This is a genomic window from Kitasatospora sp. NPDC096140 (genome assembly GCF_040303045.1).
Classification (GTDB): domain Bacteria; phylum Actinomycetota; class Actinomycetes; order Streptomycetales; family Streptomycetaceae; genus Kitasatospora.
The window spans coordinates 110,187-167,857 of record NZ_JBEOUW010000004.1 but is presented as its reverse complement, the minus strand read 5'-3'; the positions used below and the strand labels follow the sequence as shown (position 1 = coordinate 167,857).

43 protein-coding genes (2 of these 43 cut by a window edge) are annotated in these 57,671 nt (G+C 74.8%); 12 read left to right on the top strand and 31 right to left on the bottom strand.

Annotated elements, in window-relative coordinates:
- A protein-coding gene (locus ABT048_RS05505) for a CDP-glycerol glycerophosphotransferase family protein (protein ID WP_350519978.1) crosses the window boundary here: on the top strand, positions 1 to 1,557 show its 3' portion. It extends 1,005 nt beyond the left edge of the window; 1,557 of the gene's 2,562 nt are visible here — the last part of the coding sequence; the start codon falls outside the window, past its left edge; the stop codon is at positions 1,555 to 1,557.
- Here the strand turns inward: ABT048_RS05505 and ABT048_RS05500 are convergent.
- The 6 genes from ABT048_RS05500 to ABT048_RS05475 all read right to left on the bottom strand — a co-directional run bounded on the left by ABT048_RS05500 (position 1,542) and on the right by ABT048_RS05475 (position 7,143).
- Positions 1,542 to 2,030 (bottom strand): 2'-5' RNA ligase family protein, encoded by a 489-nt coding sequence (locus tag ABT048_RS05500; RefSeq protein WP_350519977.1) that lies wholly within the window; start codon positions 2,028 to 2,030, stop codon positions 1,542 to 1,544. The genes ABT048_RS05505 and ABT048_RS05500 overlap by 16 nt on opposite strands.
- A 62-nt stretch (positions 2,031 to 2,092) precedes the next feature.
- Positions 2,093 to 3,133, bottom strand: coding sequence for a tryptophan--tRNA ligase (gene trpS, locus ABT048_RS05495; RefSeq protein ID WP_350519976.1), 1,041 nt, complete (start codon positions 3,131 to 3,133; stop codon positions 2,093 to 2,095).
- 30 nt (positions 3,134 to 3,163) lie between these two features.
- Complete coding sequence (locus tag ABT048_RS05490) at positions 3,164 to 4,489, bottom strand: hemolysin family protein (protein ID WP_350519975.1); 1,326 nt, start codon at positions 4,487 to 4,489, stop codon at positions 3,164 to 3,166.
- Positions 4,490 to 4,601: 112 nt separating this feature from the next.
- Positions 4,602 to 5,594, bottom strand: a complete 993-nt coding sequence (locus ABT048_RS05485) for a malate dehydrogenase (protein ID WP_350519974.1) — start codon at positions 5,592 to 5,594, stop codon at positions 4,602 to 4,604.
- Positions 5,595 to 5,843: 249 nt separating this feature from the next.
- Positions 5,844 to 6,269, bottom strand: a complete 426-nt coding sequence (locus tag ABT048_RS05480) for a DUF3017 domain-containing protein (protein ID WP_350519973.1) — start codon at positions 6,267 to 6,269, stop codon at positions 5,844 to 5,846.
- A 19-nt stretch (positions 6,270 to 6,288) separates the two neighbouring features.
- Positions 6,289 to 7,143, bottom strand: coding sequence for a bifunctional methylenetetrahydrofolate dehydrogenase/methenyltetrahydrofolate cyclohydrolase (locus ABT048_RS05475; protein ID WP_350519972.1), 855 nt, complete (start codon positions 7,141 to 7,143; stop codon positions 6,289 to 6,291).
- A gap of 501 nt (positions 7,144 to 7,644) precedes the next feature.
- Between ABT048_RS05475 and ABT048_RS05470 the strand changes: the two genes are divergently transcribed.
- Positions 7,645 to 8,259 carry a hypothetical protein gene (locus tag ABT048_RS05470; protein WP_350519971.1) on the top strand — a complete coding sequence of 205 codons (615 nt, stop codon included), beginning with the start codon at positions 7,645 to 7,647 and terminating at the stop codon, positions 8,257 to 8,259.
- A gap of 89 nt (positions 8,260 to 8,348) precedes the next feature.
- Here the strand turns inward: ABT048_RS05470 and purH are convergent, their stop codons facing one another.
- Positions 8,349 to 9,926 (bottom strand): bifunctional phosphoribosylaminoimidazolecarboxamide formyltransferase/IMP cyclohydrolase, encoded by a 1,578-nt coding sequence (gene purH, locus ABT048_RS05465; protein ID WP_350519970.1) that lies wholly within the window; start codon positions 9,924 to 9,926, stop codon positions 8,349 to 8,351.
- A complete protein-coding gene (gene purN / locus ABT048_RS05460) occupies positions 9,923 to 10,582 on the bottom strand; it encodes a phosphoribosylglycinamide formyltransferase (protein ID WP_350519969.1) in 660 nt (219 codons plus the stop codon). The genes purH and purN overlap by 4 nt, the downstream gene beginning before the upstream one ends.
- A gap of 439 nt (positions 10,583 to 11,021) precedes the next feature.
- Between purN and ABT048_RS05455 the strand changes: the two genes are divergently transcribed.
- A complete protein-coding gene (locus ABT048_RS05455) occupies positions 11,022 to 11,693 on the top strand; it encodes a hypothetical protein (protein WP_350519968.1) in 672 nt (223 codons plus the stop codon).
- Between the two features lie 29 nt (positions 11,694 to 11,722).
- Here ABT048_RS05455 and ABT048_RS05450 read toward each other — a convergent pair whose 3' ends face one another.
- Positions 11,723 to 13,129, bottom strand: coding sequence for a cell division protein PerM (locus ABT048_RS05450; protein ID WP_350519967.1), 1,407 nt, complete (start codon positions 13,127 to 13,129; stop codon positions 11,723 to 11,725).
- Positions 13,130 to 13,261: 132 nt separating this feature from the next.
- Between ABT048_RS05450 and ABT048_RS05445 the strand changes: the two genes are divergently transcribed.
- Positions 13,262 to 15,766 (top strand): LuxR C-terminal-related transcriptional regulator, encoded by a 2,505-nt coding sequence (locus ABT048_RS05445; protein WP_350519966.1) that lies wholly within the window; start codon positions 13,262 to 13,264, stop codon positions 15,764 to 15,766.
- 106 nt (positions 15,767 to 15,872) lie between these two features.
- On the opposite strand, the gene sucD is transcribed toward ABT048_RS05445, so the two are convergent.
- From sucD to ABT048_RS05420, 5 genes are all read right to left on the bottom strand, one after another.
- The gene (gene sucD, locus ABT048_RS05440) at positions 15,873 to 16,763 is read right to left on the bottom strand and encodes a succinate--CoA ligase subunit alpha (RefSeq protein ID WP_350519965.1); all 891 of its coding nucleotides are present in this window, start codon (positions 16,761 to 16,763) and stop codon (positions 15,873 to 15,875) included.
- Positions 16,764 to 16,781: 18 nt separating this feature from the next.
- Positions 16,782 to 17,954, bottom strand: a complete 1,173-nt coding sequence (sucC, locus tag ABT048_RS05435) for an ADP-forming succinate--CoA ligase subunit beta (protein WP_350519964.1) — start codon at positions 17,952 to 17,954, stop codon at positions 16,782 to 16,784.
- 303 nt (positions 17,955 to 18,257) lie between these two features.
- The gene (locus tag ABT048_RS05430; RefSeq protein WP_350519963.1) at positions 18,258 to 19,424 is read right to left on the bottom strand and encodes a VWA domain-containing protein; all 1,167 of its coding nucleotides are present in this window, start codon (positions 19,422 to 19,424) and stop codon (positions 18,258 to 18,260) included.
- 121 nt (positions 19,425 to 19,545) lie between these two features.
- The gene (locus tag ABT048_RS05425) at positions 19,546 to 21,960 is read right to left on the bottom strand and encodes a DUF5682 family protein (RefSeq protein ID WP_350519962.1); all 2,415 of its coding nucleotides are present in this window, start codon (positions 21,958 to 21,960) and stop codon (positions 19,546 to 19,548) included.
- A gap of 100 nt (positions 21,961 to 22,060) precedes the next feature.
- Complete coding sequence (locus ABT048_RS05420; protein ID WP_350519961.1) at positions 22,061 to 23,143, bottom strand: ATP-binding protein; 1,083 nt, start codon at positions 23,141 to 23,143, stop codon at positions 22,061 to 22,063.
- A gap of 224 nt (positions 23,144 to 23,367) precedes the next feature.
- Here ABT048_RS05420 and ABT048_RS05415 point away from each other — a divergent pair, with 224 nt between their 5' ends.
- Both ABT048_RS05415 and ABT048_RS05410 read left to right on the top strand, forming a co-directional pair.
- The gene (locus ABT048_RS05415) at positions 23,368 to 24,681 is read left to right on the top strand and encodes an SWIM zinc finger family protein (RefSeq protein ID WP_350519960.1); all 1,314 of its coding nucleotides are present in this window, start codon (positions 23,368 to 23,370) and stop codon (positions 24,679 to 24,681) included.
- An 11-nt stretch (positions 24,682 to 24,692) separates the two neighbouring features.
- The gene (locus ABT048_RS05410) at positions 24,693 to 26,294 is read left to right on the top strand and encodes a DUF5691 domain-containing protein (RefSeq protein WP_350519959.1); all 1,602 of its coding nucleotides are present in this window, start codon (positions 24,693 to 24,695) and stop codon (positions 26,292 to 26,294) included.
- 272 nt (positions 26,295 to 26,566) lie between these two features.
- Here ABT048_RS05410 and icmB read toward each other — a convergent pair whose 3' ends face one another.
- Complete coding sequence (gene icmB / locus ABT048_RS05405) at positions 26,567 to 26,971, bottom strand: coenzyme B12-dependent isobutyryl CoA mutase small subunit (protein ID WP_189916109.1); 405 nt, start codon at positions 26,969 to 26,971, stop codon at positions 26,567 to 26,569.
- 324 nt (positions 26,972 to 27,295) lie between these two features.
- Here icmB and ABT048_RS05400 point away from each other — a divergent pair, with 324 nt between their 5' ends.
- Complete coding sequence (locus ABT048_RS05400; RefSeq protein ID WP_350519958.1) at positions 27,296 to 28,102, top strand: M23 family metallopeptidase; 807 nt, start codon at positions 27,296 to 27,298, stop codon at positions 28,100 to 28,102.
- Positions 28,103 to 28,149: 47 nt separating this feature from the next.
- On the opposite strand, the gene pcrA is transcribed toward ABT048_RS05400, so the two are convergent.
- The 3 genes from pcrA to ABT048_RS05385 all read right to left on the bottom strand — a co-directional run bounded on the left by pcrA (position 28,150) and on the right by ABT048_RS05385 (position 33,044).
- Positions 28,150 to 30,795 carry a DNA helicase PcrA gene (pcrA, locus tag ABT048_RS05395; protein WP_350519957.1) on the bottom strand — a complete coding sequence of 882 codons (2,646 nt, stop codon included), beginning with the start codon at positions 30,793 to 30,795 and terminating at the stop codon, positions 28,150 to 28,152.
- A 97-nt stretch (positions 30,796 to 30,892) separates the two neighbouring features.
- Positions 30,893 to 31,594, bottom strand: a complete 702-nt coding sequence (locus tag ABT048_RS05390) for a LuxR C-terminal-related transcriptional regulator (protein ID WP_350519956.1) — start codon at positions 31,592 to 31,594, stop codon at positions 30,893 to 30,895.
- A complete protein-coding gene (locus ABT048_RS05385; RefSeq protein ID WP_396549237.1) occupies positions 31,587 to 33,044 on the bottom strand; it encodes an ATP-binding protein in 1,458 nt (485 codons plus the stop codon). Before ABT048_RS05385 ends, ABT048_RS05390 begins: the two co-directional genes overlap by 8 nt.
- Positions 33,045 to 33,178: 134 nt before the next feature.
- Between ABT048_RS05385 and ABT048_RS05380 the strand changes: the two genes are divergently transcribed.
- Positions 33,179 to 34,630 carry a PspC domain-containing protein gene (locus ABT048_RS05380; protein ID WP_350519955.1) on the top strand — a complete coding sequence of 484 codons (1,452 nt, stop codon included), beginning with the start codon at positions 33,179 to 33,181 and terminating at the stop codon, positions 34,628 to 34,630.
- Positions 34,627 to 34,836 carry a hypothetical protein gene (locus ABT048_RS05375; RefSeq protein ID WP_350519954.1) on the top strand — a complete coding sequence of 70 codons (210 nt, stop codon included), beginning with the start codon at positions 34,627 to 34,629 and terminating at the stop codon, positions 34,834 to 34,836. The genes ABT048_RS05380 and ABT048_RS05375 overlap by 4 nt, the downstream gene beginning before the upstream one ends.
- 24 nt (positions 34,837 to 34,860) lie before the next feature.
- Here the strand turns inward: ABT048_RS05375 and ABT048_RS05370 are convergent, their stop codons facing one another.
- From ABT048_RS05370 to ABT048_RS05340, 7 genes are all read right to left on the bottom strand, one after another.
- Positions 34,861 to 35,877 carry a QcrA and Rieske domain-containing protein gene (locus ABT048_RS05370; RefSeq protein ID WP_350519953.1) on the bottom strand — a complete coding sequence of 339 codons (1,017 nt, stop codon included), beginning with the start codon at positions 35,875 to 35,877 and terminating at the stop codon, positions 34,861 to 34,863.
- A 217-nt stretch (positions 35,878 to 36,094) separates the two neighbouring features.
- A complete protein-coding gene (guaA, locus tag ABT048_RS05365) occupies positions 36,095 to 37,690 on the bottom strand; it encodes a glutamine-hydrolyzing GMP synthase (RefSeq protein WP_350519952.1) in 1,596 nt (531 codons plus the stop codon).
- Between the two features lie 1,047 nt (positions 37,691 to 38,737).
- Positions 38,738 to 40,699 (bottom strand): hypothetical protein, encoded by a 1,962-nt coding sequence (locus ABT048_RS05360; RefSeq protein WP_350519951.1) that lies wholly within the window; start codon positions 40,697 to 40,699, stop codon positions 38,738 to 38,740.
- Positions 40,700 to 40,819: 120 nt separating this feature from the next.
- A complete protein-coding gene (locus ABT048_RS05355) occupies positions 40,820 to 42,655 on the bottom strand; it encodes a GMC oxidoreductase (RefSeq protein WP_350519950.1) in 1,836 nt (611 codons plus the stop codon).
- Positions 42,656 to 42,715: 60 nt separating this feature from the next.
- Positions 42,716 to 44,347, bottom strand: a complete 1,632-nt coding sequence (locus tag ABT048_RS05350; protein WP_350519949.1) for a succinic semialdehyde dehydrogenase — start codon at positions 44,345 to 44,347, stop codon at positions 42,716 to 42,718.
- Between the two features lie 153 nt (positions 44,348 to 44,500).
- Complete coding sequence (locus tag ABT048_RS05345; RefSeq protein WP_350519948.1) at positions 44,501 to 46,243, bottom strand: serine/threonine-protein kinase; 1,743 nt, start codon at positions 46,241 to 46,243, stop codon at positions 44,501 to 44,503.
- A gap of 161 nt (positions 46,244 to 46,404) precedes the next feature.
- The gene (locus tag ABT048_RS05340) at positions 46,405 to 47,517 is read right to left on the bottom strand and encodes a protein kinase family protein (protein WP_350519947.1); all 1,113 of its coding nucleotides are present in this window, start codon (positions 47,515 to 47,517) and stop codon (positions 46,405 to 46,407) included.
- 56 nt (positions 47,518 to 47,573) lie between these two features.
- On the opposite strand from ABT048_RS05340, the gene ABT048_RS05335 reads away from it, so the two are divergent.
- Positions 47,574 to 48,104, top strand: coding sequence for an SHOCT domain-containing protein (locus ABT048_RS05335; protein WP_350519946.1), 531 nt, complete (start codon positions 47,574 to 47,576; stop codon positions 48,102 to 48,104).
- 15 nt (positions 48,105 to 48,119) lie between these two features.
- On the opposite strand, the gene ABT048_RS05330 is transcribed toward ABT048_RS05335, so the two are convergent.
- Entirely contained in the window at positions 48,120 to 50,141 is a 2,022-nt protein-coding gene (locus ABT048_RS05330) for a protein kinase domain-containing protein (RefSeq protein ID WP_350519945.1), read from the bottom strand.
- 252 nt (positions 50,142 to 50,393) lie between these two features.
- Here ABT048_RS05330 and ABT048_RS05325 point away from each other — a divergent pair, with 252 nt between their 5' ends.
- Positions 50,394 to 50,957: a hypothetical protein gene (locus ABT048_RS05325; RefSeq protein WP_350519944.1), complete on the top strand. Its 564-nt coding sequence runs from the start codon at positions 50,394 to 50,396 to the stop codon at positions 50,955 to 50,957.
- Between the two features lie 81 nt (positions 50,958 to 51,038).
- Here the strand turns inward: ABT048_RS05325 and ABT048_RS05320 are convergent, their stop codons facing one another.
- The 4 genes from ABT048_RS05320 to ABT048_RS05305 form a co-directional block, all read right to left on the bottom strand.
- Entirely contained in the window at positions 51,039 to 52,166 is a 1,128-nt protein-coding gene (locus ABT048_RS05320) for a GuaB3 family IMP dehydrogenase-related protein (RefSeq protein ID WP_350519943.1), read from the bottom strand.
- A 170-nt stretch (positions 52,167 to 52,336) separates the two neighbouring features.
- Positions 52,337 to 53,839, bottom strand: coding sequence for an IMP dehydrogenase (gene guaB / locus ABT048_RS05315; RefSeq protein WP_350519942.1), 1,503 nt, complete (start codon positions 53,837 to 53,839; stop codon positions 52,337 to 52,339).
- Between the two features lie 329 nt (positions 53,840 to 54,168).
- Positions 54,169 to 54,894, bottom strand: a complete 726-nt coding sequence (locus ABT048_RS05310) for a sigma-70 family RNA polymerase sigma factor (protein ID WP_350519941.1) — start codon at positions 54,892 to 54,894, stop codon at positions 54,169 to 54,171.
- Between the two features lie 332 nt (positions 54,895 to 55,226).
- Entirely contained in the window at positions 55,227 to 55,838 is a 612-nt protein-coding gene (locus ABT048_RS05305; RefSeq protein WP_014136228.1) for a response regulator transcription factor, read from the bottom strand.
- Between the two features lie 562 nt (positions 55,839 to 56,400).
- On the opposite strand from ABT048_RS05305, the gene ABT048_RS05300 reads away from it, so the two are divergent.
- Entirely contained in the window at positions 56,401 to 56,727 is a 327-nt protein-coding gene (locus ABT048_RS05300) for a WhiB family transcriptional regulator (protein WP_350519940.1), read from the top strand.
- A 97-nt stretch (positions 56,728 to 56,824) separates the two neighbouring features.
- On the opposite strand, the gene ABT048_RS05295 is transcribed toward ABT048_RS05300, so the two are convergent.
- Positions 56,825 to 57,671, bottom strand: partial view of a LysR family transcriptional regulator gene (locus ABT048_RS05295; RefSeq protein ID WP_350519939.1) — the 3' portion only. Its footprint extends 152 nt past the window's final position; the window shows 847 of its 999 coding nt (coding positions 153–999); its start codon lies off the right edge, out of view; it ends in the stop codon at positions 56,825 to 56,827.

The window sequence follows — 57,671 nt, the reverse complement described above, 5'->3', positions numbered from 1 at the left end:
GCGGACCGTCTGGAGCTGGTGCTGCGGCACTCCGGCACCGCGAGCGAGGTCCGCGGCCCGGTCGCGAGCGGCCCGGACGGCCGCTTCCTGGCCCGGGTGCCCGCCACCCGCACCGGCTCGGACGGCGCCGCACTGCCGCTGCGCAAGGGCATCTGGGAGGCCTCGCTGGAGCCGCCCGACGGCGCCGGGCCGGGCCGGTCGCTGCTCGCCGCCCCCGCCGCACTGCCCGCCGTCCCCGCCGCCGCCACGGCCGGCGGCAAGCGGATCCTGCTGCAGCGCCGCTGGCACGACACCCTGCTGGTGGACTCCACCCCGGTGCTCAGCGCCGCCGAGCGCAGCGCCTGGACGCAGCGCCGGCAGCGCGCCGAGCACTACCCGGCCGCCCGCCGCGCACCGCTGCGCGACGCGGTGCTCTACGACGTGTTCGGCGGCCGCGGCTACGCCGACTCCCCGCGCGCGGTGCACGCCGAACTCGTGCGCCGCAGCGCGCCGTTGGCGCACCTGTGGGCCGTCGACGACGCGCAGGCCGCGGTGCCGGCCGGGGTCACCCCGGTGCGGGTGTGGAGCCCCGAGTGGTACCGGGCGCTGGCCACCTGCCGCTACCTGGTCGGCAACACGCACTTCCCGGACTTCCTGGAGCGCCGCCCCGGCCAGGTCGTCGTGCAGACCTGGCACGGCTCGCTGCTGAAACGGATCGCCCACGACGTCGAGAACCCGTGGCTGGCCGACCACGGCTACCTGGCGGCGCTCGACCGGGAGACCCCGCAGTGGAGCCTGCTGCTCTCCCCCAGCCCGTTCGCCACCCCGATCCTGCGCCGCGCCTTCCGCTACGGCGGCGAGGTGCTGGAGTCCGGCTACCCGCGCAACGACGTGCTCGCCCGCCCGGACCCGCGGACCGCCGCGGCCGTCCGCCGCCGGCTCGGCGTCCCCGACGGCAAGCGGATCGTGCTGTACGCGCCGACCTGGCGCGAGGACCAGCGGCGCGGCGACGGCGACGGCTTCCGGCTCGACCTGCGGCTGGACCTCGACCACGCCCGTCGGCTGCTCGGCCGGGACCACGTGCTGCTGGTCCGCCCGCACGCGCACGTGCGCGAGCCCCTGCCGGGCGCGGGGGACGGCTTCCGGTACGACTGCGGCGACTACCCCGACCCGCAGGAACTGCTCCTGGTCGCGGACGTGCTGGTGACCGACTACTCGTCGATCATGTTCGACTTCGCGATCACCGGCCGTCCGATGTACTTCTTCACCTACGACCTGGAGCACTACCGCGACACCCTGCGCGGCTTCTACTTCGACTTCGAGCCGAACGCCCCGGGCCCGCTGGTGCCGACCTCCGCCGAACTGCTCGGTGCGCTGCGCGAACTCGCCGACCGCGGCGGCGGGTTACCCCCCGGCTACGCCGAGCGCTACCGGCGCTTCCAGGCCGAGCACTGCGCGCTGGACGACGGCGGTGCGGCCCGCCGGGTGGTCGACCGGATGCTCGGGACGCAGCCCGCCGCGGGCCGGTCCCGGGCGGCGCCGGGAGCGCGCCGGAGCCGCCGTCAGGAGAAGGAGTAGCTCCGCCAGGGCCGCCAGACCTCGTCCGCGTCGAACCGGGAGAGGCCGAAGCCCGGCACCACGAAGGACGCCCGGAAGCCGCGCGCCTGCTCGTACGCCTGGTCCAGCACGTCGTCCGGCAGGCCGTGGGCGACCGTCACGTGCGGGTGGTACGGGAAGGCCAGCTCGCGGGCCAGCGGGCCGGAGCGGACGTCCGCCTCCAGCAGCCGGCACTCCTGCGCGCCCTCCTCGACCCGGACGTACACCACCGGGGAGACCGGGCGGAAGGTGCCGCTGCCGCGCAGCAGCATCCGGAACGGCCGGTGCGCGGCGGCGACCGCCGCCAGGTGCTCCTCGATCTTCGGCAGCGCGTCGGCCGGCACCTCGGTCGGCGGCAGCAGCGTGACGTGCGTCGGTATCGACCGGGCCAGCGGATCGCCGTGCCCGGCCCGGGCGTCCTGGATCGCCGCGCCGTGCGGGTCCGGGACGCTCACGGACACGCCGATGGTGACGACCTCCGGGAGGTCGCCACCACCGGGCAGGCGTGTGAGGGGAGTCACCGCTTGGCGGCCGGGAGGAAGCCGATCCGGTCGTACACCGTCTCCAGCGTCGCCGACGCCACGTCGCGGGCCTTCTCGGCGCCGATCGCCAGCACCCGGTCCAGCTCGGCCGGGTCGTCCAGGAAGGTGCGGGTGCGCTCCTGGAAGGGGGTGACCCACTCGGTGAACAGCTCGGCCAGCTCGGTCTTCAGGGCGCCGTACATCTTGCCCTCGAAGTGCGCGACCAGCTGCTCGACGGACTGCCCGCTGAGCGCGGAGTGGATGCGCAGCAGGTTGGAGACGCCCGGCTTCTCCTCCTCGTCGTAGGACACGACGGTGCCGGTGTCGGTGACGGCGCTCTTGAACTTCTTGGCGCTGACCTTCGGGTCGTCCAGCAGACTCACCAGGCCCTTGGGCGAAGAGGCCGACTTGCTCATCTTGACGGCCGGGTCCTGGAGGTCCTGGATCTTCGCCGTCTCCTTGAGGATGTACGGCTTCGGCACCGTGAAGGTCGGGCTGTAGCGGGTGTTGAAGCGGTCGGCGATGTCGCGGGTGATCTCCACGTGCTGGCGCTGGTCCTCGCCCACCGGCACGGCGTCGGCCTGGTAGAGCAGGATGTCCGCGATCTGCAGGATCGGGTAGGTGAACAGGCCGACGGTGGTGCTCTCGGAGCCGTAGCGGGAGGACTTGTCCTTGAACTGGGTCATCCGCGAGGCCTCGCCGAAGCCGGTGAGGCAGTTCATCACCCAGGCGAGCTGCGCGTGTTCGGGCACGTGCGACTGGACGAAGAGCGTGCAGTGGTCCGGGTCCAGGCCCGCGCCGAGCAGCTGGGCGGCGGAGATCCGGGTGTTCTCGCGCAGCGTCGCCGGGTCCTGCGGCACCGTGATCGCGTGCAGGTCGACGACCATGTAGAAGGCGTCGTTGTCCTTCTGCAGGTCGACCCACTGGCGCACCGCGCCCAGGTAGTTGCCGAGGTGGAACGAGCCGGAGGTGGGCTGGATGCCGGAGAGCACCCGGGGACGCTCCTTGACCGGACCGGTGACCGCTGCGTTGACCATGCGGGCCATTCTTCCAGTTCCACCGGTCGCTCAGGAAACGTCCGCCCCCGGAGGTTCGGCCAGTGTGACGGCACTCACCCTCACCCGGGCGATCCGCCGGCCCTCGACCTTGGCCACCGTCAGCAGCACCCCGCCGCCGCCGTCCAGCGGGACGCGCACCTGGTCGCCGTCCCGGGGCAGCCGGCCGAGCGAGGCGACCAGGCAGCCGGCCACCGTCTCGTAGGGGCCCTCGGGCAGGGTGACGCCGGTCTCCTCAGCGAAGTCCCCGAGGTTGAGCAGGCCGTCCAGCTCCATGCCGCCGCCGGCCAGCCGACGGGTGGGGGCGGACTCCGGCCGGTCGTACTCGTCGCGGATCTCGCCGATCACCTCCTCGACCAGGTCCTCCAGGGTGACGATCCCGGCGGTGCCGCCGTACTCGTCCACCACGATGGCCAGGTGGTGGCCCTCGCGGCGCATCTCGCCCATCGCCTCCAGCACCCGCTTGGTGCCGGGCAGCAGCTTCACCGGGCGGGCCAGGTCGCGGACCTTGGCGGCCTGTCCGCCGCGCGCGCCGTACAGGTCGCGGACGTGGACGAAGCCGACCACCGCGTCGGCGCTGCCCTCGACCACCGGGTAGCGCGAGTGCGGGGAGGTGTCGGCCTGGTGCCGTACGGCGGCCAGCGGGCGCTCGGCGTCCAGGAAGGTCACCTCGGTGCGCGGGACCATCACCTCGCGCAGCTGGCGCTCGCCGGCGGCGAACACGTCGGCGATCAACGCCCGCTCGTCGCTGCCCAGTTCGGTGTTGGCGGCGACCAGGCCGCGCAGCTCCTCGGAGCTCATCGAGCCGCGCCCGGCCGTCGGGTCCCCGCCGAGCAGGCGGACCATCAGGTTGGTGGAGTGGCCCAGCAGCCAGATCGCCGGGCGCAGCACGACCGACATCACGTCCACCACCGGGGCGGAGAGCACCGCGATGGACTCGGCGCGCTGCAGGCCGATCCGCTTGGGGGTCAGCTCGCCGAGCACCAGCGAGACGTAGCTGATCACCAGGGTGAGGCCGACCAGGGCGACCGCGTCGGCCACGCCCTCGGACAGGCCCGCCCGGACGAACACCGGGGCGAGCTTGCCCGCCAGGGTGTCCGCGCCGAAGGCGGCGGACAGGAAGCCCATGCAGGTCACCCCGACCTGGACGGCGGCCAGGAAGCGGTTGGGGTCGGCGGCCAGGTGCGCGGCCCGGGCCGAGCGCCGGGTGCCGTGCGCCTCCAGCGTCCGGATCTGGCCCTCGCGCAGCGAGATCAGCGAGATCTCGGCGACGTTGAAGAGCCCGCCCAGCAGGATGAAGACGAGGACGAGCGCGGCGTCCCCGAGGGTTTCGTTCACAGCGGGCCAGTGTAGGGCGGCCGGTGCGGGGCCCCGAGGCCGGACACGGCGGCGGCCCGCCGCTTCCCCGGGGGGAAGTCGGCGGGCCGCCGGTGCTGCGGTGCGGGCGGGCTCAGATGAGGCCCAGCTCCTGGACCGCGTCGCGCTCCTCGGTCAGCTCCTGGACCGAGGCGTCGATGCGGGCGCGCGAGAAGTCGGAGATCTCCAGGCCCTGGACGATCTCGAACTTGCCGTCCTTGGTGGTGACCGGGAAGGAGGAGATCAGGCCGGCCGGGACGCCGTAGGAGCCGTCGGAGACGACACCCATGGAGGTCCAGTCGCCCTCGGCGGTGCCGTTGACCCAGGTGTGGACGTGGTCGATGGCGGCGTTGGCGGCCGAGGCGGCCGAGGAGGCGCCGCGGGCCTCGATGATGGCGGCGCCGCGCTTGGCGACGGTCGGGATGAAGTCGTTCTCCAGCCAGGCCAGGTCGCTGCCGACGGCCTCGAAGGCCGGCTTGCCGGCGATCTCGGCCTGGAAGACGTCCGGGTACTGGGTCGCGGAGTGGTTGCCCCAGATGGTGACGCGCTTGATGTCCGAGACCAGGGCGCCGGTCTTGGCGGACAGCTGGCCGACGGCGCGGTTGTGGTCCAGGCGGGTCATCGCGGTGAAGCGCTCGGCCGGGACGTCCGGGGCGTTGCGCTGGGCGATCAGGGCGTTGGTGTTGGCCGGGTTGCCGACGACCAGGACCTTGATGTCGTCCGCGGCGTGGTCGTTGATGGCCTTGCCCTGCGGGCCGAAGATACCGCCGTTGGCCTGCAGCAGGTCGCCGCGCTCCATGCCGGCGGTGCGCGGACGGGCGCCGACCAGCAGCGCGACGTTGGCGCCGTCGAAGGCCTCGTTCGGGTTGTCGGTGATCTTGATGTCGCGCAGCAGCGGGAACGCGCAGTCGACGAGCTCCATGGCGGTGCCCTCGGCGGCCTTCAGGCCCTGCGGGATCTCCAGGAGGCGCAGGTTCACCGGCACGTCGGCACCGAGCAGGTGGCCCGAGGCGATGCGGAAGAGCAGCGCGTAGCCGATCTGGCCGGCGGCTCCGGTGATGGTGACGTTGACGGGGGTGCGGGTCATTTCTACCTTCTCCAGCAAATCGCCAGGTGCCCCAGGCACACCGGCGCACTGGAGCCGAGGATGGTCTCTCGACATCGAGAGACCGGCGTCAGGTTATCGCAAAGGGAAGCGTACGCCGCGTGTGCGGGCGTGGCTGATGCGTCACAGACGCACCGCGGCCCCCGCCCCGCCCCCCGGGAGTCCGGGGGGGTGGGGCGGGGGCCGCGGCGGGCCGGACCGGTCGGCGCCCCGGCCGGTCGGTGCCGCCGGTCAGTGCTTGGGCCGGCCCATCAGCTGGCCGATGTTGTCCAGCAGCGGAATCTGCACCCACGGGTTCGGCTGGGCGACCAGGGTCAGCAGCACGATCGAGGCGCCCAGGAAGGTCAGCACGATCACGTCGGTGAAGCGGCTGCGCACCGCCAGCATCCCGACCTCGGGCAGCACCAGGCGCAGCACCGCGCCGAGCAGCACGCCGCCGCCGAGGATCAGCAGCCCGTACTTGAAGCCGTCCTTGAAGTCGGCGAACCAGGTGACCGCGAGGCCGGCGCCGACCACCAGCAGGACCAGCGTTATCGGCCACTGCCGGACCGGCAGGGCGTGCTCGCGTCCGAGGGCCGCGGCCGAGCCCTCGGGCGGCAGGGTGCCGGTGGTCTTCACCGGCCTGTGCCGGGACCGCGCCGGTCGCGGTTCAGTCATGTTCGCCGTCCCTGGGGTGTCAGATGCCGGCGCGGCGCTCGGCCGCCTCGACGATGTTGTTGAGCAGCATCGCGCGGGTCATCGGGCCCACGCCGCCGGGGTTCGGGGAGATCCAGCCGGCCACCTCGGCCACGCCCGGGTGGACGTCGCCGACGATCTTGCCCTCGCTGCGGCTGACGCCCACGTCCAGCACCGCGGCGCCCGGCTTGACGTCCTCCGGCTTGACCAGGTGCGGCACGCCGGCGGCGGCCACGATGATGTCGGCCTTGCGCAGGTGGGCGCTCAGGTCCCGGGTGCCGGTGTGGCACAGGGTCACCGTGGCGTTCTCGGAGCGGCGGGTCAGCAGCAGGCCGATCGAGCGGCCGACCGTGATGCCGCGGCCGACCACGACCACCTCGGCGCCGTTGATCTCGACGTCGTGGCGGCGCAGCAGCTCGACGATGCCCAGCGGGGTGCAGGGCAGCGGGCCGTCGATGCCCAGGGCGAGCCGGCCCAGCGAGGTCGGGTGCAGGCCGTCGGCGTCCTTGTCCGGGTCCATCAGCTCCAGGACCGGGTTCTGGTCCAGGCCCTTGGGCAGCGGCAGCTGGACGATGTAGCCGGTGCAGGACGGGTCGGCGTTGAGCTCGCGGACGACGTTCTCCACGTCCTCCTGGGAGGCGGTGGCGGGCAGCTCGCGCTGGATCGAGGCGATGCCGACCTCGGCGCAGTCCTTGTGCTTGCCGTTCACGTACCAGCGGCTGCCCGGGTCGTCACCGACCAGGACGGTGCCGAGGCCGGGCGTGACGCCCTTCGCCTTGAGGGCCGCCACGCGGGCGGCGAGTTCGGACTTGATCGCGGCGGCGGTGGCCTTGCCATCGAGAATCTGGGCAGTCATGACCCCATTCTCCCGGATCGCGGCAGGGTGCCGTACCACGGGCGGCCGGGTGCCGCGGCGGCGGCCGGTCGGACGGCCGGACGGGTACGGAACGTCCGTACCGCATTGCGGTTGCGCCACAGTCTCGACCCGGCGCCGGAACCGGCTGGACAGGGCGCTGCCGTCCGGATGACGATGTTGCCCGCATACCCTGCCGCAACCAGGCCCGGTGACGGGCCGACGGATACCGCGGCGGGGCGTATCCGGGGGAAAGAGCCAGTGATCCGACCACAGCAGTCCGAGCAGCCCGACCGCCGCAGCGCCGCGTCCGCCGCACTGCGCCCGTCCCGGTCCGCGCTCGCCCGTTCATCACGCTGCTGAGCCGGTCGTACCGCCCGCCACCGCCGCCGGGCTGTCACCGCGCCCCGATACCGTCCCGTGCTGTCGCCGACCCGACTCGCGACCGCACCAGGGGCCTCCGCCGTCCCGTCCCCGCGTCCCCGTAACTGCCCGGAGGCATCGATGAGTTACCCGCCCGACCCGAACAACCCGTACGGCCAGCCGCCGGCCGCCCCGGGCTACGGCTACCCGCAGCAGGCCCCGCCGGCCGCGTACGGCTACCCGCAGCAGCCCCCGGCGTACGGCTACGCGCCGGTGGCGCCGCCGCGCTCCATGCCGGGCCTGGTGATGACCGCCCGCGTCCTGCTGTTCGTCGTGGGCGGCGTGCAGGTCCTCCTCACGGGCCTGCTGCTGATCGTGGCCGCGAGCGCCAAGACGGTCGCCAACCAGCACAGCACCAGCAGCGACACCGCGATCTTCGGCAACGCGGCCGCGGGCGTGCTGCTGGTCCTCGGGATCCTGTACCTGCTCGCCTCGGTGCTCTCGATCACGCTCGGGGTGAAGTTCGGCAAGGGCGGCCCGGCGACCCGGATCACCACCATCGTGTACGGCTCGGTCGCCCTGCTGCTCGGTGCGCTCGTGACGATCAGCGCGATCACCGGGAGCACCCAGGCCCAGGCCGCGGGCAGCGGCTTCGGCGTGGTGGTCGGCGTGCTGTGGATCGGGATCTGCGTGCTGTGGATCGTCGCCATGAGCACCCGGGAGGGCGTCGACTGGTTCAACCGGCCGCGGTACTGACCGGCCCGTAGGAACCCCGCCCGTACCGCATGACAGAGCGGCCCGGCTCCCCTCGGGGGGCCGGGCCGCTCTGTCATGCCGTCACGTCATCAGTGGAAGAAGTGCCGCGCACCGGTGAAGTACATGGTCACGCCGGCCTCGGCGGCCGCCGCGACGACCTCCTCGTCGCGGATCGAACCACCGGGCTGGACGATGGCCCTGACCCCGGCGGCGATCAGGATCGCCGGGCCGTCCGCGAACGGGAAGAACGCGTCCGAGGCCGCGTACGCGCCCTTGGCCCGCTCGCCGGCCCGCTCGACCGCGAGCTTGCAGGAGTCGACCCGGTTGACCTGTCCCATGCCCACGCCGACCGAGGCGCCGTCCTTGGCCAGCAGGATCGCGTTGGACTTGACGGCCCGGCAGGCCCGCCAGGCGAAGGCCAGCTCGGCCAGCTCGGCCTCCGACAGCGCCTCGCCGGTGGCGAGCGTCCAGTTCGCCGGGTCGTCGCCCTCGGCGTGCACCCGGTCGGCGTCCTGCAGCAGCACGCCACCGGAGATCGGGCGGACCTCCTGGCGGTTGGCCGGGGCCTCGGGGGCGAGCAGCACCCGCAGGTTCTTCTTACGGGTCAGCACCTCCAGGGCGCCGTCCTCGTAGCCGGGGGCCACGACGACCTCGGTGAAGATCGGGGCGATCTGCTCGGCCAGCTCGACGGTGACCGGGCGGTTGACCGCGATGACGCCGCCGTACGCGGAGACCGGGTCGCACTCGTGCGCCTTGCGGTGCGCCTCGGCGACGTCGGCGCCGGTCCCGATGCCGCACGGGTTGGCGTGCTTGATGATCGCCACGGCCGGCTCGGCGTGGTCGTAGGCGGCGCGGCGGGCGGCGTCGGTGTCGACGTAGTTGTTGTACGACATCTCCTTGCCGTGCAGCTGCTGCGCGCCGGCCAGGCCGCCGGTGCCGTCGCTGTACAGCGCGGCGCCCTGGTGCGGGTTCTCGCCGTAGCGCAGCACGTTCTGCCGCTCCCAGGTCGAGCCCAGGAACTCGGGGAAGTGCTCGTCGCTCGGCGCGTAGCCGGCCTCGAACCAGGAGGCGACGGCCACGTCGTAGGCGGCGGTGTGGGCGAACGCGGCACCGGCCAGGCGCTTGCGGGTGGCCAGGTCGAAGCCGCCCTCGCGGACGGCCGTCAGCACGTCCTCGTAGCGGGCCGGGTCGACCACGACGGCCACCGAGGGGTGGTTCTTGGCGGCGGCGCGGACCATGCTCGGGCCGCCGATGTCGATCTGCTCGACGCACTCGTCCGGGGTGGCGCCGGAGGCGACGGTGGCCTTGAACGGGTAGAGGTTCACCACGACCAGGTCGAAGGGCTCGACGCCCAGCTCGGCCAGCTGCGCGCGGTGCGACTCCAGGCGCAGGTCGGCCAGCACACCGGCGTGCACGCGGGGGTGGAGCGTCTTCACGCGCCCGTCCAGGCACTCCGGGAAGCCGGTCAGCTCGGAGACCTCGGTCACCGGGACACCGGCGGCGGCGATCCGGCCGGCGGTGGAGCCGGTGGAGACGATGGCGACCCCGGCGGCGTGCAGGCCCTGGGCCAGCTCCTCCAGACCGGTCTTGTCGTACACGCTGATCAGCGCGCGACGGATCGGACGGACGTTCTCCGAAACGGGCGTGGTGGTGGAGCTGGCACTCATGCCGGGATCCATACCTTTCGGTCCTCGATGCGGTGACCCTCGCGGGCCAGCCGGCCCACGACGTCGACGAGCAGCTTGCGCTCGACAGTCTTGATGCGCTCGTGCAGCGCGTCGCCGCCATCGGCGTGGTCGGCGTCGACGACCTCGACGACGCCCTGCGCGATGATCGGCCCGGTGTCCACGCCGGCGTCGACCAGGTGGACGGTGCAGCCGGTGACCTTCACGCCGTACGCGAGCGCGTCGGTGACGCCGTGGGCGCCGGGGAAGGCGGGCAGCAGTGCGGGATGGGTGTTGACGATCCGCCCGGCGAAGGCGGCGATGAACTCGGGGCCGAGGATCTTCATGAATCCGGCCGTGACCACCAGGTCCGGCTCGTACTCGGCGACGGAGGCGGTCAGCGCGCGGTCCCAGGCGGCCCGGTCCGGGAAGTCCTTCACCCGGTGGACGAAGGTCGGCAGGCCCGCCTTCGCGGCGCGCTCCAGGCCGGCGATCCCGTCCCGGTCCGCCCCGACGGCGAGGACCTCGGCGCCGTAGGCCGGATCCGCGACGGCGTCCAGCAGCGCCTGCAGGTTGGTTCCGGAGCCGGAGACCAGCACCACCAGGCGAGCCGGTCCGGACGTACGGGGCGGGAAGTGCTGGGCGGGGGCGGCGGCCACTGCGCGATTCTCCGTAGGTCGGGCGCCGTGCGCTGGTACGTCCACCGGCGGTGGGGCCACTACGAACGGCAGGTCGAGCGAGGGGGAACACCAGGAAAACCCGCCGCGACGCGGGCCCCGGGAACCGATGTGAGCTGCTGACCGTCACCACGATAACGGCTGGTCGGACGGCCTCCGAACCCTCCCGGCGGCGCTACGCGCGTAGTTGAGACGGGGATCTCCTCGGGCCCACCGCACCGGAGTTGTGCCCGGCCCGGCAGGGGGCCGACCGGGCCCGGGCACCGGCCCGCCGGTCGGTCGGCGAACGGCTGCGGGATCATTGGGGGGCGCGGGAGACCGCGCCGACCGCGCCGGCCGCGGGACCGCGACGACCGCGGGCCCCGGCCCGGCTCCCGCCGAGCTCCGGCCGAGCTCCGACCGACAAGGATTGGCTGAACCCATGAGCAGCGGCGACGACACCGACGAGCGCAACCCCTTCGCGCCGCCGCCGGCGGACGCCCCGGACCAGCCGTGGCAGCCGCGCAGCCCCTGGACCGGCGGGGACGGCTCCGGCGGCCAGGGTGGCGAGCGCCCGCAGCTCCCGCCGCCGTGGGGCTCCGGCCAGGGCGAGGGCGGGCCCGGTCGGCGGCCCCCGGCCCCGCAGCCGCCCCGGCTCGACCCCACGAACCCGGCCCACCGCCGGGCCCGCAACGCCGCGCTGGCCGGGCCGTTCGCGCTGGTCTGCCTGTTCACGGGGTTCCACTGGATCGCCCTGCTGGTCGGGGTGCTCGGCATCGTCTGGGGCGTCGCCGCCCTGCGGAGCCCGCGGCCCGCCCCGGGCGCGGCCGGTGCGCCGGCGGGTCCGGCCGCCACGGCGAGCCCGGTCGGCCCGGTCGGCCCGGTCGGCCCGGTCCGTGGGGGCTCGGCGCCGAACCCGCTCGTCCCGGCCGCGCTCGCCGGGATCCTGACCGGTGCGATGACCGTCGTGGTCGCCACCTCGGTGATCGGCCTCAACTACCACTACCGCGCGTACGTCACCTGCGTCCGCGACTCGCTGACCTCCGTCGGAGCCCAGAACTGCGACCGCTACGCGCCGCAGTGGTACGTGGACTTCACCGGGAACGCCGAGTAGCCCGGGCGGCCCGCCCGCGCGACGGTCCGTCAGTCGAGCGGGTCCGCCTCCGGCTCCGCGGGCTCGCGGGCGGGCCCCGACAGGTGCAACACGAGGGCGTACGTACGGGCGCGCAGTCGCAGTGCGCCCCGGTGTGCCTGCCGCGCGAGCCTCGCGTACACGCCCCCGCCGTCCGCGGGGGCGAGCACCAGGTGCCGGACGAGCAGGGCGCCCGGGACGGCCACCAGCGCGAACCAGCCCGCCGCCGCCAGGCCCGCCGACCACGGCACCGGCCCCAGCCGGGCCATCCGCCCGCCCGCCAGCGCCCCGCCGGACAGCCAGCCCAGCAGCGCCGCCCCCGCCCCCACCACGAGGGCCGCCGCCAGCGCGGCCGTCACCGTCGCGGCGGGCGGCCAGGGCCCGGCGCCCTCCTCGTCGCCTCCGGTCGCCCCGGCCGGGCCCCGCCGGCCCGCCGCCGCCCGGCCGAGCAGCACCGCCGGCACCACCCCGGCCAGCAGCGGCAGCACCAGCGCCGCCCACCGCCAGCCGCCCGGGCCGTCGGCCGGCAGCAGCGCGAACAACGGGAACTCCGGCACCGGCCCCAGCGCCGTACCGTCCGGCGACACCACCGTCCCGGCGCCCACCGCGAACCCGGGGCCCAGCGCGTACGCCGCGCCCCACAGCACCGCGTTCGGCAGCAGCACCAGCGCGAGCAGCGACAACCCCAGCAGCGCGGCGGACCCTCGCCCCAGCAGCGCCATCCCGCGGCCGCCGCCGGTCGCCGCGTCCAGCACCGCCGACAGGGCCACCAGCACCCCACCCGCGGCGACCAGCCCGGCCCCGGCCGCCAGCGCCGCGGCACGCACCACCGCCGCGCCGCCGGTCGGACGGCACGGCGACGGGAGGCGGTCCAGCGGGGAGCCGGCGAACGGGCCGCCCGCGGCGTCGACCGATCGGACCCCGGCAGCCGTCGCGAGGGCCGCCACCAGCGCGACCACCAGGACGTCCGGCACCACCCTGCTGCGGAACAGCCCGGCGCCCGCACCGTGCAGCGCGACCGCGACCGCCACCGCGCAGTAGCCCGCCCACAGGGCCACCGGCCCGCCCCAGCGCGAGCGCAGTCCGCGCCGGGCCGCCACTGCGGCGCCGGCCCGGTGCAGCCGGACCACGGCCAGGACACCCAGCAGCAGCGGAGTGACGGTCAGTGGGGTGTCCGCCTCCCCGCGCAGCACCGGCGCGCCGTGCCCGAGCAGCCAGAGGACCCCCGCCAACCGGGGGGCAGCGGCCGCGCCGTCGTCCGCGTACGGCGTCACCACCCACAGGCCGAACACCGGCGCCCCGACCACCGCCAAGCCGACCAGCGCCGTCCGCACCCCCGCCAACAGGTCGGCCAGCGCGGGGCGTCCGCCCAATTCTCCCGGCGCCTCCAGGATCGGACGGCCCATCAGCTGCGTCATGCGCCACATCGTGCCAAGGCGACTCGCCATGCTCCGTGAAGCGGCAAACCGCCGCCGTGTCCCAGATTATTGGCTTATGCGCATTTTCAGACCCTGCCCCCGCACCGTCGGCACCCCGGCCCGGAGTGTCTGATGACCACGCCGCCGACCGCGGACTCCCCCACCCCCGAGCGCCACCGCGACCCCGCCCGCGCCGACCACGCCCCGGCGCGCCTGCTGCGGAAACTGACTCCCCGTGAGGCCCAGACCCTCGCCCACCTCGCCGCCGGCCACGACCTCCCCCGCACCGCCGCCTCCCTCGGCGTCACCCCCACCACCGCCCGCAGCTACCTCCTGCGCGCCATGCGGAAGCTCGGCGCCTCCAGCCAGGCCGAGGCCGTCACCCTCGCCGCGGGCTCCCTGCCGTACGTCCCGCCCCCGGGCCCGGCGAACTTCGCCGGCCTCACCCCGTCCTCCCTCGGCCCCGTCTCCTCCAACGGCCGGCCGACCGCCTACGGCGCAGCCGCACCGACCGCCGCGCAGGCGTCGGGGCGCCCCGACGCCGTGGGCGCGCCGGACGGGCTCCCGGTCTCCGGGAGCAGCGCCGGACGCGACGCCGGACGCGACGGCAACGCCCGCGTGGCGCCGGCCGGGCCGACGGCGGCGCCCCCGCCCGCGAACCCCCGGGCCGCGGCCCCCACGGTCCCGGACCGGGAGGAGGCGCCCACGGGCGACGGGCGGGGCCCGGCCACCGGCGCCCGACGCGGCCGGTCGGCGCAACGCGCCCGGCAGGAGCGCGGAGACACGGCGCACACGCCCGCGCGCGGGCGTCCGGCCACCCGTCCCGACCGTGCCACCCCGCCGAACCGCCCCGACACCGCTCCGGCAGCCGACGAGGGGCCGCGCACCGGCGCCGTCAGCGGCCCGGCACCGTCGGCCGCCGCACGGCGAGGACGACGGGGCCGAACGGCACCGGTCGTCGCGACTACGGCACCGGTCGTCGCGAAGGAGACCGCACCGGCCGAGACGGCGGCCCACGGGAGAAGCGGTGCCGCGGACGAGGACGGACCGCAACCGGCCGACGTCGGCCGCGCGCAGCAGGCCGCCCGGGAGGAGCGCGACGGCACGGCCGGAGCTCCCACTCCGGAGCACCGGCGACGCCCCTCCGCCGACCGCACGGCCCCCTCGGGCGCCGTACCGGACCGCGAGGAGCCGACGGGGACTCCCCGGGCCGCCACGGCCACACCCGGTCGGCCGCCCGCGTCCTCCGCCGACGGGCCGGACCGGGCGGGCTCCGCGCACCCGGCGAGGCGCGGCGACGTGGCTGCGGAGGTCCGGGCCGCCACCACGGCGGAGGGGCCGCAGCGCCCCTCCGACGGCGGCCGCGTGCAGCCGGGTCCGGACACGCCCCCGTCCGCAGCGGCCGGGCGTGACCGGGCGCGCCCGGAAGCGGGTGGCACCGCGGCGGGCAGCGAGCAGCCCCCCGCGGGCACGGACGGGCACGGCGGACCGGCGCACACGCCCCCGCCCGCATCGGTCGCGGACGGGAGCGCCCGGCCGCCCGAGCGGCACCGCGACCCGTCGCCGGCCGTCTCGCCGGCCGTCCCGCCCGCCGCACCGCTCCCCGCCGACCTCCCGGCGCCGACCTTCGAGGAGCTGTACGAATCGGCGCACACCCGCCTGGTGCAGCAGGCGTTCCTGCTGACCGCCTGCCGCCACCGCGCGGTGCACTGTGTGCGGCGGGCCTTCGGGGAGGCGCGGCGCAGGTGGCCCGCGGTGGCCGGATCGGGTGATCCGGAGGGGTGGGTGCGGCTGCGGGCGTTCGAGCTGGCGCTGTCGCCGTGGCACCGGGGCGGGCCGCGGCGGGCGCACGCGTGGAGCCTTCCGCACCGGCGGATCAAGGTGCGGCCGGCGGACGAGTCGCAGGCGGTCCTGCCGGACCACGACCGGCTGACCGACCGGGACCGCGCGTTGCTGAAGGCGCTCAAGCGCCTGTCGCGGCCGCAGCGCCGGGCGCTGGTGCTGCACGACGGCCTGGGGCTGACGGCGGCGGCCATCGCCGTGGAGGTGGAGTCGACGCAGGCGGCCGCCGAGGGGCGGGTGTGGACGGCCCGGACGGCGCTGGCGCTGTGGGTGCCGGACCTGGTGGGCCCGGATCCGGCGGCGCCGGGGTTCGCGGACGGGCTGAGCCTGCTGCTGCACCGGGCGGCGGTCCGGGGTTGCCCCCAGCCGCACCGCTCGCCGATCCCGGTGCTGCGGGCCCGGCATCGGTTGTGGACGGCGAGCCGAACGGGCGCGGCGGCGCTGCTGACGGTGGCGGTGGGCGGGGCGACGCTGGCGACCCTGGCGGGGGTGCGGCCTGCGGTGCTGTTCCGGCCGTCGGATCCGCCGACGCCCTCGCTGTGCCTGCCGGTCGGCGAGGCGCAGGAGCCGGGCGTGCCGGTGCTGCCGGGCGGGGCACCGAACGGGATCAGCAGCCTGTGGTGCAGCCCGGCGCCGGGGCTGGAGGCGGTGCTGGTGGAGCCGCACACCCAGGCGGTCGCGCGCTGGGAGCTCCCGGCGGCGGCAAGGGGAGCGGACGCCCCGCCGCCGCGGGGGCCGGCGGTCTGCCGGATGTGGTCGCCGCTGCCCTGCACGACGGGGCCGACGGGTCACTGAGGGACAGGCGCCCGGGAGAAGGATCGCCGAGAGACGGGCCGCCGAGAACAGGCGAGCGCCCCCGCCCGGGGAGGGCGGGGGCGCTCGCTGCGCTTCGGCGCGGGGATCAGGCCTGGGCGGCGATGATCTCGCGGGCCAGGCGGGCGGTCTCGGACGGCGTCTTGCCGACCTTGACACCGGCGGCCTCCAGGGCCTCCTTCTTCGCCTGGGCGGTGCCCGAGGAGCCGGAGACGATGGCGCCGGCGTGGCCCATGGTCTTGCCCTCGGGGGCGGTGAAGCCCGCGACGTAGCCGACGACCGGCTTGGTCACGTTCGCCTTGATGAAGTCCGCGGCACGCTCCTCGGCGTCGCCACCGATCTCACCGATCATGACGATGATCTCGGTCTCCGGGTCCTCCTGGAAGGCCTTGAGAGCGTCGATGTGGGTGGTGCCGATGACCGGGTCGCCACCGATGCCGACGGCCGAGGTGAAGCCGATGTCGCGCAGCTCGTACATGAGCTGGTACGTCAGGGTGCCGGACTTCGAGACCAGGCCGATCTTGCCGGAGGTGGTGATGTCGGCCGGGATGATGCCGGCGTTCGACTGTCCGGGGCTGATCAGACCGGGGCAGTTCGGGCCGATGATGCGGGTCTTGTTGCCCTTGGCACCGGCGTGCGCCCAGAAGGCGGCGGTGTCGTGCACCGGAACGCCCTCGGTGATGACGACGGCCAGGCCGATCTCGGCGTCGATGGCCTCGACGACGGCGGCCTTGGTGAAGGCCGGCGGCACGAAGAGGACCGAGACGTCGGCGCCGGTCTTCTCCATCGCCTCGGCGACGGAGCCGAAGACCGGGATCTCGGTGCCGTCGACGTCGACCGTGGTGCCGGCCTTGCGCGGGTTGACACCGCCGACGATCTGGGTGCCGGAGGCGAGCATGCGGCGGGTGTGCTTCATGCCCTCGGCGCCGGTCATGCCCTGGACGATGACCTTGCTGTCCTTGGTAAGGAAGATAGCCATGGTGTTAAGTCCCCTTCCTTACTTGTTGGCCAGCTCGGCGGCGCGGTCAGCGGCGCCGTCCATGGTGTCCACGCGCTGGACCAGCGGGTGGTTGGCGTCGTCGAGGATCTTGCGACCCAGCTCCGCGTTGTTGCCGTCCAGGCGGACGACCAGCGGCTTGGAGACGTTCTCGCCCTTGCTCTCCAGGAGCGCGAGGGCCTGGACGATGCCGTTGGCGACCGCGTCGCACGCGGTGATGCCACCGAAGACGTTGACGAAGACCGACTTGACGTCGGGGTCGCCCAGGATGATCTCCAGGCCGTTCGCCATGACCTCGGCGGACGCGCCGCCACCGATGTCGAGGAAGTTGGCGGGCTTGACGCCGCCGTGCTTCTCACCGGCGTAGGCGACCACGTCGAGGGTGCTCATGACGAGGCCCGCGCCGTTGCCGATGATGCCGACCTGGCCGTCGAGCTTGACGTAGTTCAGGCCCTTGGCCTTGGCGGCGGCCTCCAGCGGGTTGGCCGCGGCCTTGTCCTCCAGGGCCTCGTGCTCGGGCTGGCGGAACTCGGCGTTCTCGTCCAGGGAGACCTTGCCGTCGAGGGCGATGATCTTGCCGTCACCGGACTTGATCAGCGGGTTGACCTCGACGAGGAGGGCGTCCTCCTTGATGAAGACGGTCCACAGCTTCTGCAGGACCTCGGCGACCTGGTCGGCGATCTCGGCCGGGAACTTCGCCGCGGCGACGATCTCGGCGGCCTTCTCCGGGGTGCAGCCCTCGTTGGCGTCGACCGGGATCTTGGCGAGCGCCTCGGGGTTCTGCTCGGCGACGACCTCGATCTCCACGCCGCCCTCGACGCTGGCCATGGCCAGGAAGGTGCGGTTGGTGCGGTCCAGCAGGAACGAGACGTAGTACTCGTCCTTGATGTCCGCGGTCTGGGCCAGCATCACCTTGTGAACGGTGTGGCCCTTGATGTCCATGCCGAGGATCTGCTCGGCCTTGGCGACGGCGTCCGCCGGGTCGGCGGCGAGCTTGACGCCACCGGCCTTGCCTCGGCCACCCACCTTCACCTGAGCCTTGACGACGGCGCGGCCGCCGAAGCGCTCCGCGATGGCGGCAGCGTCTGCGGCGGTCTCGATGACATCGCCGTCAAGCACGGGCACGCCGTGCTTGGCGAAGAGGTCCCTCGCCTGGTACTCGAACAGGTCCACGTGTTTGTCCTTGTTCGTGGTCGCGGATTGTGTCTCTACGAGCGTGCCACGGCAGGATCTTCGCTGCGGGTCGTCGGGGCGGTGCGGGTACGCAGAGGTACGGCCTTGCGGCCCACACAGCCACGGGCGCACACGTCAATCAACACGCGCGTCACGTCCGTCTGGCAGGTTATCCCCGTGGGACGGGACTGTTCCGCCCGGGGGCCTGCCCGTCTTGGGTGAGAACCGTCACAGACACCCTAGAGCGTCCCGGTGAACGTCCCGTCCACCGATCGGGTGGATTCCCGCGTCCGGGTGAATCCGTCACACCCCCTGGTCAGGCACCGGGATCGGACGCTTCTCGATGGCCGCGGCCATGATCCCGGGGAAGGCGTCCGGGGTGCAGGCGAAGGCCGGCGCGCCGAGGGCGGCCAGAGCGGCGGCGTGCGCGTGGTCGTAGGCGGGCGCACCTTCGTCGGAGAGCGCGAGCAGGGCGATGAACTGGACGCCGGCCGCCTTCATCGCGGCGACCCGCTTGAGCATGCCGTCCCGGATGCCGCCCTCGTAGAGGTCGCTGATCAGCACGACGACGGTCTCGGAGGGGCGGGTGATCCTCGACTGGCAGTAGGCGAGCGCGCGGTTGATGTCGGTGCCGCCGCCGAGCCGCGTCGCGAACAGGACGTCCACCGGGTCGGTGAGCTGCTCGGTGAGGTCGACCACCGAGGTGTCGAAGACGACCAGCCGGGTGTCCAGGGTGCGCATCGAGGCGAGCACCGCGCCGAAGACCGCCGAGTGCACGACCGAGGACGCCATCGAGCCCGACTGGTCGATGCAGAGGATGACGTCCTTCTTCACCGCGCGCTGGGCGCGGGCGTAGCCCACCAGCCGCTCGGGGACGACGGTGCCGTGCTCGGGCAGGTAGTTCTTCAGGTTGGCCCGGATCGTCCGGTCCCAGTCGATGTCGCGGTGCCGGGGGCGGTCGACCCTGGCGCTGCGGTCCAGGGCGCCGCCCACGACGGCCCGGGTGCGGTCGGCGAGCCGGCGCTCCAGGTCGGCGACCACCTTGCCGACCACCGCCCGGGCGGACTCCCGGGTGGTCTCGGGCAGCGCGTGCTTCAGCGAGAGCAGGGTGCCGACCAGGTGGACGTCCGGTTCGACGGCCTCCAGCATCTCCGGCTCCAGCAGCAGCCGGTCCAGTCCGAGCCGGGTGATCGCGTCCTGCTGCATCAGCTGGACGACGGTGGACGGGAAGTACGCGCGGATGTCGCCCAGCCAGCGGGCCACCTGCGGGGCCGAGCCGCCCAGTCCGGCGCTGCGGCGGCCGCCGCGGCCCGCCCGGCCGCCGTCCTCGGGCGCGCCGCGGTAGAGCGCGGCGAGGGCGCCGTCCATCGCGGCGTCCCGGCCGCGCAGGGTGCAGCCCGTGCCGTCGGCCTCGCCGCCGAGCACCAGCCGCCAGCGGCGCAGCCGTTCGTCGGTCGTGGGCGTTGCCATCTCGTCCTCCTCCTTCAGCGGATGTCGGGTGGTGCGGGTGTCGGTGGTGCAGGTGGCGGGCGTGCCGGGCGGGCCGGGCGTGAGGCGTGCCGGGCGGGCCGGGTGCCGGGTACCGGGCGGGTCAGGTGTCACGGCCGGTGGCCTGCCGGGGGATCCTCGGGCGGACACCGAGCAGCAGCGCCACCACCGGGACGGCGGCGTCGGCGCGGGCCCGGTCCAGCTCGCCCACCGGGGCAGGATCCGCCGGTGGTTCGCCGAGCGGGCCGGCCGCGACCCGGCCGCCGATGGTCGTCCGCACGCCCGCCTCCAGCCCGGCGAAGGTACGGCGCAGCAGCGGCAGGACGTCGGTGAAGGCCTCGCCGCTCACCCCGGTCAGCCACTCGTCCAGCAGGGCGAGCAGCCGGGGGTCGTGCAGCAGCAGGGCGCCGCCGCCGGCCAGGAAGCCCTCGACCCAGCCGGCCGCGTCCACCGGGGCGTTGGCGACGGACAGGACCAGCCGCAGGCGGCGGCCGGCCTCCTCGGAGTCGAGCCGGCCGTCGTCCAGCAGCAGCCGGACGGCCCGGCCGCGGAGCAGGCCGGGGGCGCCGGTCGCCGGGCCGCCGGACGGCTCGCGGGCGGCCAGCGAGCGCAGGGCGGCGGCCCAGCGGTCGGCCAGGCCGACCGGACCGTCGGGAGCGCCCGGGGCACCGGAACCGGCAGGGGTGTCCGGGGCGTCGGCGTCGACCGGCTCCGGTGCGGCGGAGCTGCCCCGGGGCCCGGCGGAGGTCAGCAGGCCGATTGCGCCGTGCACCTCGTCGAGGCGGCCGCGCATCGCCGCCGCGTTCTCGGCGTCCAGCCCGACGCATGCGGGCGGCAGGCCGACGCAGACCCGCTCGGCCAGGCCGGCCGCCGCCCCGGCGAGCGCGCCGTGGTCGGTGCCGCGCACGTCGCCGTAGCGCAGCGCCCGGACCAGTGCGGGCAGCGCGCCCGCCAGGTGCACGACGTCGGTGTCCAGGGCCGCGCAGTCGGCGAGCGCCCGCATCACGGCGGGCAGCGCGTCGGACAGCCCGGCCAGCAGGCAGGTCTCCACCAGGCCGGTCAGCTCGGCGAGTTCGACGGCGGCGCGGGCGGTGCCGACCGCCTTGCCGGTCGCCGCGCCCTCGACCGTGGTGCCCCACTGGGCGGCCTCGGCGATCCGGACCGCGAACTCCGGCTGCCAGCACAGCCGCCAGCTCTCCCGGAACGTCCCGGTCGAGTTGACCGGGGAACGGGCCGGCACGCCCCAGTCCACGCCCAGCAGCCGCAGCCGGTGCAGCAGTCGGGAGCGGGCCGCGTCGGTCTCCTTGCGCAGGTCGAGGTCGACGTCCTTCGGCGCGGCCTCGGGCTTGAGCCGCAGCGAGCGCTGCAGCCGGGCCAGGTCGCGCTGCAGCGGCACCGCCGGTGCGGCGTCCGGCACCTCGCCGAGCGCGTCGCCGACCACCAGGCGGTCCCGGACCAGCTCCAGGGCGACGTCCGAGCCCTCGCAGAGCACCGCGCGGACGGCGTCCAGGGTCTCGGTCAGCCCGGCGAGCGGGCGGCCGCGCAGCACGGCCAGGGTCTCGGCGAGCCGGACCGCCTCGATGACGTGGGCGGAGGAGACCGGGTGGTCCTCGGCGCGCAGCAGGTCGGCGGCCCGGGTGAGCCAGCGCGGCACCGGGTCGCCGTCGGTGGTGAACAGGTGGTGGTACCAGCCGGGCGACTGCACGCCCGCGCCGTACCCGGTCGACTGGGAGAGCCTGCGGTGCGTCCACGGCACCCAGGTGATGTCCGTGCGCACCTTCTTCGGCAGCCCGGCGAGCAGTGCCCGGTCGTGCGCGACGGTGGGCATGGCCGCCAGCGCGGGGACGTGGAAGGCCCCGCAGACCACGGCGATCCGCCGGTGCCCGGCGCGGCGGGCGGCGCGGATCCGTCCGCGCATGTACGCCTCGCGCAGCAGGTCCCGGCGGGACTCGAAGAGCCCTTCGGCGCGCAGCGCGCCCATCGCCTCGGCGACGGCGGCGAACGGGGCCAGCGCGTCGGCGCCGGGCGTGCGGTGCTCGACCACGTCCTCCCACCAGCGCTCCGGGTCGTCGTGCCCGGCCGCCTCGGCGAGCAGCGCCACCGGGTCGGCGGGGAGCCCGTCGGCGTCGTCGGTACCGGGCGCGTCCCCGGGATCGGGCCCGTCGCCGCATTCGGCCGCGTCCTCGGGAGCGGCCGCGAAGCCGTACCCGGCGGGCAGGTCGATGAAGTGCACCGGCAGGTCGTGCTCGACGGCGTGCCGGATCGCCACCCACTCCGGGGAGAACTCGGCGTACGGCCAGAAGGCGGCCTTCGCCGGGTCGTCCACCGCGTGCGCGAGCAGCGCGACCGGCGGGACCAGGTCCTTCTCGGCGGCCAGGTGGACGATGCCGTCAGCCTCCGGCGGGCCCTCGATCAGCACCGCGTCCGGCTGCCACTGCGTCAGCGCGGCGGCCACCGCCCGGGCGGAGCCGGGGCCGTGGTGGCGGACGCCGAGCAGGGCGACCTCGGCGGCGCTCATGCCGCCACCCCGCTGCCCTCGGCGGGCGCTCCGCGCAGCCGGCACCGCCCGACGGTCCGCTCTCCCCCGCCCCCGGGCCGGGAGCACTCCCGTCGCCCGTTCATGCCGTCACCTCGCGGGCGGCCCGGTAGAAGTCCTTCCAGCCGTCGCGCTCGCGCACCACCCCTTCGACGTACTCGCGCCAGACCGCCTGGTCCGCCACCGGGTCGCGGACGACGGCGCCGAGGATGCCGGCCGCCACGTCCCCGGCGCGCAGCACGCCGTCGCCGAAGTGGGTGGCCAGGGCCACGCCGTTGGTGACCACCGAGATCGCCTCGGCGGTGGAGAGGGTGCCGCTCGGGGTCTTGACCTTCGTCCGGCCGTCCACCGTGATGCCGGCCCGCAGCTCCCGGAAGACGGTCACCACGCGCCTGATCTCCTCGGCGCCGCCGGGCAGTTCGGGCAGTTCCAGGGAGCGCCCGAGCTGGTGGACCCGGCGGGTGACGATGTCGACCTCCTCCTCCAGCGAGCCCGGCAGCGGCAGCACCACCGTGTTGAAGCGGCGGCGCAGCGCGCTGGAGAGCTCGTTGACCCCGCGGTCGCGGTCGTTCGCGGTGGCGATCACGTTGAAGCCGCGCACCGCCTGCGTCTCGGTCCCCAACTCCGGTACCGGGAGCGTCTTCTCGGACAGGATGGTGATCAGGGCGTCCTGGACGTCGGCCGGGATGCGGGTCAGCTCCTCGACCCGGGCGATCCTGCCGTCGGCCATCGCCCGCATCAGCGGCGAGGGCACCAGGGCGCCCGGGCCGGGGCCGCGGGTCAGCAGCTGGGCGTAGTTCCAGCCGTACCGGACGGCCTCCTCGGGGGTGCCCGCGGTGCCCTGCACCAGCATCGTGGAGTCGCCGCTGATCGCGGCGGCCAGGTGCTCGGACACCCAGGTCTTCGCGGTGCCGGGCACGCCGAGCAGCAGCAGCGCGCGGTCCGTCGCCAGGGTCGTCACGGCGACCTCGACGACGCGGCGCGGGCCGATGTACTTGGGGGTGATCCGGGTACCGTCCGGCAGTTCGCCGCCGAGCAGGTACGTCGCCACGGCCCATGGCGACAGCTTCCAGCGCTCGGGGCGCGGACGGTCGTCCTGCGCGGCCAGGGCGGCCAGTTCGCCGGCGAAGGCGTCCTCGGCGTGCTGCCGCAGAACGTCGGTCATGGGGGCTCCTTCGGGTCGGCCGCCGGGTGCACGGGTGCCACGGCGGCGGGATGATCGGGGGGAGCCAGGTCGGCGTCCCGGCCTGTGGGAACCACCCTGCACCGACCCACTGACAACGCCCGGCGGCCCGCGGGAGGCCCGGGATGAGGCCCGCGGGAGGCCCGGGTGGAGGCCCGCGGACGGGCAGTCAGCCACTGTCAGTGCCGCCGCCTACGGTCGGTCGCATGGAGGAACGCTGGAGCACCGAACACGTCCTGTCCCTGGCGCCTGACGCCGCGTCGCAGAAGGCGGCGGGCAAGCTCTCCTCGCCCGCGTCGTGGTCCGGCGCCGGCACCGACGGCACCGCGCTCTGGGGCGAGTGCAGGGGCAGCGGCCGCACGCCGTACCGCACCGTGATCGAACTCGCCACGCCCGCCTACCAGTGCAGCTGCCCCAGCCGGAAGTTCCCGTGCAAGCACGCGCTCGGGCTCCTCCTGCTGTGGAGCGGCTCCCCCGGGGCCGTCCCGGCCGCCGAGCCCGCCGACTGGGCGGCGGACTGGCTCACGTCCCGCCGGGAGCGCGCCGAGAAGCGTGCGACGGCTCCGGTCGACCCGGAGGCCGCCCGCCGCCGGGCCGAGAAGCGCGGCGCCCGGGTCGCGGCCGGCGCGGCCGAGCTGAGGCTGCGCCTGGCCGACCGGATCCGGCACGGCCTGGCCGACCGGTCCACCGCCGGCCCGTGGGAGGAGGTCGCCGCCCGGATGGTCGACGCGCAGGCCCCCGGCCTGGCCGCCCGGGTCCGCGAGCTCGACACCGTCCCGCAGGAGCGGCTGCTGGAGGAGTACGCGATGCTCCACCTGCTCGCCACCGCCGCCACCCGGGTCGACGAACTGCCCGCCGAGCTGGCCGCGACCGTCCGCGCCCGGGTCGGCTACACCCTGGACGCCGCCGAGGTGCTGGCCGGCCCCACCGTCCGCGACCGCTGGCTGGTGCTCGGCAGCCGCACGGTGCCGATGGAGGGGGGCTCCGACGACCGGCTCACCACCCGCCGGGTCTGGCTGCGCGGCGCCAAGACCGGCCGTCCGGCCCTGCTGCTGGCCTTCGGCCGCCCCGGCCAGGCCCCCGACCTCGCCCTGCCCACCGGCCACCTGCTGGAGGCCGACCTCGCCTACCACCCCGGCGCCCGCCCGCTGCGCGCCGCCCTCGGCACCCGCTACGGCGCGCCCGAGGCCGGCCCGGCCGACCCGCCCGCCGGGCTCACCGTCGCCGAGGCGACGGCCGGCTACGGCACCGCCGTCGCCGACGACCCGTGGCTGGAGGCCTGGCCGACCGTCCTCGGCGACGTCGTCCCGGTCCGCGCCCCGGACGGCTGGTACCTGACGGACGGCCGGCACACCGTGCCCGTCCACGCCCCGACCGTCCCGGAGGCGGCGCTGTGGCGACTGGCCGCGGTCTCCACCGGCCGCCCGCTGACGGTCTTCGGCGAGTACGGCCACCAGGGCTTCGCACCGGTCACCGCCTGGCCCGTCGGGCACCGGCCGGTCGGCCTCACCAACCCCTAGGAGCACCGAGAATGACGATCACCCAGGACCCGTGGGAGACCCTGCACACCAGCGCCCTGCTCGGCACCGACCGCCGCCCGCTCCCGGCCACCGTCCTGCCGCTCGCCGACGCCGTGGACACCGCCGACCAGGCCACCGCCCTGCTGGAGCTGGCCGCCCTCGCCACCGTCCGCCGCCGGGCGGGCGCGCTGCCCGTGCCGGCTGCCGAAGCGCCCGGCCCGCCCGCGCCCGGGGACACCCGCCCGGAGCTGCCCGAACCGGCCGCCCGCCGGCTGGCGGTGCTGCTGGCCGGCCGCACCGGCGGCGGAGGCGGCGGCACCCTGGCCAACCTCACCGAGTTGCTGCCGCAGTGGCTCGCCACCGCCCGCGCCCGGGGCCTGCGGCCGCCCGCCGCGCTGGTGCCCGGCCTGCTCGACGCCGCCCGCGCACGCAGCGAACTGCGCTCCGACGCCGTCGCGTTGGCCGGTCCGCTGGGCCGCTGGCTGGCCGGGCGGAACCCCGACTGGCGGTTCGTGCTGCGCACCACCGCCCAGGAGCCGGCCCGGGAGCAGGACGACCCGGCCGACCACCAGCTGTGGCACGAGGGCCTGTTCGCCGAGCGCGTCACCCACCTCACGCTGCTGCGCCGCCACGACCCGGCGGCCGGCCTGGAACTGCTGCGCAGCACCTGGTCCACCGAGCGCGCCGAGGACCGCCTGCTCTTCCTGGACGCCCTCCAGGACGGCCTGTCCCCCGCCGACGAGCCGTTCCTGGAGGCCGCCCTCGGCGACCGCAGCAAGAACGTCCGCGCCACGGCCGCCGAACTGCTCTCCACCCTGCCCGGCTCCGCCCTGGCGGGCCGGATGGCCGGCCGGGCGCGGGCCGCCGTACGCCTCGCCGGGACGGGCACCCACCTGCTGGTCACCCCGCCCGCCGAGTGCGACGCGCAGATGCAGCGCGACGGCATCACGCCCAAGTCCCCCACCGGGCGCGGTGAACGGGCCTGGTGGTTCGGCGAGGTGGTGGCCGCGGCGCCGCTCGCGCTCTGGCCGGAGAGCACCGGGCTGACGCCCGAGCAGCTGCTCGCCCTGCGGGTCGGCGACAGCATGGACGAGACCGACAGCAGTTGGGCCGACGACCTGCGGGAGGCCTGGGCGCGCGCCGCCGTCCGCCAGCACGACGCCGCCTGGGCCCGGGCGCTGCTCGGCCCGGCGCCGGTCCCGCCCACCCGGGGTGCCGGCCGGGCCCGTTCCCCGCGCGCCACCGGCGCCCCGGCCAAGCTGCTGGCCGTCCTGCCGCCCGAGGAGCGGGCCGCCTGGACGGCCGCCTTCATCGAGGTGCACGGGCTGGGCGAGGCCTTCCAGCTGCTCGGCGCCTGCGCCACCCCGTGGACGCCGCCGCTGTCCACCGCGGTGGTGGACGCCCTGGCCCGGGCTGCCGCCTCCGGCGCGTACCCGTGGAGCCACAGCGGGGTGCTCGGGATGACGGAACGCGCGCTCGCGCCCGAGACGGCCGACGCGGTGGAGGAGTTGGCCGCCGGGGCCGCCCCGGACTCCGCCTGGGCCGAGACCTTCGCCCGGCTGGCGGGCACCCTGCGGTTCCGGGCCGCGATGCTCGCGGAGCTGGCGGGCTGACGCCGGACGGCCCGGCCGGCGGCGGAAGCGGAAACGGGGGGGGGGGGGGGGGGCCCCCGGGGGCCCCCCCCCCCCGGCCCCCACGCCCCCCCCCCCCCGCCCCCGGGGGGCCCCCCCCCCCGGGGCGCCCGCGCGCGCCGCCGGCGCGCCCGCCGGGGGCCGGCCGCCCCCGCGCGGCCGCGGCCCCCGCCCCCGGGGGCAGGCCCGCTCCGCCGTACCGACGACCGGCTCGTCCGGAGCCCGGTTCGCCCGAAGGCCGGTTCGCCCGGAGCTCAGCTCGCCCGAAGGTTGGCCTCGACCCAGGCGACCACGTCCCGGGTGGGCGTGCCCGGCGTGAAGATGTCCGCGACGCCCATCGCCTTGAGCTCGGCGATGTCCTCGTCCGGGATGATCCCCCCGCAGAAGACCTTGATGTCCGCCGCGTCGCGCTCCTTCAGCAGCTCCAGGACCCGCGCGCACAGCGTCATGTGGGCGCCCGAGAGGATCGACAGCCCGATGCCGTCCGCGTCCTCCTGGATCGCGGTGTCGACGACCTGCTCGGGCGTCTGGTGCAGCCCGGTGTAGATGACCTCCATACCGGCGTCGCGCAGGGCGCGCGCAATGACCTTGGCGCCACGGTCGTGACCGTCGAGCCCCGGCTTGGCGACCACCACACGGATCGGCCCCGACACACTCATCACTGCCTCCTGGACCTCGTCGTCCATCACCCCACCGGGCCTCGTGGGCCACGGGTGCGGTTAACGGTCAATAACCAACCTGAGGGGAGGTTAGCGCCACCCGACCCGGTTGACCGAGCCCCCTCCCAAGAGGAGGGCAAAGTCACAGCTCCGGGCCTTGCTACCAGTGGGTATACCCTTCTCACCCCCGACCTCCCCACAGACCCCCCGGGCGCCCCCTTGACAACACGGGGTTTTTCCGGAGCGTCGGCCTTCCGGCTACAGTCACGGCTGTTCGACCTCGACCGACGCCGTGACCGAGGCCCACCGAGGAGGCAGCCCCCGATGGCTCCCGAAGCAGCCGCCCGTCCGACCCGCGCGGAGCTGCGCCTCGCCGCCCGCGAGCAGTCCCGCGCCCAGCGCCGCGGCGCCGCCAAGGCGGCCACCCGGACGGCGCTGCTGCGGGTCGCGCTGCCGTCGGTGGCCGCGCTCGGGGTCGCGGCCGCGGCGGCGATCACGGTGCAGGGGCAGGCCGACCAGCAGCGCGCCCAGGCCGCCGGCCGGATGCCGGCGCAGGCATCGGCGGACGACGCCCCCGGCCACGCGGCCGCCGGGTCGGCGGCCGCCCAGGCCGTCGCGACCGGCGACCGGGCCCAGGCCTCGCGCGGCGACGCCCGCCAGCCACTGGCCGGCGCCCAGCCCACCGGGGCCCCGGACGCGCAGCCCACCCCCGAGCCGGCCCCCGAACCGGTCAAGCCCAAGGTGGTCATGCCGGTCGCGCAGCACGGCCTCGGCGAGCTGTTCGGCGAGGCGGGCACCCACTGGGCCAACCGCCACACCGGCATCGACTTCCCGGTGGACGGCGGCAGCCAGGTCATGGCCGTCGCGGACGGCACCATCCGCACCCAGTGGAACCCGTTCTACGGCTACATGTCGATACTCAAGATGTCCGACGGCACCGAGGCCTGGTACTGCCACCTGCGCGCCTACAAGATCCGCAAGGGGCCGGTGAAGCAGGGCGACGTCATCGCCTTCGTCGGCAGCAGCGGCAACAGCACCGGGCCGCACCTGCACTTCGAGATCCGGCCGGCCGGCAGCGGGCCGATCGACCCGCTGCCGTGGTTCCTGGCCAACGGCCTGGACCCCCGCTAGGACTGCGACGTCCCGACGGCTTCCCGCCGGGACCACAGCTTCTCGGACTACAGCTTCTCGACCGGCGCGTAGCGCAGCAGCAGCTGCTTGCGCCCGTCCGCGCCGAAGTCGACGGTGGCCTGTGCCCGGTCGCCCACGCCCGTCACGGCCACCACCGTGCCCAGCCCGAAGCTGTCGTGGGTGACGCGGTCGCCGACCGCCAGCGAGACGACGTCGCGCTCGACGACCTTGCCGCCGCGCCGCGCGGACTGCCCCCAGCCCGCCTTCGGTGCGGCCGAGGCCGAGAACGAGGAGGACGAGGACCCCGAGGAGGAACGCGAACTCCCGCCCCCGGAGGAGGACTTGCCCCAGGACGAGCCCGAGGAGTAGCCGCGCTGGGCCGGCGCGTGCACTCCCCCGGTGCGCTTCCACTCCACCAGCGTCTCCGGGATCTCCTCCAGGAACCGCGAAGCCGGGTTGTACGCCGGCTGCCCCCAGGCGCTGCGCAGCACCGAGCGGGTCAGGTACAGCCGCTCGCGCGCCCTGGTCAGCCCGACGTACGCGAGCCGGCGCTCCTCCTCCAGCTCCTTGACCTGGTTCAGCGCCCGCATGTGCGGGAAGATGCCGTCCTCCATGCCGGTCAGGAAGACCACCGGGAACTCCAGGCCCTTGGCGGTGTGCAGGGTCATCATCGTGATGACGCCCTGCCCCTCCTCGTCCTCGTCCGGGATCTGGTCGGAGTCGGCGACCAGCGCGACCCGCTCCAGGAAGTCGGCCAGCGAGCCGACCGGCGGCGCGCCGTCCTCCCCGGCGTCCGGCCGCTCGCCCGGGTCCTGCTCGTACTCCAGGGCGACGGACGCCAGCTCCTGCAGGTTCTCGACCCGGGTCTCATCCTGCGGGTCGGTGGAGGACTGCAGCTCGGCCAGGTAGCCGGTCTCCTCCAGGACGGCCTCCAGCACCGCCGCCGGGCCCGCGCCCGACTCGACCACCTGGCGCAGCCCGGCCATCAGGACGTTGAACTTCTTGACGGCGTTGGCGGAGCGCGCGGCCATCCCGTACGCCTCGTCCACCCGCACCAGCGCCTGGGCGAAGGAGATCCGCTCCCGCGCGGCCAGCGCGTCGATCATCGCCTCGGCCCGCTCGCCGATGCCGCGCTTGGGCACGTTGAGGATCCGGCGCAGCGGCACGGTGTCCTCCGGGTTGGAGAGCACCCGCAGGTACGCCAGGACGTCCCGGACCTCCTTGCGCTCGTAGAAGCGCACCCCGCCGACCACCTTGTACGGCAGGCCGACCCGGATGAACACCTCCTCGAAGACGCGGGACTGGGCGTTGGTCCGGTAGAAGATCGCGACGTCGCCGGGCTTGGCCTCGCCCTTGTCGGTGAGCCGGTCGATCTCGTCGGCGATGAACTGGGCCTCGCCGTGCTCGTCGTCCGCGACGTAGCCGACGACCTTCTCCCCGTGGTCGCCGGCCGTCCAGAGCTTCTTCTCGCGACGGTTCGCGTTGCGCTCGATGACGGCGTTGGCGGCGCTCAGGATGGTCTGCGTGGAGCGGTAGTTCTGCTCCAGCAGGATCGTGGTCGCGTTCGGGTAGTCCTCCTCGAACTGGAGGATGTTGCGGATGGTCGCGCCGCGGAAGGCGTAGATCGACTGGTCCGCGTCACCGACGACGCACAGCTCGGCCGGCGGCACCTCGGCGAGGTGCGCGGCGGCCGGGTTCACGAAGTCCCCGTCCGCGGTGCGCTTCGGCGCGGCCGCGACGGACCCGCCGCTCAGCTCCCGGACCAGCATGTACTGGGCGTGGTTGGTGTCCTGGTACTCGTCGACCAGGATGTGCCGGAACCGGCGCCGGTAGTGCTCGGCGACGTCGGGGAAGGCCTGCAGCAGGTTCACCGTCGTCATGATGATGTCGTCGAAGTCCAGCGCGTTGGCCTCGCGCAGCCGCCGCTGGTACAGCGCGTACGCCTCGGCGAGCTTCTTCTCCGTCGGGTTGGCGGCCTGGTCGGCGAAGGTCTCCTCGTCGATCAGCTCGTTCTTGAGGTTGCTGATCTTCGCCGTGAAGGACTTCGGCGGGTACTGCTTCGGGTCCAGGTCGAGGTCGCGGCAGACCAGCGACATCAGCCGCTGCGAGTCGGCCGAGTCGTAGATCGAGAAGCTGGAGGTGAACCCCAGCTGCTTGGACTCGCGGCGCAGGATCCGCACGCAGGCGCTGTGGAAGGTGGACACCCACATCGCCCGGGCGCGCGGGCCGACCAGCGCCTCGACGCGCTCGCGCATCTCCCCGGCGGCCTTGTTGGTGAAGGTGATCGCCAGGATCTCCCCGGGCTGCACCCCGCGGGCGCCCAGCAGGTGGGCGATCCGGTGGGTCAGCACCCGGGTCTTGCCCGAGCCGGCGCCGGCCACGATCAGCAGCGGCGACCCCGCGTGCAGCACCGCCTCGCGCTGCGGGTCGTTCATCCCCTCCAGCAGCTGCGCCGGGTCGATCATCGTGCGGGCGGCGCCGTTGCGGTACCAGGCGTCCCGCTCCGCCTGCGCGGCGTGGTCGGTCTGGAACAGCCCGTCCGGGATCGCCTCCTCGTACGCGTCGTACGGGACCTCGTCCTCGTACGGCGGCGGTTCCTCGTCGACGTGGTCGACGGGGGCGGCGGGCTGCTTCGACCCGGCGGCGGGTGCCTCGAAACCGGGGAGCGGGAGGTCGTCAAAGAGGCTACTCATGGCACTCCGAGTCTATGGCCACCCACCGACAAGCCCGCCCGGCCGGAGCAGCTCCATCGCTGCGGACCGGCCGGGCGGGCTCGACTGCGGGCGCGGCTCAGACCAGGCGGCGGGCGGTGGCCCAGCGGGTCAGCTCGTGGCGGTTGCTCAGCTGGAGCTTGCGCAGGACGGCGGAGACGTGGCTCTCGACGGTCTTCACCGAGATGAAGAGCTGCTTGGCGATCTCCTTGTAGGCGTAGCCGCGGGCGATCAGGCGCAGCACCTCGCGCTCGCGCTGGGTGAGGCGGTCCAGGTCCTCGTCGACCGGCGGGGTGTCGGTGGCGGCGAAGGCGTCCAGGACGAAGCCGGCCAGCCGGGGCGAGAACACCGCGTCGCCGTCGGCGATCCGGAAGATCGCGTTCACCAGGTCGGTGCCGGTGATGGTCTTGGTGACGTAGCCGCGCGCGCCGCCGCGGATGACGCCGATCACGTCCTCGGCGGCGTCCGACACCGACAGCGCCAGGAACTTCACCCCTCCCTGCTCGCCCATCACGCCGACCGAGCGGCGCAGCACCTCGACACCGCCGCCGCCGGGCAGGTGGACGTCGAGCAGGACCACGTCGGGCCGGGTCTCGGCGACCACGCGGACCGCGGAGTCCACGTCGTCGGCCTCGCCGACCACGTCGATGCCGGTCACGTCGGTGCGGCCGATCTCGGCCCGGACACCCGTCCGGAACATCCGGTGGTCGTCCACCAGCACGACCCGCGCGGTACGCCCGGCCCCCTCCGCCGGGACCCCCGTCGGCGCTGCCTCAGTCATTCGCTCTCTCCATCTCCAGCTCGACCTCGGTACCGCCGCCCGCTGCCGGCCGCACCCGAGCGGTGCCGCCGTTGCGCTTCATCCGGCCGATGATCGACTCCCGTACGCCCATCCGGTCCTCGGGCACCGTGTCGGGGTCGAAGCCGGGGCCGTGGTCGCGGACGAACACCGACACCGTCCTCCCCTCCACCTCGGCGTAGACCTGGACCGGTCCCCCGCCACCGTACTTGGCCGCGTTGACGGTCGCCTCCCTCGCGGCCTGCATCTGTGCCGCGATCCTCTCGTCCATCGGGCAGTCGCCGACGATCACCAGCTCGACCGGGACGCCGTGCCGGTCCTCGACCTCGGCGACGGCGGCGCGCAGGGTCTCCGCCATGGTGTCCGGCGCGGCCTCGGCGGCGGCCTCCGGGCGGTACAGCCACAGCCGCAGCTCGCGCTCCTGCGAGCGGGCCAGCCGCAGCACCTCCTTGGGGTCCTCGGCCCGGCGCTGGATCAGGGTCAGGGTGTGCAGCACGGAGTCGTGGATGTGCGCGGCGATCTCGGCCCGCTCCTGGGCGCGGATGCGGGCGGTGCGCTCGGCGCCGAGGTCCTGCCACAGCCGCAGGCCGTACGGGCCGAGCAGCACCAGCACCCCGGCGAGCACCGCGAGCGAGGCCTCGATCACCGAGCTGAGCGTGGAGCCGCTGCCCTGCATGGCGAGCAGCGCGATGGTGCCCGCCACCGCGAGCAGCACGCCCGCGCCGACCCGGGTGTAGGCGCCGCGCCGCCGCTCGCCCTCGATGCCGAACCAGCGCTGCCAGCGCGAGTCGTCGGCCTGCCGCCAGACCAGCGCGACGCCGACGCCGATCGCCAGCAGCGGCCAGGTGTACGGCTTGGCGGTCTGCACGCCGAGCACGTTGAGCAGGGCGATCAGGCCGATCACGACCATGACCAGGGCGGCGAGCTGGCCGAGCCCGCCCTGCCCGTTCTTGCCGGCCGGCGCCGCGTCCTCGCCCTCCGCGGGCGCCGTCACCGGCTCGCCCTGGAGGGTGTGCTGGAGCAGCTGGCGCAGCCGCCCGAGCCGGCCGCCGGCGGGGCCCTTGCTCAGCAGGCCGCCCTGCAGCCCGGGCGCGGCCGGGACGAACACCCCGTTGAGGTACACCCACTGGGCGCCGCCGCGCTGCGAGGGCTCGCCGATGCCGATCGGCACCACGAACCAGAACGCGGCGTACAGCAGCGCGCCGATCCCCTGCGCGAAGAACAGGAGGACGAAGGCGAGCCGCACCCAGCGCACCGGCAGCCCGAGGTGCACGGCCAGGCCGTGCGCGACGCCGCCGAGCATGCGGCCCTGCGGGCTGCGGTAGAGCCGGCGGTAGGGCGGTTTCCCGCCGTCGGGCGCGTTGGGGTCGGCGCCCGACGACGGCGCGGCGTCGGGGGCGATGGTTCGGGGATCGGTACCGGGGGCTGCCACGCCACCGATGGTTCCACGCACGCCCGTACGGGCGCATCAGGGTGTGTCCCTGGCCCTTATCAGGGACAAGTCAGGGTACGTGCAGGGGTGCTCCCGGTTGGGCCGGACCGGCACCTGCCGGAAGGATGGTGCCCATGACCGAGGACCCCCGCATCGAGGAGGCCGGGCCCGCCGCCCCGCCGGAACCGGAACGCCCGCCACTGACCAGGGCCGAACACCACCGCGTGGTGGCCGGCGTCTGCGGCGGCCTCGGCCGGCACCTGGACATCGACCCGGTGGTCTTCCGCGTGGTCACCGTGGTGCTCTGCCTCTCCGGCGGCCTCGGGCTGTTCCTGTACGGCCTGGCGTGGCTGATCGTCCCGACGGACGACGACCCCAAGGGCCGCGGCGGGCGCACCGAGCTCCAGCGGGTGCTCACCGGCCGGGTGGACGGCCAGTCGGTCGGCGCGGTGCTGCTGACCGTGATCGGCACCGGGGTGTTCTTCTCCTCGATGGGCGACGGCGACCAGCTGTTCCCGCTGCTGCTGCTCGCCGGCCTGGTCTTCCTCGCGGTGCGCTACGACCCGGACCGCCGTCGCGGCCGGGGGCGCGGCCACCGGCCGGGCGGCCCGTACGACCGCCACTTCCCCGAGGCCGAGGCCGGGGCGGCCGGGGCCGGGGCCGAGGGCTACGTCTGGCCGCGGCCGGCGTCCGACGAGGCGGCGCGCGCCCACCACGCCGCCGACCGGGCCGCCGGAACGGTCCCCACCGACGCCCCGCCCCCGGGCCCGAGCGGCTACCTGTGGGACCCCCGCCACCCCGAGCGCAACCCGTACGGCGCCGCCTCCGCGAACCCGACCCCGCCGTTCGGCACCCCGGTGCCGCCGGCCGGCGGCCCGGCCCAGCCCTGGTGGCAGCGCGCCGACCTGCCCGAGGGCGACCCGCTGCGCAAGGCCGGCCCCAAGCGCCGCGCCGAGGCCGCCGCCGTGCGGCACCCCCGGGAGGGTTCGGCGCTCGGCTTCTTCGGCTTCCTGCTGGCGATCGGCGCGGCCACCGCGGTCTGGGCGTCCTCCCGGAACCACCACGACCCCACCGCGCTGAGCACGACCGCGCTGGCCGCCGCGCTGCTGGTGGTCGGCCTGACCCTGCTGGTCGGCGCCAAGTTCGGCCGGGCCCGCAAGCTGGCCGCGACCGGCCTGCTGCTGACCCTGGCGCTGGCCTTCGTCGGCCACTCGCCGGACTCGATGAAGAACGCCGTCGGCCCGCGCGAGTGGACGGTCACCGCGACGTCCGACCTGCACGACCGCTACAACCTCGGGGCCGGATCCCTCCGGCTGGACCTCTCCGGACTCGACCCGGCCGGGGCCACCCTCGCCACCAAGGTCGACCTCGGCGCCGGCGACATGACCGTCAGCGTGCCGGCCGACGTGACCGTGAACGTGGTCGCCCGGGTGGGCCTCGGCGACATCGACGTCCCGGGCGACCGCAGCGACAGCACCGGACGGCACACCTATCTGATCGGCCCGGTCAACGGCCAGGCCTCCAAGGGCACGCTCAACCTCGAACTCGGAATCGGGCTCGGCGACATCAAGGTGGTCCAGCAGTGAGGAAGCACCGGCTCGACCTGTTCTCGCTGATCGCGGGTGGGCTGTTCACCGTGCTCGCCGTGCTCTACCTGGTCGCCGCGCTCAACGACCAGTCGGTGAACGGGCGGATCGTCATCCCCGTCACGTTCATCGTGCTCGGCGTCGGCGGTCTGGCCGGCGCGGTCGCCGCGGTGGCCCGGCGCGGCCGCCCCGACCGCGAGGAGTGACCCGCCCGGGCCCGGCCCCGGGCCTCAGCTCTGCTGCGGGCCCAGGGTCAGCTTGTCGCCGTCCTTGGTGACGGTGTACTTCGGCAGCGGCTTGACCGCCGGCCCGTTCACCACCGCACCCGTGGCGGCGTCGAACCGGGAGCCGTGGCAGGGGCAGTAGAGCCGGCCGTCCTTCGGGGCGTCCACGGCGCAGCCGGAGTGGGTGCACACCGAGGACAGGCCGCAGTACTGGCCCGCCTTGGGCTGCACGATGTAGACGGCGTCCCCGGTGGCCGGGTCCTTGACCTGGGCCGAGCCGCCGACCGGCACGCTCGCGACGGGCACCGTGGGCGCGGACGCCGGGGCGGCGGAGACCGGGGCCGCCGACTGCTTGGGCGCGGCCTTGTCCCGGCCGAAGGTGCGGGTCAGCGAGCCGGAGAGCAGCCCGGCGCCGCCGATCGCGACGGCCGCGATCCCGCCGTCCACCAGCGCCCGGCGCTTGACGTGGTCCTCGCCCAGCCCCCGCGCGCGGTCCCGGTCGGCCCGGCGGGCGAGGTAGCCGTCCAGCGACAGGTACGGGGTGCCGGCCAGCACCAGCGGGGTCCAGGCCATCAGGTAGGCGAGGTCGTTGCCGAGGTAGTACGGCGCGACGCTCCAGCTGACGGTCAGCCAGAGGCTGAGGTTGAGGAGCGCGCCGCCGAGCGCCGCGACCCGGCCCCAGAGACCGAGCAGGGTGCCGAGCCCGACCGCCAGCTCGCCGAAGGCGACGGCGAGCGCGAACAGCGTCGAGTGGTGGAGTGCCGGGCCGAGCAGGAAGGAGATCGGGCTGCCGCCCGCCTTGGCCGCCTGGGTCTGCGAGACGAAGGAGGCCGGGTCGCCCGCCCCGGCCAGGAAGTGCCCGTCGGAGAGCTTGTCGAGGGCGGCGTAGACGAAGGTGACGCCGAGGAAGAGCCGCAGCGGGAGCAGCGCGTACTTCGACGCGAGCGCGCGCAGCTGCGCCGCCCGGTCGGTCCGACCGGCCGCTGCCCCGCCGGCCGGCATCGGCTTGCTGGCCTCCGACATCCCGCACACCTTCCCTCTCGGCCTGCCACTCCCTGACAGGTCCGGTCCGCATTCTGCCCGCTCCTGCCCGCTTTCGGTGGGAGGTCCCACCACGGGGAGCGGTCCCGCACCGCGAACGGCCGCGCCGCCGCTCCCTTCAGTACGGGAACGACGGCGCGGCCGTTCAGGCTCCGGCCGGAGTCCGTCGGCGACGGTCCTCAGCGGCCGGCGGGAGTGGTCACTCCCACTCGATGGTGCCCGGCGGCTTGCTGGTGACGTCGACGACGACGCGGTTCACGTCGCGGACCTCGTTGGTGATCCGGGTGGAGATCCGGGCCAGCACGTCGTACGGCAGGCGCGACCAGTCCGCGGTCATGGCGTCCTCGGAGGAGACCGGACGCAGCACGATCGGGTGGCCGTAGGTGCGGCCGTCGCCCTGCACGCCCACGCTGCGCACGTCGGCGAGCAGCACGACCGGGCACTGCCAGATCTCGCGGTCCAGACCGGCCGCGGTCAGCTCCTCGCGGGCGATCGCGTCGGCGTCGCGGAGCAGGTCCAGGCGCTCCTCGGTGACCTCACCGACGATCCGGATGCCCAGGCCGGGGCCCGGGAACGGCTGGCGCTGGACGATCTCCTCCGGCAGGCCCAGCTCCTGGCCGACCATCCGGACCTCGTCCTTGAACAGCTTGCGCAGCGGCTCGACCAGCTGGAACTGCAGGTCCTCGGGCAGGCCGCCAACGTTGTGGTGCGACTTGATGTTGGCGGTGCCGGTACCGCCACCGGACTCCACCACGTCCGGGTACAGGGTGCCCTGGACCAGGAAGTCGACCGACTCACCGTGCTCGCCGGCCTCGGCGATGATCTCGGCCTGGGCCTGCTCGAAGACCCGGATGAACTCACGGCCGATGATCTTGCGCTTCTCCTCGGGGTCGGTGACCCCCTTCAGCGCGTCCAGGAAGCGCTCGGCGGCGTCGACGACCTTCAGCTGCACGCCGGTGGCGGCCACGAAGTCCTTCTCGACCTGCTCGGTCTCGCCCTTGCGCATCAGGCCGTGGTCGACGTAGACGCAGGTCAGCCGGTCGCCGATGGCCTTGTTGACCAGGGCGGCCGCGACCGCGGAGTCCACGCCGCCGGACAGGCCGCAGATCGCGCGCTTGTTGCCGACCTGCTCGCGGATCAGGGCGATCTGCTCCTCGACCACGCTGCCGGTGGTCCAGGTCGGAGCGATGCCCGCGCCGCGGTAGAGGAAGTGCTCCAGGATCTGCTGGCCGTGGTCGGAGTGCAGCACCTCGGGGTGGTACTGGACGCCGTACAGGCGGGCCTCGTCGTTCTCGAACGCGGCGACCGGGACCAGGTCGGTGGAGGCGGTGACGGTGAAGCCCTCCGGCGCGGCGGAGCAGGCGTCGCCGTGCGACATCCACACCGAGTGCTGCGCCGGGACGCCCTCGAACAGGGTGGAGCCGGTGCGGGAGACGGCCAGCGGGGTGCGACCGTACTCGCGGGCACCGTTGTTGTCGACGGTGCCGCCCAGGACCTTGGCCATCAGCTGGAAGCCGTAGCACATGCCGAAGACCGGGACACCGGCCTCGAAGATCGCGCGGTCGAGCTGCGGCGCGCCCTCTTCGTAGACCGACGACGGGCCGCCGGAGAGGATGATCGCCTTGGGGTTCTTGGCGAGCATCTCGGCGACGGGCATGCTGCTCGGCACGATCTCGCTGTAGACCCGCGCCTCACGCACCCGACGGGCGATGAGCTGGGCGTACTGGGCGCCGAAGTCGACCACCAGGACGGTGTCGTTGTCCGGCGCGGACTGGACGGGAATTGCAGAGGACACAGACGGCCTTCCGGCAGCGGTATCGGGGTGTCACGCGGAGCCGCCTCCCCCTGCGGGGCTGCGGTGGCGACGGGCGTGGGGTGTCTGGACACCGATTCTACCGGGCTGTCCGGTTTCACTCGTCTGCCCGTCCAAAGAACCGTGACCGGACGGGGCCCCGGTTCGTTGCTTCAGACGACCGCACGGCCGCGCCGCGTCCGCCAGACGCGCCGACCGACCCCCGCGGGGGCACCGCCGTACGGCTGCAGGACCACGCGTGGAGCTCCACCCCAGTCCACCGGCGCATGTGGCGCCGCCGCCCGGCCCGCCGGGTGCGCGGCTCCGTGGGACCGTGCGCGGGTGCCGCGGCCGGCCAGCAGGGGACAGCGAACCCGGCCGCGACTGGGCCGAGAGGTGGGACGGCCGGAGTCCGGGGACGCCCGGGACCGGCCGTCGCACCCCCGGCCCGATCCGGGGCGCAACCGGCGCACTCCCCCTGTCCGTCCCACGCCGCTACGCGCGTCCGCGTGCGCCGCAACCACCCGAACCACTACGCACCGTGATCATCGACGGCCGTCCCGCCGGTAAATGAGCCGGGTCGAACTGTGCCGAATCGGTTGCAGAGCAAGCCCTTCGTCCAGCACGATGCTCGTTGTAGGCGGTTCTCCCGGCGACCTGACGGCTCACCGAGGGGCTCGCCGACGACCTTCCGCAGCCGCCGCGCAGCGAGGCGACGGCGGTTTGCACTTCACGCTCCGTGAGCAAGGGGCCTGCGTGAACCGACACGCCACCCGCCGCTCCACGAGCGTGCGCGCCCTTCACCGCCGGTGACCCACGCCGGAGCCGCGGGGCGCGATCCGAAGCCGACCGACACGACGGCGCTCCTCCCCCGGCGCCGTCACCCCAGCACCGGCGCGGCCCTGACGCCGAGTGCTGAACGACAAAGGGCCCCGTTCCCCCGCGGGGCCCTTTGCCCGTTCCGGACGCCTCCCGACCACCCGCGCACCCGGTCCCGTCCGGCCCCGGCGCCCCCCGCTCCTTCCGGAAGCCGGGGGCGCTCCGCCCGGCTCAGGGGTGTTCGCGCCAGACGGTCGGGTCGACCGGCTCCTCGCCCCGGGGCTGCGGCACGTCGGCGGGGACCGGGGTCCCGCCCGCGGGGGTGGGCGGCGCCTCGTGCGAGCCCAGCACCTCGCTCACCCCGGCCGCGGGGGCGGGCGGTGCGTCCGACGGCGCGGCGGCCTGCGCCGGGACGCCCGGCGCGGGGACCACCGACGTGGGAGCACCCTGCTCGGGAACGCCCTGCGCGGGAACGCCGTGCGGCGGCGTCGGCCCGTACGGCGGCGCCGGCGGCACGGGCGCGTACGGCTGCGGATGCGCGGCGGCACCCTGCGGCGCGCCACCGTACGGCGCACCTCCGTACGGAACGCCTCCGTACGGGGCCCCGGCGTACGCGGCGTCCTTGGCGGCGCCCCCGCCCCGGACCGCCGTCAGCAGCGGCGGCACCAGCAGTGCACCGACCACCGCCCAGACCGCGTTGGCCGCCAGGACGGTGAGGAAGGTCAGCCCGACCGAGTTCTCCTGGCCCGCCACACCGGCGGTGGTGCTCAGGCCCGTCACGGACGAGGTCCGGGTCATCATCGCCCCGGCCACCGCCATCAGCAGGGTGAGCGCCGCGGCGTGCACCGCCGCCAGACGCAGCCGGTCGACGGCGTCCAGCTGCCGCCGGTAGGCCGTCCAGCCGAGCGTTCCCGCCGCGAACAGCGCCAGCAGACCGGCCCAGCGCCAGTCGGCGGTCACCTCGTCGGGCAGGTCGAAGAAGGAGATGTTCAGGTCCTCGCTGCGGTCGCCCCAGCCCGTCCCGCCGCCGGACACGCCGCTGTGGGCCTGGAACGTCGCCCCCGAACCGAAGCCGAGCAGGGTGAGGCCGAGGTTGGGCAGGAAGGCCAGCGACAGCCCGATCTGCCCGCCGCTCGTGCTGTTCGCCGCGACCAGGACGAAGGCGGCCGCCGCGGACAGCGCCACCGACACCGCCACGGCCCGGCCGGCGGTCAGCGCGGCCAGTGCCCAGCCGCGCACCGCCCTACTGCGCCAGGCGGCCCAGCGCAGCGCGTCGGTGCCGTAGACGACGAAGGCCAGCAGTCCGGCCAGCAGGACGGTCCAGCCGACCGCCTCCAGCCAGCCGGCTTCCGCGGTGACCGCCGGCCGGGACAGGTCCCGGCCGCTGGTGGTGGTGTAGTCGGGGACGCCGTAGGTGTCCTGGGGCTGCCAGGTCGTGCCGCCGAACGCCCAGAGCAGCGTGGTCACCCCGGCCAGGACCAGGGCGGTGCGCAGCGCCTCGCCCGCGGCCTGGCCCCGGGTCAGCTGGCCGGCCACCGCCTTGCGCTGCTGCAGCCCGGCCCGCAGTCCGAGCCAGAGCGCCAGGCACCACAGGACGGTGACGGTCATCGGCGCCACCCGGAAGACGATGTCCATCCGGTCGGCGTGGCCCCGGCTCAGCGGGCTCTGGTAGCCGAGCCTGAACGGCGCGCCGAGCGCGTTCAGTGCCATCGCCAGCGTCGCGCCGAAGCGGTCGCCGAACTCGGGCGAGTGGAAGCGGTACTCGTACTGGTAGTCGCTCGGGACGGCCGCGATCAGGGCGGCCAGCAGCAGCACGACCGTCGGTGCGACGGCCACCTTGAGCGCCGGGCGCCAGTCGGGCCCGGTCAGCAGTCGGTGGAAGGGCGCCGGCTGGGCGTACGGCGTCCCGGCGCCCCAGCCGCCCACCGCGGGCGGGGCGGGCGCCGGGACGCCGGGGCCCGCGGTGGGGCCGTACCCGTGCGGCGGGGGCGGCGGCGGGACCGGGGGCGGGACGGTCCCCGCCGGGTACCCGGGCGGCGCGGCCGGCGCCACGGCGGGCGGCGCGGCCGGCGGCACCGCCGGCGGGCCGACGGCGGGTGGGGGCGGCGGCGGGGGTGCGAGCGGCCGCCCGCACGAACCGCACGCCGACGCCCCCTCCACCGAAGTCGCACCGCACGCTGCGCAGTTGGCCATGGACCGGTTCCCCCCGTTCGACGAGTCCCTGGGCTGCCCCAAGGAGCCCGTTTATCCCATCGGACCCAAACGAATGTCAACCGACCACCGGGGCAGGCGGATTGGGCGCACGGACCGGCTTCAGTCGCGCTTCTTCGGGACTTCCGGGACGGGCAGCATCGGCAGCCGCAGCGCGCCGAACGCGCCCTCCGGCACGGCCGGCCGCACCGGCGCCACCGGGGTGACCCTCCGGTACGCCTCGTCCTGCGCCGGGCGCCGGTCCGCCTCGCCCTTGTTCGGCCACATCGACAGGGCGCGCTCGGCCTGCGCGGTGATGGTGAGCGAGGGGTTGACGCCGAGGTTGGCGGAGACGGCCGCGCCGTCCACCACGCTGATCCCGGGGTGGCCGTACAGCCGGTGGTACGGGTCGACGACACCGGTCTCGGGGGCGTCGCCGATCGGGCAGCCGCCGAGGAAGTGCGCGGTCATCGGGATGTCGAAGATCTCGCCGACGGTGCTGCCCGCGAAGCCGTTGATCTCGGCGGCCAGCGCCTGGGCGCCCTTCTCGGCGGCCGGGATCCAGGTCGGGTTGGGGGCGCCGTGGCCCTGGCCGGAGGTGAGCCGGTCCTTGCCGAGCGGGCCCTTCTTCAGCGAGACGGTGATCGAGTTGTCCAGGGACTGCATCACCAGGCCGATGATCGTCTTCTCGGACCAGCCGCGCTGGTTCATCGAGCGGGCGAAGGTCACCGGGTGGAGCACCGAGTTGCCCAGGTAGCGCAGCCAGCGCGGGGCCCGTCCGCCGCCCTTGACCTGGGCGATCGACAGCGCGCCCATCGCGTTGGAGCCCTTGCCGTAGCGGACCGGCTCGATGTGGGTGTTGGCGTCCGGGTGGATCGAGGAGGTGATCGCGACGCCCTTGGTGAAGTCCGCCTTGGCGCCGTAGCGCCGGTCGGTGGTCTGTGCGCCCACCAGGGCCTCGGAGTTGGTGCGGGTCAGCTCGCCGAGCCGCGCCGAGATCCGGGGCAGGTGCCCGGCGGCGCGCATCCGGTGCAGCAGCGACTGGGTGCCGTAGGTGCCGGCCGCGACGACCACCCGGGCGGCGGTGATGGTCCGCGCGCCCGCCTTGACCCGGTCCGTCTTCGAGCGGGAGTCGGTACGGCGCACGTCCACGGCGAAGCCGCGCTCCCCGTCGGCCCCGTCGATCTCCCGGATCCGGGCCACCGTGGTCAGCGGGTGGATCTCCGCGCCGCCCCGTTCGGCCAGGTAGAGGTAGTTCTCGGTGAGCATGTTCTTGGCGCCGTGCCGGCAGCCGGTCATGCACTCGCCGCACTCCACGCAGGCCTTGCGGGCCGGGCCGGCGCCGCCGAAGTACGGGTCGGGGACCTCGTCGCCGGGCGCCGCCTTGGCCGTCCCGTCGGTGTCCTTGCCGTCGCCGAAGAACACCCCGACCGGAGCCATGTGGAAGGTGTCGGCGACGCCCATCCGCTCGGCGGCCGCCTTGAGGTGGACGTCGGAGGGGGTGACGGTCGGGTTGAGCCGGACCCCGAGCATCCGCTGCGCCTGGTCGTAGAACGGCGCCAGCTCCTCCTGCCAGTCGGTGATGTGGCGCCACTGGCGGTCCTCGAAGAAGGCCTTCGGCGGCACGTAGAGGGTGTTGGCGTAGTTCAGCGAGCCGCCGCCGACCCCGGCTCCGGCCAGGATCAGCACGTTGGCCAGCAGGTGGATCCGCTGGATGCCGTACAGCCCGAGCTGCGGCGCCCACAGGTAGTTCGGCAGGTCCCAGGAGTTCTTGGGCAGTTCGTCGCGGTCGAAGCGCCGTCCGGCCTCCAGGACGGCGACCCGGTAGCCCTTCTCGGTCAGCCGCAGTGCCGCGACCGACCCTCCGAAGCCGGATCCGACCACGACCACGTCGTAGTCGAACTCCGACGCACCACCGGACTCCACCATCTGCCACTGCTCCTTCACCGTGATGATCATGCGTGTGGGAACCACGAGCCGGGCCCCGCCCGGAGCCGGGGCCCGCGTGCCACCGGGGGCCTACCGGAAGCGCAGCGCCTTGAGCGCGCGCAGCCCGCCGGTCATCAGCCCGGCGAACTGCTTGTCGTCCAGGCCGAACGAGGGCGCGATCGGCAGCAGCCGCTGGGTCGCGACGGTCTGCGCCTCGGTGAAGCGCAGGATGCCCTCGGCGCCGTGCCGGCGGCCCAGCCCGGAGTCGCCCATGCCGCCCATCGGGGAGGCGATCGAGCCGTACGCGGCCGCGTAGGCCTCGTTGACGTTGACCGTCCCGGTGCGCAGCCGGGCCGCGACCGCCCGGCCGCGGCGCAGGTCCCTGGTCCAGACACTGGAGTTCAGGCCGTACGGCGTGGAGTTGGCGGCGGCCACCGCCTCGTCGTCGGTGTCGAAGCGGTAGACGGAGACGACCGGGCCGAAGGTCTCCTCGGCGCAGACCGTCATGTCCGGGGTGACGCCGTCGAGGATGGTCGGCTCGTGGAAGAACGGGCCGAGGTCCGGTCGGGCGCGGCCGCCGGCCAGCACGGTGGCGCCCGCCTTGACCGCCTCCTCCACGTGCCGGGTGGTGGTCTCCAGCTGGCGAACGGAGACCAGCGAGCCCATGTCCGCGCCGTACGCGAGGCCGCCGCCGAGGCGCAGCGCCCGGGTGCGGGCGGCGAAGCGCTCCAGGAAGGCGTCGGCCACCGAGCGGTGCACCAGCAGCCGCTCGATCGAGATGCACAGCTGCCCGGCGGAGGAGAAGCAGGCCCGTACGGCGCCCGCGGCGGCGGCGTCGAGGTCGGCGTCGGAGAGCACCAGCATGGCGTTCTTGCCGCCGAGTTCGAGCGAGGCGCCGACCAGCCGCTCGGCGGCGCGCCGGGCGACGTCCCGGCCGGTGCGGGTGGAGCCGGTGAAGGAGACGTAGTCGGCGTGCTCCACCACGGCGGGGCCGATCACCGGGCCGTCGCCGATCACGATCTGCCACAGGTCGGCCGGCAGCCCGGCCTCGACCAGCAGTTCGCGGGCCCACAGCGCGGTCAGCGCGGTCTGGGTGTCGGGCTTGTTGACCACCGCGTTGCCGGCCACGAAGGCGGGCAGCGCGTCGCCGACGGACAGCTCCAGCGGGTAGTTCCAGGGCGAGATGTGGCCGATCACGCCCTTGGGACGGCGGGCCTCGACCGTGTGGGTGAGCACCGGCAGGGCGCCGCCGCGCCGCTTGTCCCTGAGGTAGGCGTGCGCGGCCCGCCCGTAGTGCCGGGCGGCCATGGCGACGGCCATCACCTCCTCGAAGGCGTGCAGCCGGGCCTTGCCGGTCTCCGCCTGGATCAGGTCCAGGACCTCGTCCTGCCGCTTGAGCAGCAGGTCGTGGAAGCGCAGCAGGACGGCGGCGCGGCGGCGCACCGGCAGCGCGGCCCAGGCCGACTGGGCGCGGCGGGCCAGCTGGAAGGCGACCTCGACGTCGGCGGGGGTGGACTGCGGCAGGCCGGCCAGCCGCTCGCCGGTCAGCGGGGCGACGGTCTCCACCAGGTCGGGCTCGCCGGCGGCGGTGACGCCGGCCGCCAGCCGGTCGACCAGGGAGGGCGGAACGGCCGACGCGACCGTCCGGCCGCCGCCGGGGGCCGCCGGGTTGCCGGCGCCGGGGTGCTCGGTGGTCACTGCATCTGCTGTGAGGTCCGACATACGGCGCAGCCTAGGCCTTCGGGAGCCGGTCCGGTACCCGTCGGTAACAAGAATCTGCCGCAGTCGGGCGAAAGCGGGGCGCTCCGCCCGTACCGCGTCCCGCTCGGCTCGTCGGCGGGCCGGCGGAAGGCACCAGCGGGTCGGCGTGCGGCGTCAGCGGGTCGGCGTGAAGTAGTGGAGCACCGCGTTGAAGCGCTGCTCGGCCTCGTTCCACTCGTTGCCCTTCTCCGGGCTGGACGAGTAGATCGCGTAGCTGGTGCCGTCGTCGTCGATGAACTCCGCCTCGACCGCCCGCCGACGGCCGCCGCCCTGGGCGGCGTAGCTGAACTCCCAGACGGCCGCCTCGTGGCCGTTGACCGCGACGGCGGTCAGCTTGTGCTGCTTGTAGTCCTTCAGCGACTTGGAGACGGTGCCCTCCATCTCCCGCATGTGCTCCAGCGGCTTGACCGACTGGCCGACGGTGACGGCGAACTGCAGGTAGTGCACCTTGTTGTCGGGGCTGTAGTAGATCTGGTTGTCGGACGTCGCGGAGCGCTGCCACACCGGGCTGCCCGAGGGCAGCGGGAAGCGGAAGCCGGCCGGGTCGTCGACCCAGTGGTAGCCGCCGGGCGCCGCCGGGGGGCTGGCGTCGCCGCTGGGCCCCGGTCCGGTCGACTCGGTCGGCGCGGTCGGCGCCGGGTCGTCGGGGCCGCCGCCCACCACGTACCGGGTGGCGCCGAAGGTGCCCGCGGCCGCGAGCAGGCCGACGGCCAGCGCGATGGCGACGATCCTCGCGGTGCTGCGGCGCTTGGCCGGGCCGCGCGCGGGCGTGACGGAGTGCGCCACCGGCGCGACGGGAGCGGTGTGCGCCTGCGAGGCGGCTGCCGCGCCCCCGGTGGTGTCCTGAACGGCGGGGGACGCCGCGACGGGGACACCGGCGGCCTGCGGCTCGGTCGGCCCCTCGGAGCCCGCCGGCGGAGCCTCCGCGGGCTCCGCGGGGCGCTCGCTGCGGTCCACCACCGGCACCGACTGGGTGGGCGACCGCATCGGCGCGACGGCCTTGAAACCGATCGTGTGCCCGGCCTGCACCTCGGCCAGCATCCGGGCCGCCTCGTCCGCGGTCGGACGGTCGGCCGGGTCCTTGGCCATCAGCGCGGCCAGCACCGGCCCGAGCGGCCCGGCCCGGCGCGACTCCGGCAGCGGCTCGTCGACCACCGCGGCCAGCGTGGTGATCGGCGAGTCCCGGCGGAACGGCGACTGGCCCTCGACCGCCGCGTACAGCGTCGCGCCGAGGCCCCACAGGTCGGAGGCCGGCCCGGGCCGCTGGCCCTGGGCGCGCTCCGGCGCCAGGTAGTCCGGCGAGCCGACCAGGTCGCCCGGCCGGGTCAGCTCGGTCGAGCCCTCGTACTTGGCGATCCCGAAGTCCAGCAGGACCACCCGTCCGGTGCCGCGCTCCAGCAGCACGTTGGCCGGCTTCACGTCCCGGTGCAGCACGCCCAGCTGGTGGCCGCGGTGCAGCGCCGCGAGCACCTGGCTGCCGACCTCGGCGGCGGCGCGCGGCTGCAGGGTGCCGTCCTGGCTGATCACGTCGGCCAGCGAGCGGCCGTCGACCAGCTCCATGACGATCCACGGCCGGCCGTCCTGCTCCAGCACGTCGTGCACGGTGATCACGCCCGGGTGCTTGATCCGCGCGGCCGCGCTGGCCTCGCGCTTCATCCGGGTGTGCAGGATCTGCAGGTCCTCCTCGGGCAGGTGGTTGACGGTCAGCTCCTTGACCGCGACCTCGCGGTCGAGCATCCGGTCCCAGGCCCGCCAGACCGTGCCCATGCCGCCACGGCCGAGCCGCTCACCGAGCTCGTACCGCCCGGCGAGCAGCCGCTCCACCTCGGCCGCCTCCGGCCGGTCCTGCACACCCATCTGCGACCGCTCCCCCACACATTCCGCCAGCCGTCACCGCGACGGAGGGCCTGGTGCAGACCACTGTTCGAACAAATCCCACGCACACATTAGGCGTACCGCGCGGCCCCCGGTAATCACGCCCACCCCCCGGAGCGGGGCTGCCCGATCCGTCCGGGCCGTCAGCCTGCGAACATCACCACGGCGGCCATTCCCAGCGCCAGCAGGACGAAGACTCCCCCCACCAGCAACGGGCCGAGCAGGGCGGGGGGTATCCGCGGCGGTTTCGCGTCACCACCGGACCGCTTTCCGGCGCCGCCGGCATTCCCGGTGTCCCCGGAGTTTCCACCCCGTCGGCCGCCGCGGCGCTTCCGCACCGGCACCAGCGGCGCCTCCGGCTTCAGCGTCACCGCCCGCGCCACCCGCTCCTCGTCCACCGGCTCCGGCGCGCCCGCCAGCAGCTCAGCCAGTTCGCGCCACACCGTCTCCGCGGTCGGCCGCAGCACCGGATCGGGCTGCAGCAGCCGCTCGACCAGCGGCCCCAGCGGCCCGCAGACCGCGGAGTGCTCGCGCCGCCCGTCCCGCACCGCGGTCACCAGCTCCGGCACGCCGCCCTCCGGGTACGGCGCGCGGCCGGTGACCAGCCGGTGCACCAGCACGCCGAGCGCCCAGCAGTCGCCCGCCGGGCCGCCGTCCAACGGCCAACGCTCCGCCACCGGGCCCACCAGGGTGGCCCGGACGTCGTACCGGCGCCGCCCGCCCGGCCCGCCGAGCTCCTCGGCCAGCGCCTCCTGCGCCACCCCGGCGAGCAGCCCGCCGAGCATCGCCGCGCCGTCCTCGCAGACCAGCACCGACTCCGCGGTCACGTTGCCGTGGGTGAGCCCGGCCGCGTGCAGCGCCCGCAGCGCGCCGGCCAGGTCCGCCGCCAACTCGGCCGCCCGGTACGGCGGTACCGGCCCGCCGACCAGCAGCTCGGCCGCCGTCTGCCCGGCCGGCCGTTCCTCGGCCGTCCACAGCGACTCGCCGTCCACGAAGGCCCCGACCCCGCGCAGCAGCCGCGGGTGCGCGGCCGGCGCGGCCGAGCCGACCGCCGCCACCCGCCGCACCAGCCGGTCCGCCTGGGCGGGCGCCTCCTCCTCCGGGTCCTGACCGGCGGTCAGCAGGGCGGGCAGCTCCAGGGCGCGCAGCAGCACCGATTCACCGGTCCGCTCGTCCACCGCGTGGGCGCGGAAGGGTTCGGGACGGTCCGTCAGCCGGTACCGTCCCGCCAGCAACTGCCCGGGGCCGCCTCGCATGCCAGTTCCTCTCGCTCACCGAGCAGCCTACTGAGCGGTTCCCCTACGCTCGGCCCATGGACTGGACCGATCTGATCGACACCGCCTTCACGGTGGCGGGGAACACCGACCGAGCCAATCGGGCGGAGGCCGTCCGCACGGTGGAGGCCGCCGTCGTCGACGGCGAGGAGCCGGTCGCCTCCACCGCCGGCCGCCACCCCGACCACTTCCGCAAGGGGGTGCTCGTACTGACCACCCACCGGCTGCTCTTCCTGAAGGACGGGAAGCCGCCGGTACCGGTTCCGCTCACCGCCGTCACCGGCGCCACCGTGAACCGCACCAAGCTCAACGGCGAGGTGCTGACGGTCGTCGCGCTGACCGGCTCGCACCGCTTCGAGGACGTGGTCAAGGCGGACGTCTTCGCCGAGCAGCTCCGGGAGTCCGCCCGGCTCGCCCGCACCGCCGCGGCGCCGGGGAAGCCGGCCGCCGCCGCGCCCTCCGACGGCGAGCAACTCGTCGGACAGCTGGAGCGGTTGGCCGCGCTGCGCGCGTCCGGGGCGCTCACGGAGGACGAGTTCAGCCGGGCCAAGCAGCGCCTGATCGGCTGAACCCGCCCCCGTGCGCTACGGCGCCGGCTGGAAGCTGTTGAAGACGACGTCCCGGACCGGGGCCTGCGCGGCCCACTCCGCGTCCGGGACGATCCAGTAGATCGAGTAGCCGTACTTGGCCGGGGTCCCGGTCACGAAGCCGCGGTTGAGCGAGTGCGTCCTGGGCGTGCCGTTGGTCCACTCCCAGTCCGCCGCGTTGGTCCACTGCCGGTAGGTGATCGGCGCCAGGTTCAGCCGCTGGTAGTTGGTCACCTGGCCGCGCACGTTGGGCTCGGACTCCTGCCAGTCGGCGACGGCGCTGGCGCCCGGCGTGGTCGTCCACTCGATCCGCAGCTGGCTGCCGTCGGCGGCGTTCTTGAAGATCCGCCGGTTGGCGTCGGAGCCGGACGGCTGCAGCCAGTCCGGCAGGACGACCGAGAAGCCGCTCGGGTCCTTGTACTCGTGGTACCCGGCCGGCACCGCGCCGCCCGGAGCGGGCTGCGCCGGGGCCGGGGCGGGTGCCTGCGACTGCGCCGGAGCCGCCGGCGTGGTGGCGGCGGGCTGCGCGGGCGCCGGAGCGGGGACCGCGGGCGTGGCGGCCTCGGCGCCCGGTGTCCCGGTGGCCGTGGCGGCGGGCGCGGGTGCGGGTGCGGACGCGGGCGGCGCCGCGCTCTCGCCCGGCGCGGCGTCCGTGGTCGTCGCCACCGGCGAGCCGGACCCGGCGCCGTGGGTGGACGCGCCCTTGGCGCTGCCGTTCCCGCCGCCGACGGCCTGGAGCACCGCGACCACTCCCGCGATCAGCAGCAGCACCACGATCACGGTGGCGATGGCCAGCCGCCGCCGGCCGGTGCGCGGGTTCGCCCCGGCGGCCTGCGTCGCGCCCATCGTCCACTCGCTGGTCACCGGCCGGATCGGCTCGGGCGCCGGCTCCGCCGCCTTCGCGGCGGGCTCCGCCACGGCGGCCGCGGGCGGCTCCTCGTCCCGGGCCCGGCTGCCCACCCGGACCGTCCCCAGCAGCCCGCCCACGGGCCGCTTCCGGCCCTCCTCGGGCTTCTCCGGCTTCGGCTCCGTCTTCGGCTCCGGCTTCGGCTTCGGCTCGGTCGCGGGCTCCGCCCCGGATCCGGCCTCCGGCTCGGTCCTCGGCCCGGCCGCGGACTTCGTCCCCGGCTCGACGGCCGGCTGCTCCACCGGCATCGCGTACTCGGTGGTCGACTCGGCCTTCACGGTCGCCTCCGCGACCACCCGCTTGAGCATCGACCGGGTCTGCGTGGCGTCCAGCCGCTCGGCCGGGTCCTTCTCCAGCAACCCCTCGATCACCGGCAGCAGCGGCCCGGCGTTCACCGGCGTGGCCAGGTCCTCGGTCATCACCGCGGTCAGCGTCGCCAGGGCCGAGCCGCGGTCGTACGGCGGCCGCCCCTCGACCATCGCGTACAGCGTGCCGCCCAGCGACCACAGGTCGGCCGGCGGCCCGGGCTTCTGCCCGCGGGCCCGCTCCGGGGATATGTACGAGGGCGCGCCGACCAGCATGCCGGTGGAGGTGACGGAGGCGTCGCCCTCGACGCTGGCGATGCCGAAGTCGGTCAGCACGACCCGGCCGTCCTCGCCGATCAGCACGTTGGACGGCTTGACGTCCCGGTGCAGGATGCCCAGCGCGTGCGCGGCGATCAGCACCCCCAGCACGTCCAGCGCGATCTCGGCGGCGCGGCCGGGCGCGAGCGGCCCGTCCTCGCGGATGACGTCGGCCAGCGAGCGGGACTCGACCAGCTCCATGACGATCCACGGCCGGTCGTCCTCGTCGACGACGTCGAAGACGGTGACCGCGGAGTTGTGCCGGATCCGTGCGGTCGCCTTGGCCTCGCGCAGCGTCCGGACGATCAGCCGGTGCTTCTCCTCCTCCTCGACGCTGGCGTTCATCCGCAGTTCCTTGACCGCGACGGTCCGGCCCAGCATCTCGTCCTCGGCGCGCCAGACGGTGCCCATGCCACCGCGTCCGAGCACGCCGTTCAGCCGGTAGCGGCCGGCCAGGAGGCGGCCGGTGGAACCCTGCGCCTGGGTCATTCGGAACGTTCCCCCATGTGCTGCTGGCGGTCGTGGTGACGGCGTGTCGGACCGGCCGGGCCCGAACGCCCAAGCCTCCATCATCCCCTGTCCCGGTGGCTCAGGACCACCCGCCCCCCGTCCCAAGCCGGGACGAACCGGAACCGGTGCGGCGCTCCGTGCCCGATCTGTGATCGAAAACTCGCCAAGATCCGTTCGAATCACTGCTACCGTTCGGCAGCTCATCGTCTTTTCCGGGGGGATTCGGCGCCCATGACCGCACCCGCACCGGGCGCTGACGGCCCATCGCCCCGGCCGCACACCGCCCAGCACTACTCGGTCGCACCCGCACCGGCCTCCCCCGAAGGCTACGTGGTGCCCGGCATGCCCGGCGCCCCGGTGGCCGGGTACGACCCCGTCGCCCCAGCGGCCCGGACCGCCCCCCGCCGCCGCACCGCCGCGGCCGTCGCCCTCGCCGTCCTCGCCATGCTGCTCGGCGGCCTGGCCTACGGCTGCGCCCCGCTGCGGGCCGCCGACAGCCTCGGCTGGCTGGCCATCGCCCAGGCCGGAGTGGTGGCCCTCCCGCTCGGCCGGCTCGGCGGCCGCAACCGGCTGCTCCCGCCGCTCGGCGCCCTCCTCGCGGCCGGCGCGCTCCTCCTCGGCCAGCTGGCCGAACACCTCCGCCTGGTGGACGCCGACGGCCCCGGCCCGCGCGGCCTCCTGCACGACGCCCTGGCCGGCTGGCGCGCCGACCTCCGCCCGCTCGACGCCGCCTTCTACGCCATCGCCCTCATCGGCGGCTTCCTCCTCACCCGCCGCACGGCCGACCGCAGTTGACGCCCCGCCGACGGCCCGGAAGCCCCCGGACAGCCCGAAGGCCCCCGCCGTGCTCGGCGGGGGCCTTCGTCAGCCGACGGCTCAGCGGTGGTCGAGCGCCGGGTTGACCGTCACCTCGACGCGCTGGAACTCCTTGAGCTCCGTGTAGCCGGTGGTGGCCATCGCACGGCGCAGCGCACCGAACAGGTTCATGGTGCCGTCCGGGGTGTGCGACGGACCGGTCAGGATCTCCTCGGTGGTGCCGACCGTGCCGAGGTCCACCCGCTTGCCGCGCGGCAGCTCCTCGTGGACGGCCTCCATGCCCCAGTGGAAGCCCTTGCCCGGGGCGTCGGTGGCGCGGGCCAGCGCGGCACCGATCATCACGGCGTCGGCGCCGCAGGCGACGGCCTTCGGGATGTCGCCGCTGTAGCCGACGCCACCGTCCGCGATCACGTGCACGTAGCGGCCGCCGGACTCGTCCATGTAGTCGCGGCGCGCGGCCGCCACGTCGGCGACGGCGGTGGCCATCGGCACCTGGATGCCGAGCACGTTGCGGGTGGTGTGGGCGGCGCCGCCGCCGAAGCCCACGAGCACGCCGGCCGCGCCGGTCCGCATCAGGTGCAGCGCCGCGGTGTACGTGGCGCAGCCGCCGACGATCACCGGGACGTCCAGCTCGTAGATGAACTGCTTGAGGTTGAGCGGCTCGGCGGCGCTGGAGACGTGCTCGGCCGAGACGGTGGTGCCGCGGATGACGAAGACGTCGACGCCGGCGTCCACCACGGCCTTGGAGAACTCGGCGGTGCGCTGCGGGGAGAGCGCGGCGGCGGTGACCACGCCGGAGTCGCGGACCTCCTGGATCCGCTGCTTGATCAGCTCGGCGCGGATCGGCGCGGCGTAGATCTCCTGCAGCCGACGGGTCGCGGTGGCCTCGTCGGTGATCGCGGAGATCTCGTCGAGCAGCGGCTGCGGGTCCTCGTAGCGGGTCCAGAGGCCTTCGAGGTTCAGCACGCCCAGGCCGCCGAGGCGGCCGATGGCGATGGCCTGCTGCGGCGAGACCACGCTGTCCATCGGGGCGGCCAGGAACGGCAGCTCGAAGCGGTAGGCGTCGATCTGCCAGGCGATCGAGACCTCCTTCGGGTCCCGGGTACGGCGGCTGGGGACGACGGCGATGTCGTCGAAGGCGTACGCCCGGCGGCCGCGCTTGCCTCGCCCGATCTCGATCTCGGTCACTTCGAGCCCTTCTGCTGTGTTGCTGTGCCCGCCGGGTCACCCCGGCCGCACCCCAGTATCCCGTACTACCGGCGGCCGCGCCCCGACGGCCCGCTCCCCGGACGCGCCGGAGGGGCCCGCCGCTGCGCTGCAGCGACGGGCCCCTCGGTGGCTCGGGTGGTGCGGACCGGTCAGCGGGTCGAGTAGTTCGGCGCCTCGACGGTCATCTGGATGTCGTGCGGGTGGCTCTCCTTGAGGCCCGCCGAGGTGATCCGGACGAAGCGGCCCTTGCTCTCCATCTCGGCGATGGTGCCGGCGCCGACGTAGCCCATGGTCTGGCGCAGGCCGCCGACCAGCTGGTGCAGCACGGCCGACAGCGGGCCGCGGTACTGCACCTGGCCCTCGATGCCCTCGGGGACGAGCTTGTCGTCCGAGGCCACCTCGGCCTGGAAGTAGCGGTCCTTGGAGTACGAGCGGCCCTGGCCGCGGGACTGCATGGCGCCCAGCGAACCCATGCCGCGGTAGGACTTGAACTGCTTGCCGTTGATGAACAGCAGCTCGCCCGGGGACTCCTCGCAGCCGGCCAGCAGCGAGCCGAGCATCACGGTGTCGGCACCGGCGGCCAGCGCCTTGCCGATGTCGCCCGAGTACTGCAGGCCGCCGTCGCCGATGACCGGCACGCCGGCCTCGCGGCAGGCCAGGGCGGCCTCGTAGATGGCGGTGATCTGCGGGACGCCGATGCCGGCGACCACGCGGGTGGTGCAGATGGAGCCGGGGCCGACGCCGACCTTGACGCCGTCCACGCCGGCGTCGATCAGCGCCTGGGCGCCGTCACGGGTGGCGACGTTGCCGCCGACCACGTCGACGCCCACGGCCGACTTGATCTTGGCGATCCAGGCCAGCGCGTTGTGGCTGTGGCCGTGCGAGGTGTCGACCACCAGGAAGTCCACGCCGGCCTCGACCAGGGCCTGGGCCCGGTCGAACGCCTCGGCGCTGGCGCCGACGGCGGCACCGACCAGCAGCCGGCCCTCGGCGTCCTTGGCGGCGTTCGGGTACTGCTCGGCCTTGACGAAGTCCTTGACGGTGATGAGGCCCTTGATCCGGCCCTCGTCGTCGACCAGCGGCAGCTTCTCGATCTTGTGGCGGCGCAGCAGCGCCATCGCGTCGACGCCGGAGATGCCGACCTTGCCGGTGATCAGCGGCATCGGGGTCATGATCTCGCGGACCTGGCGGCTGCGGTCCGACTCGAAGGCCATGTCGCGGTTGGTGACGATGCCGAGCAGCTTGCCCGCCTCGTCGGCGATCGGCACGCCGGAGATGCGGAACTTGGCGCACAGCGCGTCGGCCTCGGCCAGCGTGGTGTCCGGGCCGACCGTGATCGGGTCGGTGACCATGCCGGACTCGGAGCGCTTCACCAGGTCGACCTGGTTGGCCTGGTCCTCGACGGACAGGTTGCGGTGCAGCACGCCGACGCCACCCTGGCGCGCCATCGCGATGGCCATCCGCGACTCGGTCACCTTGTCCATCGCCGCGGAGAGCAGCGGGATGTTGACGCGGACGTTCCGGGAGACCCGCGAGGAGGTGTCCACCTGGTTCGGCAGCACCTCGGAGGCCCCGGGCAGCAGCAGGACGTCATCGAACGTGAGCCCGAGCATGGCGAACTTCTCGGGTACGCCTGCGGCGTTGTAAGACATTTGGGGGGTACCTTCCGTGGCCGGCCTTATCCGCTCACGCCCTGAGGGTGGGGGCGCATTCATCGCTCACTCGCGCAGACCGCCGAAAGCCGGGCGCAATAGGAGGATCCTCCAAGGGGACCCCGCGCGCACCCGTGAAACTTTGGCAACCCGCCCAGGCGCCGATACCCCATGGTACTGGCACCGCGAATGTGTCCTCGTGTGCCCTTGACAACAACCCCGCCCGCTGCCTGATTCCGCCTGATTCCGTCCCGCCCGCGGAGCCCCGCCGAGCGGGCACACCCCGCAACGGCCGAGGTCACGCGCCCCGCAACGGCCGAGGCCAGGGGTCAGGAGGACTCCTCCGCGAGGGCCCGCAGCCGACTGAGCGCCCGGTGCTGGGCCACCCTGACGGCGCCCGGGGACATCCCGAGCACCTCGCCGGTCTCCTCCGCCGACAGCCCGGCGGCCACCCTCAGCAGCACCAGCTCGCGCTGACGGGCCGGCAGGTTGGACAGCAGCTCCTTCGCCCAGGCCGCGTCGCTGCTCAGCAGCGCCTGCTCCTCCGGGCCGAGCGCCTCGTCCGGCACCTCGGGCAGGTCGTCCTGCGGGACGACGGTCGACCCCGGCCCGCGCATCGCGGCCCGCTGCAGGTCGGCGATCTTGTGCGCGGCGATGCCGTACACGAAGGCCTCGAACGGCCGCCCCTGGTCCTTGTACCGGGGCAGCGCGCAGAGCACCGCGACGCAGACCTCCTGCGCGACATCGTCCACGTGGTGCCGGGCTCCGCCGGGCAGTCGTACCAGCCTGGCACGGCAGTACCGCAGCGCCAGCGGGTGGACGTAGGCGAGCAGGGCGTCGATCGCCGGGCCCTCGCCGCGCACGGCCGCCGCGACCAGCTCGCCCACCAGCGGCGAGCCGCCCGTACCGAGCACCGGAGGACGGCCCGGTCCGCGGTCGGCGCCGGAGCCGTCCGGACCGCCGGGATCGGCGTACGACGGATCGTGACCCGGACCGGAGGGCTCGCCCTCCACCGGGTCCGCCTGGCCGGCCGCGCCGGCGACGTCGTCGCGCATCGGTCCATGGTGCCTGGTCGAGCGGGAAAACGCGGCACCGCGTCCGGAGTTGTGCACCGGAACGTTATGCGCTGCCGCACCGTGGGGCGTGCCGCGCACCACCGGCCCCTCCTGCACCGTGCCGCCTCCCGCCCCGCCGTCGGTGGTCCCGTCCGTCGCGCCGTCCGCCGAGTGTCCTGCGGCCGCGCGGTTCGCCGCAGTGCCTGTCCGCTGGTCCCCGAGGTGCTCCACTCCTCCATGGTGCAACCTCGGGACCGTGACGTCACACACCCGTGCGGTACCCGCCACGGGGATCACCGGTGGCGCGCCGCACCCGGCGGCGCCGCCGGTGGTCAGCGGACCAGGCCCCAGCGGAAACCCAGCGCCACCGCGTGCGCGCGGTCGGAGGCCCCGAGCTTCTTGAACAGCCGTCGGGCGTGGGTCTTGACGGTGTCCTCGGACAGGAACAGCTCGCGCCCGATCTCGGCGTTGCTGCGGCCGTGGCTCATGCCCTCCAGCACCTGGATCTCACGCGCCGTCAGGGTCGGCGCGGCACCCATGTCGGGGCTGCGCAGGCGGCGCGGGGCGAGCCGCCAGGTCGGGTCGGCGAGGGCCTGGGTGACGGTGGCCCGCAGCTCGGCGCGCGAGGCGTCCTTGTGCAGGTACCCGCGGGCGCCCGCGGCCACCGCGAGCGCGACACCGTCGAGGTCCTCGGCGACGGTGAGCATGATGATCCGCGCGCCCGGATCGGCGGACAGCAGCCGCCGGACCGTCTCGACCCCGCCGAGGCCGGGCATCCGGACGTCCATCAGAACGAGATCGGAGCGGTCGGCCACCCAGCGGCGGAGGACCTCCTCCCCGTTCGTCGCGGTGGTGACCCGGTCCACACCGGGTACGGTCGCGACCGCGCGGCGAAGCGCCTCGCGGGCGAGCGGGGAATCGTCGCAAACGAGAACGGAAGTCATGACCGTCGTCCTCCGCAGCTGATCCGCGTCACGTTGAGCCTCCTGGCTGGTACGAACCTCTCCGACACGGCCGATCGGCGACAGACTCCGTGCTGATCGCCCCAACCTGCCCGCGATCGTTCCCGACGTCCGGCGCCCGCTAACCGCCTCCGCACTTCCAACGACCGTCACTCGAATGAGTTACGGCCTTCGGGGCCATCTCCACCACTGTACGTGGCCAACCCATTACCGATCAGCCGCATCGCGGTGCACACGCCGCACTTTTCCGCAGCTCGCGCGCGGTCGGCGTACGACCCGCACACCGATTCGGCATGTCGTGCGCCCGTCGGCCACCCGATTGCCACGCCCGCGCCCGCCGAGGACCCTTGCCCACTTTGCCCGTTTTTATAGCTTTCGTATGGTCATTGACTGTTGTGCCAGTGTGTGGGTGACTTGTCCATGGAGTTGCCTTAAGTCATATTTCCAGGTGTCCACACCAGTGCATCGAAGCCCCGCCGTATCGCTCGGCCGCAGCCCGCCGAGCGCCCGGCCGACGGCCGACGGCCTCTGAAGGGAATGAGCCATGGCAGATTTCTCCCGCCTCCCCGGTCCCAACGCGGACCTCTGGGACTGGCAGCTCTCCGCAGCCTGCCGCGGCGTGGACAGCTCGCTCTTCTTCCACCCCGAGGGCGAGCGCGGGGCCGCGCGCAGTTCGCGCGAGGCCAGCGCCAAGGAGGTCTGCATGCGCTGCCCGGTGATCGCCGAGTGCGCCGCGCACGCGCTGGCGGTCCGCGAACCGTACGGAGTCTGGGGCGGGATGACCGAGGACGAGCGCGAGGAGATGCTGGGACGCTCGCGGCACCGGCTGGTGGAGGTCCCGCTGACCCCGCCCGCGGTCGCGCAGCGCTAGACCCGCCTCCGCGACGCGCCGTGAAGAAACGTTTCTTCGCGGCGCCTCAGGCCGGTCACGGCCGGTACGGGACCTGCGGGAGTTCCGTCACCCGCCGTCAGCGGGCGGCCGCCGCCCCCGCCAGCCGCTCCAGCATCAGCGCCACGGCCGGCACCTCGGCCAGGTCCGGCAGGGTCAGCGCGACCACCTGTCGCACCGCCGGCGCCCCCGAGGCCGTCCGCACCGGCACCGTCGACACGCCGTCAGGGCGCACCGACTGCAGCGCCAGCCGCGGCAGCACCGCGACGCCCAGCCCGGCCGCCACCAGGCCGACCACCGCCGGGTAGTCGTCGGTCGCGAAGTCGATCCGGGGCTCGAAGCCCGCCCCGGCGCACAGCTCCACCAGGTGCCCCCGGCACTGCGGGCAGCCGGCGATCCACTGCTCCCCCGCCAGCTCGGCCAGCTCGACCGGCCCGCCCCGCCCGGCCAGCGGGTGGGCGGCCGGCAGCAGGCCCACCAGCGGGTCGTCCAGCAGCGGGGTGACCACCAGATCGGACCAGTCGGTCCCGGCGGTCAGCTGCTGGGCCTCCAGGTTGGCCTCGGCCCGCGCCTCGCGCGGCGTGCCGTGCGCCGGCGGCGGCAGCACGACGGCGCCGTCGGACTGCGGGTAGCGGAAGGCCAGCGCGATCTCGCACTCGCCGCCGCGCAGCATCGCCAGCGACTCCGGCGGCTCCGCCTCGACCAGCGACACGCGCACCCCCGGATGGCCGTCCCGCAGCCGGGCGACCGCGGGCGGCACCAGGGTGGAACTCGCGGTCGGGAAGGACACCAGCCGCACCCGGCCGGCCCGCAGCCCGGCGATCGCGGCCACCTCCTCCTCGGCGGCGGAGAGCCCGGCCAGGATCCCGGTGGCATGCTTGAGCAGGACCCGCCCGGCCTCGCTGAGCTGCATCCCGCGGCCCGAG

Excerpts from the sequence above, each read along its gene's own strand:
- ABT048_RS05325 (WP_350519944.1), top strand. The coding sequence starts at position 50,394 with ATGACCGCACCCGCACCGGGCGCTGACGGCCCATCGCCCCGGCCGCAC.
- ABT048_RS05400 (WP_350519958.1), top strand. The coding sequence starts at position 27,296 with ATGGCTCCCGAAGCAGCCGCCCGTCCGACCCGCGCGGAGCTGCGCCTC.
- purH (WP_350519970.1), bottom strand. The coding sequence starts at position 9,926 with ATGAGTGCCAGCTCCACCACCACGCCCGTTTCGGAGAACGTCCGTCCG.
- ABT048_RS05475 (WP_350519972.1), bottom strand. The coding sequence starts at position 7,143 with ATGACTGCCCAGATTCTCGATGGCAAGGCCACCGCCGCCGCGATCAAG.
- ABT048_RS05370 (WP_350519953.1), bottom strand. The coding sequence starts at position 35,877 with ATGTCGGAGGCCAGCAAGCCGATGCCGGCCGGCGGGGCAGCGGCCGGT.
- ABT048_RS05345 (WP_350519948.1), bottom strand. The coding sequence starts at position 46,243 with ATGGGTGTGCAGGACCGGCCGGAGGCGGCCGAGGTGGAGCGGCTGCTC.
- ABT048_RS05430 (WP_350519963.1), bottom strand. The coding sequence starts at position 19,424 with ATGGCAACGCCCACGACCGACGAACGGCTGCGCCGCTGGCGGCTGGTG.
- trpS (WP_350519976.1), bottom strand. The coding sequence starts at position 3,133 with ATGGTCAACGCAGCGGTCACCGGTCCGGTCAAGGAGCGTCCCCGGGTG.
- ABT048_RS05350 (WP_350519949.1), bottom strand. The coding sequence starts at position 44,347 with ATGTCGGACCTCACAGCAGATGCAGTGACCACCGAGCACCCCGGCGCC.
- ABT048_RS05310 (WP_350519941.1), bottom strand. The coding sequence starts at position 54,894 with ATGCGCGACGACGTCGCCGGCGCGGCCGGCCAGGCGGACCCGGTGGAG.
- ABT048_RS05330 (WP_350519945.1), bottom strand. The coding sequence starts at position 50,141 with ATGACCCAGGCGCAGGGTTCCACCGGCCGCCTCCTGGCCGGCCGCTAC.
- ABT048_RS05420 (WP_350519961.1), bottom strand. The coding sequence starts at position 23,143 with ATGACCGACGTTCTGCGGCAGCACGCCGAGGACGCCTTCGCCGGCGAA.
- ABT048_RS05425 (WP_350519962.1), bottom strand. The coding sequence starts at position 21,960 with ATGAGCGCCGCCGAGGTCGCCCTGCTCGGCGTCCGCCACCACGGCCCC.
- ABT048_RS05340 (WP_350519947.1), bottom strand. The coding sequence starts at position 47,517 with ATGCGAGGCGGCCCCGGGCAGTTGCTGGCGGGACGGTACCGGCTGACG.
- icmB (WP_189916109.1), bottom strand. The coding sequence starts at position 26,971 with ATGAGTGTGTCGGGGCCGATCCGTGTGGTGGTCGCCAAGCCGGGGCTC.
- ABT048_RS05360 (WP_350519951.1), bottom strand. The coding sequence starts at position 40,699 with ATGGCCAACTGCGCAGCGTGCGGTGCGACTTCGGTGGAGGGGGCGTCG.
- ABT048_RS05390 (WP_350519956.1), bottom strand. The coding sequence starts at position 31,594 with ATGACTGAGGCAGCGCCGACGGGGGTCCCGGCGGAGGGGGCCGGGCGT.
- ABT048_RS05480 (WP_350519973.1), bottom strand. The coding sequence starts at position 6,269 with ATGACTGAACCGCGACCGGCGCGGTCCCGGCACAGGCCGGTGAAGACC.
- ABT048_RS05355 (WP_350519950.1), bottom strand. The coding sequence starts at position 42,655 with ATGATCATCACGGTGAAGGAGCAGTGGCAGATGGTGGAGTCCGGTGGT.
- ABT048_RS05415 (WP_350519960.1), top strand. The coding sequence starts at position 23,368 with ATGGAGGAACGCTGGAGCACCGAACACGTCCTGTCCCTGGCGCCTGAC.
- guaB (WP_350519942.1), bottom strand. The coding sequence starts at position 53,839 with ATGTCTTACAACGCCGCAGGCGTACCCGAGAAGTTCGCCATGCTCGGG.
- ABT048_RS05450 (WP_350519967.1), bottom strand. The coding sequence starts at position 13,129 with ATGACGCAGCTGATGGGCCGTCCGATCCTGGAGGCGCCGGGAGAATTG.
- ABT048_RS05335 (WP_350519946.1), top strand. The coding sequence starts at position 47,574 with ATGGACTGGACCGATCTGATCGACACCGCCTTCACGGTGGCGGGGAAC.
- ABT048_RS05445 (WP_350519966.1), top strand. The coding sequence starts at position 13,262 with ATGACCACGCCGCCGACCGCGGACTCCCCCACCCCCGAGCGCCACCGC.
- sucD (WP_350519965.1), bottom strand. The coding sequence starts at position 16,763 with ATGGCTATCTTCCTTACCAAGGACAGCAAGGTCATCGTCCAGGGCATG.
- ABT048_RS05380 (WP_350519955.1), top strand. The coding sequence starts at position 33,179 with ATGACCGAGGACCCCCGCATCGAGGAGGCCGGGCCCGCCGCCCCGCCG.
- ABT048_RS05300 (WP_350519940.1), top strand. The coding sequence starts at position 56,401 with ATGGCAGATTTCTCCCGCCTCCCCGGTCCCAACGCGGACCTCTGGGAC.
- ABT048_RS05485 (WP_350519974.1), bottom strand. The coding sequence starts at position 5,594 with ATGACCCGCACCCCCGTCAACGTCACCATCACCGGAGCCGCCGGCCAG.
- ABT048_RS05305 (WP_014136228.1), bottom strand. The coding sequence starts at position 55,838 with ATGACTTCCGTTCTCGTTTGCGACGATTCCCCGCTCGCCCGCGAGGCG.
- ABT048_RS05470 (WP_350519971.1), top strand. The coding sequence starts at position 7,645 with ATGAGTTACCCGCCCGACCCGAACAACCCGTACGGCCAGCCGCCGGCC.
- pcrA (WP_350519957.1), bottom strand. The coding sequence starts at position 30,795 with ATGAGTAGCCTCTTTGACGACCTCCCGCTCCCCGGTTTCGAGGCACCC.
- ABT048_RS05410 (WP_350519959.1), top strand. The coding sequence starts at position 24,693 with ATGACGATCACCCAGGACCCGTGGGAGACCCTGCACACCAGCGCCCTG.
- ABT048_RS05455 (WP_350519968.1), top strand. The coding sequence starts at position 11,022 with ATGAGCAGCGGCGACGACACCGACGAGCGCAACCCCTTCGCGCCGCCG.